Origin of the sequence: Streptomyces sp. SID486 (assembly GCF_009865385.1) — a bacterium.
Taxonomy (GTDB): Bacteria; Actinomycetota; Actinomycetes; order Streptomycetales; family Streptomycetaceae; genus Streptomyces.
Genome location: NZ_WWJT01000189.1, coordinates 1 through 46959 on the forward strand (window position 1 = coordinate 1; position 46959 = coordinate 46959).

Sequence of the window (46959 nt, forward strand, 5' to 3'; positions counted from 1 at the left end):
ACGCCCTCGGATCCCTGCACCGGCAACGCCCTCGGGTCCCTGCACCGGCGGCGTCCTCGGATCCCCGCACCGGCGTCCTCATGACCGCCGCGCCGGCACCCTCAGCTGGTCCGCCGGGTGACGAACTCGGCGAGCGCCAGCAGACCGCCCGCCGCCTCGGGGCCGGGCACCGCGCGGGCGAGTTCCTGGACGGCCCGGGCCATCCGGTCGGCCGCCTCGGCCTGCGCCCAGTCCCGGCCCCCGGCCTGCTCGACCGCCAGTGCCGTACGCGCGATCTCCCCGTCCTCCGCCTCCCCTTCGAGGTACGGCTTCCCGTACAGCGCGGCGAGTTCGGCCGCCGCCGGGGTGCCCGAGGTGAGCGCCGCCACCACCGGCAGGGACTTCTTACGGGCGACGAGATCCGCACCGGCCGGCTTGCCGGTGTGCCGCGGGTCCCCCCATATGCCGATGACGTCGTCGATCAGCTGGAAGGCGAGCCCCGCCTGCCGGCCGAAGCCGTCCAGCGCGTCCACCACCTCCTCGCTCGCCCCCGCGTACAGCCCGCCGACCGCGCAGGCACAGCCCAGCAGCGCGCCGGTCTTGGCCTCGGCCATCGCCAGCACCTCGTCGAGGGTGACCGATTCCGGCGCACGCCGCTCCAGGTCGGTGTCCACGTGCTGCCCCTCGCACAGCTCCACCACACAGGACGCGAGCCGGGCCGCGGCCGGGACGGAGGCCGGGTGCGGGTCCTCGGCGAGCAGCCGCAGGGCAAGCGCCTGGACGGCGTCCCCGGCGAGGATCGCGTCGGCGACCCCGAACACGGACCACGCGGTCGGCCGGTGCCTGCGGGTGGTGTCGCGGTCCATCACGTCGTCGTGCAACAGCGTGAAGTTGTGGACCAGTTCGACCGCCACGGCCGCCCGGACCGCCGCCGCGCGGGCCGCCGGGCCACCGAGGGCGGTGGCGGCGGCCAGCACGAGCGCCGGCCTGATCGCCTTGCCCGCGTTGCCCGTCGCCGGCGTGCCGTCGGCGTGCTGCCAGCCGAAGTGGTAGAGCCCGACCCGGCGCATGGCACCGGGCAGCGATTCCACCGCCGCGCGCAGCTCCGGGTCGACCAGGGCCCGGGTGCGCTCCAGCTGGGCGACCGCCTCCTGCCCGTCGGTCGCGCCGGCGTCGTCCCCCGCCTTCTCCCCGGACTGACCCGCCGTGCCGGGACGCGGCACACCGGCGGCACGTTCCTCGGTCTCCGTCATGAACTCGGCCATGCTCCCCCCTCGCCTGGTCCGCGCGGGCCGGCGGCACCGGCCCGGCCGGACGCATACCACGAGGGCCTACCCGTCCCGGTGGACGGAGACACGGCCGCGACGTGCGGAAACGTCACCTCCAACGGCCGATCTCGACGTTCTCCAGTACGCCGAGCGCGTCGGGCACGAGGACGGCGGCCGAGTAGTACGCCGTCACCAGGTACTTGATGATCGCCTGTTCGTTGATGCCCATGAACCGGACGGACAGGCTCGGCTCGATCTCGTCCGGGATGCCGGACTGGCGGAGGCCGATGACGCCCTGCTCCGACTCGCCGGTACGCATGGCGATGATGGAGGTCGTACGCGCCTCGCTGATCGGGATCTTGTTGCACGGGTAGATCGGCACACCGCGCCAGGTGGGGATGCGGTTGCCGGCGATGTCGATCGTCTCCGGGACCAGGCCCCGCTTGTTCAGCTCGCGCCCGATGGCGGCGATGGCGCGCGGGTGGGCCAGGAGCAGCTTGGTGCCCCGGCGGCGGCTGAGCAGCTCGTCCAGGTCGTCCGGGCTGGGCACGCCGTCGTGCGGCTGGATCCGCTGGTCGTACTCGCAGTTGCTGAGGAGCCCGAACTCCGGGTTGTTGACCAGCTCGTGCTCCTGGCGCTCCTTCAGCGCCTCGACCGTGAGCCGCAGCTGCTGCTCGGTCTGGTTCATCGGCTGGTTGTACAGGTCGGCCACGCGCGAGTGGATGCGCAGGACGGTCTGGGCGATGCTCAGTTCGTACTCGCGGGGCCGCGGCTCGTAGTCCACGAAGGTGTGCGGGATGTCGGGCTCGCCGGAGTGGCCGGCCGCCAGCTCGACCTCCTTCTCGCCGTACTTGTTGGTCCGCTGCTCGGGGACCGCGCGCAGCTGCTCCAGGTGCCGTCCCAGCGAGTCGGAGCGCTCCGCGACCTGCTCGAAGTCCTGGCGGCTGAGGGTCAGGACGGTGCTCGCGGTGTCCGCCCGGACGGTGTACTCCCAGATGGCCTCCGGGTCGAGCAGCGCCTGCTCGCCGAAGTAGGCGCCGTCGGCGAGGACTCCGAGGACGGCGTCGTCGCCGTAGGGTCCCGTGCCGATCTTCTCCACCCGTCCGTGGGCGAGGAGGTAGACCTCGTTCGTCTGGTTGCCGAAGTCGGCGATCACCTCTCCGGGGGCGAACTCGCGCTGGTGGCAGCGCCGGGCGAGCTCCGTCAGCACCTCCTCGTCCTCGTACGACCGCAGGGCCGGCAGCTCGCCCAGTTCGGCCGGGATGACCTCCACCTGGTCCCCGGTCTTCACGAAGGTGATGCGGCCGTCGCCCACGGCGTAGGTAAGTCGCCGGTTCACCCGGTACGTGCCGCCCTGGAGATCCACCCAGGGAAGCGTGCGCAGCAGCCAGCGGGAGCTGATCTCCTGCATCTGGGGAACGGACTTGGTGGTGGTGGCCAGGTTCCGCGCTGCCGCCGTCCCGAGGGACTGCTGCGGCTTGCCCTGATCCGTGCGGACCTCTTCGCCTACCGACATAGAGAAATGCCCTCCCATGTATGCCCGGTGCCGAACCGCACCGGGCACCGGTCTCGACCCGAGCCTTCCAGCACGGAACGTGTCCGCGCCATTACCCGAAAGAGGGGGAATGGATCATCGGATTACTGGGCAAGAAGAGGGATCCCGCCGCGCCCCCACGGTCTGCGCCACCTGTCCGGATCGGCTCGCACAACATACGAACGATGTGTCCCCGGACGTCCGGTTTCGGTAGAAGCAGGCAGGACAGACGGCCGCCACCGGTGGCCGGACGGGCACGGCGCGAAGGAGTCGGGCATGGCCCCACCCATGTCGGCGAGCGGATTTCTGGACGCGCTCCGGGCGGAGGGCGTCACGGTCGTCGAGGTCGGCGACTGGCAGGACCACAACCGCAACCACAAGGGGCCCTGGGGGCCCCTCCACGGCGTGATGATCCACCACACCGCGACCCGGGGCGGTGCGCAGACGGTCGAGCTGTGCCGGGACGGTTATCCGGAGCTGCCGGGGCCGCTGTGCCACGGCGTGATCACCAAGGACGGCACGGTCCACCTGGTCGGCTACGGGCGCGCCAACCACGCCGGGCTCGGTGACGACGAGGTGCTGCGGGCGGTGATCGCCGAGAAGAGGCTGCCGCCGGACGACGAGGCGAACACGGACGGCAACCGGCACTTCTACGGCTTCGAGTGCGAGAACCTCGGCGACGGGAAGGACCCGTGGCCGGACGGACAACTCGACGCGGTCGAACGGGTCGCCGCGGCGCTGTGCCGCCACCACGGCTGGACGGAACGGTCGGTCATCGGCCACCGGGAGTGGCAGCCGGGCAAGGTCGACCCCCGGGGGTTCACGATGTCCTGGCTGCGGGAGCGGATCGCCGGACGCTTGAAGGGGTAGCGCCGCCGGGCGTGGAGCGGCCCGCGGGGCGGTCGTGGCCGGTCGCGGAGTTCTCGGGCCCGGGGCGACAATGAGGCCGTGACCAGCCCTGACCCGCTCGCGCCTCGTCCGCCCTCCCCCCTCCAGGAGATACACGACGGACGTTTCGGCCGCCGGGGACTGCGGCTGCTGCTCAAGCGCGACGACCTGATCCACCCCGATCTGATCGGCAACAAGTGGCGCAAGCTGGTGCCGAACCTCGCGGCGGCACGGGGCCGCCCCCTGGTCACCTTCGGCGGGGCCTACTCCAACCACCTGCGGGCCACCGCCGCCGCGGGCCGCCTGCTGGGCGTGCCCACCACGGGCGTGGTCCGCGGCCAGGAGCTGGCCGGCCGCCCGCTGAACCCGTCCCTGGCCCGGTGCGCGGCCGACGGCATGCGGCTGCACTTCGTCGACAGGTCGGCGTACCGCCGCAAGACCGACCCGGACACCCTCGCCGGGATCCTGCGCGCGGCCGGCGCCGAGGAGGCGTACGTCGTCCCCGAGGGCGGCAGCAACGCCGAGGCGGTGCGCGGCTGCCGTGCCCTGGGCGTGGAACTGCGCGGCCGGGCCGGCGTCGTGGCGGTCGCCTGCGGCACCGGCGGCACGCTCGCCGGTCTCGCCGCCGGACTCGCGCCCGGCCAGCGGGCACTCGGCGTACCGGTCGTGCGAGGCGGTTTCCTGGAGGCCGACGTGCAAGCCCTGCAGGAGAGCGCCTTCGGCGCCCGCAGCGGCACATGGTCGCTGGACGACCGCTTCCACTGCGGCGGCTACGCGCGGACGACCCCGGAACTGGAGGCGTTCGCACTGGACTTCGAGCAGCGCCACGGCCTCCCCGTGGAACGTCTCTATGTCGCCAAGTTGCTGTACGGACTCGTCGCCCTCGCCGAAGAGGGCGCCTTCGCGCGCGGGACCGCGGTGGCGGCCGTCGTCACCGGCCGCCCGTTCCCGCACCCGGCGGCCGCCCCGGAACGCTAGGCGACCTCCCTGAAGGCCGCCGCCTCCTCCAGGTCCAGACGTCTGAGCAGGGCGCGCAGCATCTCGTCGTCGATGTACCGGTGGTCCCGGAGCCGGACGAAGACCTCGCGCTCGGCGCTGATCATCGCGCGGGACAGGCGGCGGTAGGTGTCGTCCACGGACTCGCCGGTGACCGGGTTGACCTGGCCGAGCCGCTCCCAGACGGCGTTGCGGCGGCGCTCCAGGACCATCCGCAGCCGGTCGGCGAGCGGCGGCGGCAGGGCGTTGCGCTCGTCCTCGAGGAGCTCGTCGAGCCGGGCGTCCGCGGCCCGGGACGCCTGCGCCTGGGCGTTGGCCTCGGCAAGCGTCTCGGCCTGCCGGTCGCGGCCGGGGAACTTCAGCAGCCGGATCAGCGGCGGCAGCGTCACGCCCTGGACGACGAGCGTGCCGATGACGGTCGTGAAGGTCAGGAAGAGGATCAGGTTGCGTGGGCCGTCGGCCATGGTCGGCGGGATCGAGAAGGCGATCGCCAGGGACACGACACCGCGCATGCCGGCCCACGAGGTGACCATCGCGCCTCGCCAGGTGGGGTCCTGCTCCCGCTCCCTGATCCGCGCGGACAGCAGCCGGGGCAGGAAGGTCGCCGGGTAGACCCAGACGAACCGGGCCACGACCACGACCAGGAAGACGGCCACCGCGTACCAGGCGGCGGAGGTGCCCTCGTACTCGCCGAGCCGCTTGAGGACGATCGGCAGTTGCAGGCCGATCAGGGCGAACACCGCGGACTCCAGGACGAAGGCGACCATCTTCCACACGGCCTCCTCCTGGAGCCTGGTGGCGAAGTCGACCTCCCACGCGCGGTGACCCAGGTAGAGGGCGACGACCACGACGGCGAGCACACCGGAGGCGTGCGCCTGCTCGGCGACGCCGTAGGCGACGAACGGGATCAGCAGCGAGAGGGTGTTCTGCAGCAGCGGCTCGGTCAGGTGTGTGCGCAGCCAGTGCAGGGGCGCCATGAGGACGAGGCCGATGCCGACCCCGCCGACGGCGGCGAGCGCGAACTCGCCGATCCCGCCGCCCCAGGTGGCGCCCTCGCCGACGGCGGCGCCGAGCGCCACCTTGTAGGCGGTGATCGCCGTGGCGTCGTTCAGCAGGGACTCGCCCTGGAGGATGGTGGTGATCCGGGAGGGCAGCCCGACCCGGCGCGCGACCGCCGTGGCGGCCACCGCGTCCGGCGGTGCCACCACCGCGCCCAGCACCAGCGCGGCGGGCAGCGGCAGTCCGGGGACGATCAGGTAGGCGGCCCAGCCGACGACGAGGGTCGCGAAGAGCACGTAGCCCACCGACAGCAGCGCCACCGGCCGCAGCTGCGCCCGCAGGTCGAGGTAGGAGCTGTCGCTGGCCGAGGTGTACAGCAGCGGGGGCAGCAGCAGCGGCAGGACGACGTGCGGATCGAGGGTGTACGACGGCACTCCGGGGATGTAGGAGACCAGCAGGCCGACGGCGACGAGCAGCAGCGGGGCCGGCGCGGGAGTGCGCCGGGCCGCCGCGGCCACCGCCGCGCTCCCCGCCACCAGCAACAGCAGCGGCATCACGTCCATGGTCTCCCACCCTCTTTTTCCGCGCGGCCACCCGCACACCCGTCGTAATCTGGCAATCATGAAACAGTGCACGCACTCCGACGCGCTGCCGCACCCGGAACCGGAGCCGCTCCAGGAGACCTGCCCGGAGTGCCTGCGGGACGGCACGCACCCCGTGCAGCTGCGGCTGTGCCTCACCTGTGGCCATGTCGGCTGCTGCGACTCCTCGCCGGGACGGCACGCCACCGAGCACCACGCGAGGTCCGGGCACCCGGTGATGCGGACCTTCGAGCCCGGCGAGGACTGGCGGTGGTGCTTCGTCGACCACGTGCTCGTCTGAGCGAGCGGGTCTCGCCCGACCGCGTTCTCGTGTGACACTGCATGCGGCGGCTGCCGCACGACGGTTCGAGCGTCTGACGTCTGGGTACGTCAACCCGGCGCGCGCTCATCCCATTTGGGCCCGCGAACCCCCTAGACACGGAGCGTATCCACAGCTTTACTGTGAGTGACGCCAGGGGGTCGGGGTCCCGGGACAGGAACGTTCGGAGCGCGATAGCGTCACCGCTGAACGACGTACGCGTTACCCCGGGGGGCGACCCTCGGCCCCGTAAAGCTTGTACCACCATGGAGGTGAGGGTGTCCCAGATCGCAGGCGAGCCCGCGACGAACCAGGACTTCGTGGAAGTCCGGCTTCCGGCTGCGGGTGCCTACCTGTCGGTGCTGCGGACGGCCACGGCCGGTCTGGCGGCCCGCTTGGACTTCACCCTGGACGAGATCGAGGACCTGCGCATCGCCGTGGACGAGGCCTGCGCGATCCTGCTCCAGCAGGCCGTGCCCGGCTCGGTGCTCAGCTGTGTCTTCCGGCTCGTCGACGACTCGCTGGAAGTCACCGTGTCGGCGCCGACGACGGACGGCCACGCCCCCTCGCGGGACACCTTCGCCTGGACCGTGCTGTCGGCCCTCGCGGGCAAGGTCTCGTCCGCGGTGGACGAGGACAAGACGGTGTCGATCAGCCTCTACAAACAGCGTGGCGTCGGCCCCGGGCCGGCGTGAGGAACGGGGACGGGCCGGTGCGGGACGAAGAGCGCGGCACACGGGAGCTGCCGACCGGGGACGGGGCTGCCTCCTGGTCATGGGAATCCCCCCGCTCGGGCGGAACCGAGGGCGGGGGCGGCGCCGAGACCTCCGGGGCAGGCCCCCGGGACGGTTCCCAGCGCATGGCGGACGGCATCGACGGCATCCCCGAACAGGCCAGACCCCACCCGGAGGGCGACTCCGCGCGGGTCGACGGTGACGATGCCGCACAGGGCACGCCACCGCGGACACGCGACGGCGCCGGACCCGCCGTCCGTGCCGGGGCCAGGGCTCGGGGAAGGGCTACGGGCGGGACGATGAGCGAGCACGAGCGAAACGCCGAGGGCGACGCGCTGGACGCGGAGTCCGTGCAGGCCGCACGGCATGACGCCCACGACCGCAGCGGGGCGCGGGCGAAGTTCGTCGAGCTGCGCAAGCTGAACGCGGGCAGTGCGGAGTACGCGGAGCTGCGCAACCAGCTCGTCCGCATGCACCTGCCGCTCGTGGAGCACCTGGCGCGCCGGTTCCGCAACCGCGGCGAGCCGCTGGACGACCTCACCCAGGTCGCCACGATCGGCCTGATCAAGTCCGTCGACCGGTTCGACCCCGAGCGCGGCGTGGAGTTCTCCACCTACGCCACCCCGACCGTCGTCGGTGAGATCAAACGGCACTTCCGCGACAAGGGCTGGGCGGTCCGCGTGCCGCGCCGGCTGCAGGAGCTGCGGCTCGCGCTGACCACCGCGACGGCCGAGCTGTCCCAGCTGCACGGCCGCTCGCCGACGGTACACGAGCTGGCCGAGAAGCTCGCGATCTCCGAGGAGGAGGTCCTGGAGGGGCTGGAGTCCGCGAACGCGTACTCCACGCTGTCGCTGGACGTCCCCGACACCGACGACGAGTCGCCGGCGGTCGCCGACACCCTGGGCGCCGAGGACGAGGCGCTGGAGGGCGTGGAGTACCGCGAGTCCCTCAAGCCCCTGCTGGAGGACCTGCCGCCGCGCGAGAAGCGGATCCTGCTGCTGCGCTTCTTCGGCAACATGACCCAGTCGCAGATCGCGCAGGAGGTCGGCATCTCCCAGATGCACGTCTCGCGGCTGCTGGCCCGCACCCTGGCCCAGCTGCGGGAGAAGCTCCTCGTCGAGGAGTGAGCGCCGACTACTCGGCCCGGCCCGGCCCCTTGATCCCGAGGGCCCGGGTCGTCTCGCCGTTCACCAGGAGCACCAGCGCCGCCACGGCGACCACCGCGAGGGCGATACCGGCCGGGATCGCCATGCTGTCGGCCTGAAGCAGGTTGTAGGCCACCGGGAGGGCCATGACCTGGGTGATCACCGCGGGCCCCCGGCTCCAGCCGCGCCGCAGCAGCAGACCGCGCGCGGCGAGCAGCGGCAGCAGCGCGAGCACGGCCAGGGTGATCCCGAGGGTCACGGCCTGCTGCCGGTCGTCGGGGTCACCGGTGAGCCCGAGGACGAGCACCCACAGGCCGCCGGCCACCAGGGCCGCGCCCTCCAGTGCGGCCAGCACCGCCGCGTACGTCAGCCGACGCGGGCGCGGCTCCGCGGTCGCGTCGGCCGTGGCGGTGCGGGGGGCGGGTTTCTGCTGACTGCTCACCCCAGCAGGGTAGCCGTCGGGCCCCGCCGACGACCCGCGGGTGCGAGTCCGGGCGCCCCGGGTCCCGCCGAGGTGCGGCCCCTCCCTCCGGGTAGGGAAAGGGCCGGGGGGAAGCAGGGTGGGTCTCCCTCCGGAGAGGGAAGGGGCCGCGGGGAAGCGGGGCGGGCCTCCCTCCGGGGAGGGAGGGGGCCGCGGGGAAGCGGGGTGGGCCGCGACGGTCACCGGTCGGCCGCACGGCGGCGCCCGGGGAGCCCGCCGTCACTCCGCACGGGCAGCGTCACGTGTCCAGACTCACGCCCCCGTCTCTTACCGGATCCCTAACTCGGTCTGGGCCGAGTACCACCCAGTAGGTACGCTGCCTTGCATGCGTGCACTTCTCGTGGTCAATCCGGCGGCAACCACCACAAGTGCACGCAGACGCGATGTCCTGATCCACGCCCTGGCCAGCGAGATGAAGCTGGAGGCGGTCACCACCGAGTACCGCGGCCACGCACGCGACCTCGGCCGGCAGGCGGCGGAGAGCGCCGACATCGATCTGGTGGTGGCGCTCGGCGGCGACGGCACGGTCAACGAGGTGGTCAACGGCCTCCTGCACGCAGGCCCGGCCCCGGACAGCCTGCCCGGTCTGGCCGTCGTCCCCGGTGGTTCCACGAACGTCTTCGCCCGCGCCCTGGGCCTGCCCAACGATCCCGTCGAGGCCACCGGCGCGCTGCTGGACGCGCTGCGTGACCGTACCGAACGCGTGGTCGGTCTCGGGCTGACGTCGGGTCCGCCGGGCAGTGAGGACGAGGCGGCGCCGGCCCGCTGGTTCACCTTCAACGCCGGGCTGGGTTTCGACGCCGGTGTGGTGGGCCGGGTCGAGCAGCAGCGCGAGCGCGGCAAGAAGTCCACGCACGCGCTCTATGTCCGCCAGGTGGTCCGGCAGTTCCTCGGCGAGCCGAACCGGCGGCACGGCACGATCACGCTCGAACGGCCCGGTGAGGATCCGGTGGAGGATCTCGTCGTCGCCATAGCCTCCAACACGTCCCCGTGGACGTATCTCGGCAATCGGGCCATGTACACATCACCCAAAGCCTCGTTCGACACCGGGATCGACGTGCTGGGTCTCAGCCGTCTTTCGACGACCGCGGTCGCCCGGTATGGCACCCAGTTGCTCACTTCGTCCCCCGAGCGCGGCCCCCATGGCAAGCACGCGGTCTCGCTGCACGATCTGGACCAGTTCACCTTGCATTCGAAGGTCCCTCTGCCTCTCCAGATGGACGGTGACCACCTGGGGCTGCGTACCAGCGTGGCGTTCACAGGCGTACGCCGTGCACTGCGTGTGATTGTGTGAGCGGAACGGGCGAAAGTCCTTTCACTCGAACGTTTAGGCCAGCATCCACCCCATGGAAGTACGGCTGTGACCTAGTCGACACCGAGGAATCAAAAAAAACTTTCCGGAAGGGGTTGTATCCGCCGCTGAGGTTTGCGAGTCTCTACGTGGCGATCGGGACGGCCCGCAAGACCAGCCTCCACTGATCGCCAGAACCCCTCTTCAAACCACAGGACCCCGCCGGGTGAAGACTCGGCGTTCGGCCCTTCACTTGTTGAGGGATTCGTGAAAGCGTTCACATTCACAAGCAACTTGCACGTAATACCAAGGAGAGGTAGCAGCCATGGACTGGCGTCACAACGCCGTTTGCCGCGAGGAAGACCCCGAGCTCTTCTTCCCCATCGGCAACACCGGTCCTGCGCTGCTGCAGATCGAGGAAGCCAAGGCCGTCTGCCGTCGCTGCCCGGTGATCGAGCAGTGTCTGCAGTGGGCGCTCGAGTCCGGCCAGGACTCCGGCGTCTGGGGTGGTCTCAGCGAGGACGAGCGCCGCGCCATGAAGCGCCGCGCCGCCCGCAACCGGGCTCGTCAGGCCTCCGCCTGACATATCCACCCCTGCTGACAGCCTGAGCTTGGCGGCGCGCACAGCACGTACGCATCTCCCGCCCCCGAGCCGCAGCGCGCAGTTCCCCCGATGCTCCCCCGGCCCCCGGCTTCGCCCGGACCGGGGAACCCCATCGCGGTACACGCAGAGCAGTAACGAGCATCAGCCTCGGACCAATGGCGGTCCGGGGCTTTTTGCTGTTCCCGCTCCCCCGCGGCGCCGCCATGAGCGGCAGGCCCCAGGGCGGTTGCTCACTTCTGTGCTCGCACCGGAATGTCGAGGATCACCCGCGTCCCGCGCTCCGGCGCCGGCACCATGTCGAAGGAACCGCCCAACTCGCCCTCCACCAGGGTCCGTACGATCTGCAGGCCCAGGTTGCCCGAGCGGTGCGGGTCGAAGCCCTCGGGCAGGCCGACGCCGTCGTCCTGGACGGTGACCAGCAGACGCGCTTCCTTGGTGGTGCCGCCACGCACCGCGGAGACCTCGACCGTGCCGGTGTCGCCCTCCCGGAAGCCGTGCTCCAGGGCGTTCTGCAGGATCTCGGTGAGGACCATGGACAGCGGGGTGGCCACCTCGGCGTCGAGTATGCCGAACCGTCCGCTGCGCCGGCCGGCCACCTTGCCCGGGGAGATCTCGGCGACCATGGCCAGCACCCGGTCGGCGATGTCGTCGAACTCCACCCGCTCATCCAGGTTCTGAGACAGCGTCTCATGCACGATCGCGATCGAGCCGACCCGGCGGACCGCCTCCTCCAGCGCCTCCCGGCCGCGTTCGGACTCGATGCGGCGGGCCTGCAGGCGGAGCAGGGCGGCGACCGTCTGGAGGTTGTTCTTCACCCGGTGGTGGATCTCCCGGATGGTGGCGTCCTTGGTGATCAGCTCACGCTCGCGCCGCCGCAGTTCGGTGACGTCCCGGAGCAGCACCAGCGAACCGATGCGCGTCCCCTTGGGTTTGAGCGGGATGGCCCGGACCTGGATGACACCGTCGTGGGCCTCGATCTCGAACTCGCGCGGCGCCCAGCCGCTGGCCACCTTGGCCAGCGCCTCGTCCACCGGCCCCCGGGTGGGGGCGATTTCGGCGGTGGTCTGGCCGAGGTGGTGACCGACCAGGTCGGCGGCGAGGCCGAGCCGGTGGTAGGCGGAGAGGGCGTTCGGGGAGGCGTACTGGACGATGCCGTCCGCGTCCAGCCGGATCAGGCCGTCGCCGACGCGCGGCGAGGCGTCCATGTCGACCTGCTGGTCGGGGAAGGGGAAGGAACCGGCCGCGATCATCTGCGCGAGGTCCGAGGCGCTCTGGAGATAGGTGAGCTCAAGGCGGCTCGGGGTGCGCACGGTGAGCAGGTTGGTGTTGCGGGCGATCACGCCGAGGACGCGCCCCTCACGCCGTACGGGGATGGACTCCACCCGTACGGGGACCTCTTCGCGCCACTCCGGGTCCCCCTCGCGCACGATCCGGCCCTCGTCCAGAGCCACGTCGAGCATGGGCCGCCGGCCGCGCGGGACCAGGTGGCCGACCATGTCGTCCTGGTAGGACGTCGGGCCGGTGTTGGGGCGCATCTGGGCGATGGAGACGTACCGCGTGCCGTCCCGGGTGGGAACCCACAGCACCAGGTCGGCGAAGGAGAGGTCGGAGAGCAGCTGCCACTCCGAGACCAGCAGGTGGAGCCACTCGAGATCGGAGTCGTCGAGGGCGGTGTGCTGGCGTACGAGTTCGTTCATGGAGGGCACGTGGCGAGCGTACCCGCGGCTCGCGGGTGGCCGGAAAACACCCGCGGGCCGCGGCGCCTGGAAGGGACCCTCAGCCCTCCCGGCACCGCAGCCCGGAGCATCATCGGCCGCGGGGTGTGCGGTCCCGGTCGGCCGAAGGTCGAGGAACCGGGGCAGTCAGGGCAGAGAGCGCCGGTTCCTCGGTCCGTCTTCCTGTGCGGGGAAGACGGAGGCTTGCTGTTGTCGATTGTGGACTAGACCAGGACGGCGTGTCCACGGTCGGGAAGCGTCCTCGCCGTGGAGGCGCCGGCACGCGATGCCACGCAGCCTAGCCCGCCCAGGTCAGTCGTGGGGCCAGATGGTCATGGCAATTTCCGCGAGCGCCTCCAGTTCCTCCCGGCGTGCGCCGTCCCGGGCCTGCTGCGACATGCCCTGGATCATCGCGCCGGTGTGCCGGGCGAGGGCGGCCGCGTCGGTGCCGGCCGGCAGCGATCCGGCCGCGACGTCCGCCCGGATCCGGGACTCGAGGGCGGCCAGGTCGGCGTTGCGCCGCTCTCGCAGCAGTGCCTCGACCTCGGCGCTCGTGCAGTTGATGGCGGCGTGCACGATGAGGCAGCCGTAGGGATGGGCGGGGTCGGTGTACTCGGCGGCGGCCTCGCGGAGCATGCGCGCGACGCCCTCGCGGACCGTGGGCTCCTCGGCGAGGGCACGCTCCCCGAAGGCGCCGTGGGTGCCTGCGTAGACGCGCACCACCTCGTCGAACAGGGTCCGCTTGTCCCCGAAGGCCGCGTACAGACTGGGGGCGCCGATGCCCATGATCCGGGTGAGGTCGGAGACCGAGGTGGCCTCGTACCCGCGCTCCCAGAAGGCCATCAGCGCCTTCTCCAGCGCCGTGGCCCGGTCGAAGGAGCGCGGCCGGCCCCGCGCCCTGCCCGTGCCGCCCTGCGCCTGCGCTTCCTGTCCCGTCACCATGACGACTATTTTATAGCGTGCCCTAGAAAATTGACCGGGCGGCGGTGTACGGTTTTTCTGTATCGATCGCTAGGAAATTCGGAGGGGCAGTCATGGGTGCGCTCACGGGGAAGACGGCGCTGGTCACGGGCGGCAGCCGGGGCATCGGGCGGGCGATCGCCGAGCGGCTCGGGCGGGACGGCGCCCGGGTGGCGGTGCACTACGGCAGCAACGAGACCGCCGCGAAGGAGACGGTCGCGGCGATCGAGGCGGGCGGCGGTTCGGCGTTCGCGATCGGGGCGGAACTGGGGACGCCCGGGGACGCCCGGCGACTGTGGGAGGAGTTCGACCGGCACGCGGACGGGCTGGACATCCTCGTGCACAACGCGGGCATCGGCGCCACGCGCCCGTTCGCCGAGATCGACGAGGAGGAGTACGACCGGCTCTTCGCGGTGAACGTGAAGGCACCGTTCTTCCTGACCCGGCTCGGCGCGGAGCGGCTGCGGGACGGCGGGCGGGTGGTGAACATATCGTCCGGGCTGGCGCGCTCCGCCCTCATGCCCCAGACCATCGCCTACGGGATGACCAAGGCGGCGCTGGACGTCTTCACCCGGGACCTGTCCAAGGTGCTCGGCCCGCGCGGGATCACGGTGAACTCGGTGGCGCCCGGCATCGTGGACACCGACATCAACGCCTCATGGCTGCGCGCGAGCGACGAGGCACGCGAGGCGGCGGCCGCCTACTCGGCCCTGGGGCGGGTGGGGACACCGCAGGACATCGCCGACGTGGTGGCGTTCCTGGTCTCGGAGGACGGCCGCTGGGTGACCGGCCACTGGCTCGACGCGACGGGGGGCTCGCTCACCTGAGAACGGAACCCGACGGGCGGGGGAACAGGGGATTGCCGGGCGGCCGCGAGCCCGGGGGGGCCCGGGAAATCCCCTTCTCGCCCACGCCCGCCCAACGCCGATTCTGTTAGATTGGTCTAAACCACATAGACGCACAGAGCCCTCTTCAGAACGGCAGGCCCAGCGTGGAAGTTGTCATCGTTCCGGACGCCGCCGCGGGTGGCGAGCTGATCGCCGAGGCCATGGCCCAGCTGCTGCGACGCAAGCCCGACGCCCTGCTCGGCGTGGCCACCGGCTCCACCCCGCTGCCCGTCTACCAGGCCCTGACCGCCAAGGTGCGCGCCGGGTCCGTGGATGTCTCCCGGGCCCGGATAGCCCAGCTCGACGAGTACGTGGGACTGCCCCCGGAGCACCCCGAGTCCTATCGCTCGGTCCTGCGCCGCGAGGTGCTGGAACCACTGGGCACGGACATGGACGCCTTCATGGGACCGGACGGCACGGCCCAGGACGTCCAGGCGGCCTGCGAGGCGTACGACCGCGCGCTCGCCGAGGCTGGCGGGGTGGACCTGCAACTGCTCGGCATCGGGACGGACGGCCACATCGGGTTCAACGAGCCCTGCTCCTCGCTCGCCTCGCGTACCCGGATCAAGACGCTGACCGAACAGACCCGGATCGACAACGCCCGCTTCTTCGACGGTGACATCGAACAGGTCCCGCACCACGTCATCACCCAGGGCATCGGGACGATCCTGGAAGCCCGGCACCTGGTGCTGCTGGCGACCGGCGAGGGCAAGGCGGACGCGGTCGCCGCCACGGTCGAGGGCCCGGTCGCGGCCGTCTGCCCGGCCTCCGCGCTCCAGCTGCACCCGCATGCCACGGTGGTGGTGGACGAGGCCGCCGCGTCCAAGCTCAAGCTGGCCGACTACTTCCGGCACACCTACGCCCACAAGCCGCGGTGGCAGGGGATCTAGTCCGGGACACCGGTGGGGCGGCGGGGGCGCGGACGGTGACGGGCCGGCAGCGCCCGTCCGCCCCGATGGACTAGACCAACAGCGGGTGCAACGGTATATAGAGGAGATCACGGAGCGTGCGGGTGGAGTCCTGACACAACAACCCGTGCCACGATGTGAGCCGTGGCCGATGGGATGTCGGTCGCTTTCGGCATCCGGAGCCGGGAAGGCAGAGCATGACCACCGACGTCAGCAGTGCGGAGAACGAGGCCGGCACGACCCGTACCGCGCGCGTGCCCAAGTACTACCGCTTGAAGAAGCACCTGCTCGACATGACGGAGACGCAGGCCCCGGGCACGCCCGTGCCGCCCGAGCGCACGCTGGCCGCCGAGTTCGACACCTCCCGCACCACCGTGCGCCAGGCCCTGCAGGAACTGGTCGTCGAGGGCCGGCTCGAACGCATCCAGGGCAAGGGCACCTTCGTCGCCAAGCCCAAGGTCTCCCAGGCGCTGCAGCTCACCTCCTACACCGAGGACATGCGGGCACAGGGTCTGGAGCCGACCTCGCAGCTGCTCGACATCGGGTACATCACCGCAGACGACCGGCTCGCCGAGCTGCTCGACATCACCGCCGGCGGGCGGGTGCTGCGCATCGAGCGGCTGCGCATGGCCAACGGCGAGCCGATGGCGATCGAGACCACCCACCTGTCGGCCAAGCGCTTCCCGGCGCTCAGGCGCTCGCTGGTGAAGTACACGTCCCTGTACACCGCGCTCGCCGAGGTCTACGACGTGCACCTCGCCGAGGCCGAGGAGACCATCGAGACCTCCCTGGCCACCCCGCGCGAGGCCGGCCTGCTCGGTACCGACGTGGGGCTGCCGATGCTCATGCTCTCCCGCCACTCGGTGGACCGCGAGGGCAAGCCGGTGGAGTGGGTGCGGTCGGTGTACCGGGGGGACCGGTACAAGTTCGTGGCCCGGCTCAAGCGGCCGGTGGACTGACGGCGGCCCCCGTCCGCCGCATCGGGATACCGATATACGGACGAGGTCTTCCGCTGTCACGACACCGTCACCTAGATTGCCTGCGCATTACACAGGTGATCAGCGAGGGGACGGAGCCGTGGCATGTCCGAAACGCCTGAAGTGAGGCCACCGGTGGTGACACCGGGCCGGGTGATCATCGCCCTGTGTCTCGTCGCGCCCTTCGTGGCGATGCTGTGGGTCGGCTCGTACGCCAAGACGGACCCCGCGTTCATCGGGATCCCGTTCTTCTACTGGTACCAGATGCTCTGGGTGCTGATCTCGACCGCGCTCACGATGCTCGCCTACCAGCTGTGGAAGCGTGACCAGCGCGCCCGCAAGGACGCGGACGGGGGTGCGGTGAAATGAAGGACGGCGTCAACGGCGTCGCGCTCGGCGTCTTCATCTTCTTCTTCCTGGCCGTCACGGCCATGGGCTTCCTGGCCGCCCGCTGGCGCAGGGCCGAGAACGAGCACTCCCTGGACGAGTGGGGCCTGGGCGGCCGGTCCTTCGGCACCTGGATCACCTGGTTCCTGCTCGGCGGCGACCTGTACACGGCGTACACGTTCGTCGCCGTGCCGGCGGCGATCTACGCGGCGGGCGCGTCCGGCTTCTTCGCGGTGCCGTACACGATCCTGGTCTACCCGCTGATCTTCACGTTCCTGCCCCGGCTGTGGTCGGTCTCGCACAAGCACGGCTACGTGACCACCTCGGACTTCGTGCGCGGCCGGTTCGGCTCCAAGGGACTGTCGCTGGCGGTGGCCCTGACCGGCATCCTGGCGACGATGCCGTACATCGCGCTCCAGCTGGTCGGCATCCAGGCGGTGCTGGACGTGATGGGCGTCGGCGGCGGCGAGGACACCAACTGGTTCGTGAAGGACCTGCCGCTGCTCATCGCCTTCGGTGTGCTGGCGGCCTACACCTACTCCTCCGGTCTGCGCGCGCCCGCGCTGATCGCGTTCGTCAAGGACGCGCTGATCTACATCGTCATCGCGGTGGCGATCATCTACATCCCGATCAAGCTGGGCGGCTTCGACGACGTCTTCGCCAAGGCGGGCGACGCCTTCAGCCAGGTCAACCCGGCCACCCACAAGCCGCGCGGTGCGCTCGCCCCGCCGGAGGCGGGCCAGTGGACGTACGCCACGCTGGCGCTCGGCTCCGCGCTGGCGCTGTTCATGTACCCGCACTCGATCACCGCGACCCTGTCCTCGAAGAGCCGCGAGGTGATCCGCCGCAACACCACGATCCTGCCGCTGTACTCGCTCATGCTGGGCCTGCTCGCGCTGCTGGGCTTCATGGCGATCGCGGCGGGGGTGAAGGTCACCAACGGGCAGCTGGCGATCCCCCAGCTGTTCGAGGACATGTTCCCGGACTGGTTCGCGGGCGTGGCCTTCGCGGCGATCGGCATCGGGGCCCTGGTCCCGGCGGCGATCATGTCCATCGCGGCGGCGAACCTCTTCACCCGCAACATCTACAAGGACTTCATCAAGCCGGACGCCACGCCGAAGGAGGAGGCCCAGGTCTCCAAGATCGTGTCGCTGCTGGTGAAGGTGGGCGCGCTGGTCTTCGTCCTCACCATGGACAAGACCGTCGCCATCAACTTCCAGCTGCTGGGCGGCATCTGGATCCTGCAGACCTTCCCGGCCCTGGTCGGCGGCCTGTTCACCCGCTGGTTCCACCGCTGGGCGCTGCTGGCCGGCTGGGCGGTCGGCATGGTGTACGGGACGGTCGCCGCCTACGGGGTGGCCTCGCCGACCCAGGCGCACTTCGGCGGCAGCGCCAAGGAGATCCCCGGCATCGGTGAGATCGGCTACATCGGCCTCACGGCGTTCGTCCTGAACGTCGTCGTGACCGTGGTCCTGACGTTCGTCCTGAAGGCCGTGAAGGCGCCCGAGGGCATCGACGAGACCGCGCCGGGCGACTACACGGCCGACGCCGGCGACCGGGGGGTCCAGGTGGAACTGCCGCCCGCCACCGCCGGAAGCGCCCACTGAGAGGCCCTCGGCAGAGCGCGTGGCACCCTTGCGGGCCGCCGGGAGGAAGGATCCCGGCGGCCCGCGGTGCTGCCGCACGGCGGCCCGCGGTGCTGCCGCGGGTTGACGCTCCGAGACCACCGCAACACGCAAGAGACACTAGATGTGGTGGTGCCCATCCGGCCCGGCACTAGATGTATGCTCGACCTCGCTGTCGCCCAGGGGAATCCGGTGCGAATCCGGAACTGTCCCGCAACGGTGTACTCGCGTGTATCCGCACGCCTGTTCAGTCCGAGGACCTGTCGGCAGCCCACCCGGCCCTCCGGCCCGGGTGCGTTCTGACGTCCGGGCCTCGTGGAGCGGGCCGGCGGACACGACGCGTGCGCGCTCGTGGCTGTCCCCTGCCCTCCGCCAGGCCCCGTGCCGAGCGAGGGAGAGCCCCACGTGACCATCGCGCCAGCCGATCCGGCTTCAGTCAGCGACCTGGAGACCGACGGTCCCGGTACCGCACTGCTGCGTACCCTGACCGAGCTGACCGTCGATCTGCCCGACGCCGACCCCGGACGGGTCGCCGCCGCCGCGTTGCGCGGCCGGTCCGCGCGGGCCGACGAGGCGGAGCTGCGCGAGCTGGCCACCGAGGCCGCCGCGGGCCTCATCTCCGAGGACCCGGCCTACTCCCGGCTCGCCGCCCGGCTGCTGACCCTCTCGATCCGGGACGAGGCCGCCTCGCAGGGCGTGACGTCGTTCACCGAGTCCGTCTCGGTCGGGCACCGCGAGGGCCTCATCGCCGACCGCACCGCGGAGTTCGTGCGGCTGCACGCCGGACGGCTGGACACGCTGGTGGACGGCGCGGCCGACGACCGCTTCGGCTACTTCGGCCTGCGCACCCTGCACAGCCGTTACCTGCTGCGCCACCCGATCACCCGCAAGGTCGTGGAGACGCCGCAGCACTTCATGCTCCGCGTCGCGTGCGGTCTGGCCGAGGACGACACGACCCGGGCGCTGGACGAGGTCGCGGCCCTCTACGGCCTGATGAGCCGCCTGGACTACCTGCCGTCCTCCCCCACGCTGTTCAACTCCGGCACGCGGCACCCGCAGATGTCGTCCTGCTACCTGCTCGACTCCCCGCTGGACGAGCTGGACTCCATCTACGGCCGCTACCACCAGGTCGCCCGGCTGTCGAAGCACGCCGGCGGTATCGGTCTGTCGTACTCCCGTATCCGCTCGCGCGGTTCGCTGATCCGGGGCACGAACGGGCACTCCAACGGCATCGTGCCGTTCCTGAAGACCCTGGACGCCTCCGTCGCCGCGGTGAACCAGGGCGGCCGGCGCAAGGGTGCCGCCGCGGTGTACCTGGAGACCTGGCACTCCGACATCGAGGAGTTCCTGGAGCTGCGGGACAACACCGGCGAGGACGCCCGCCGTACCCACAACCTCAACCTCGCGCACTGGATCCCGGACGAGTTCATGCGCCGGGTCGACGGCGACCTGCAGTGGTCGCTCTTCTCGCCCGCCGACGTGCCCGAGCTGGTCGACCTGTGGGGCGAGGAGTTCGACGCCGCCTACCGCAAGGCCGAGGCCGCGGGCCTGGCCAAGAAGACGATGCCGGCGCGTGAGCTGTACGGCCGGATGATGCGCACCCTCGCGCAGACCGGCAACGGCTGGATGACCTTCAAGGACGCCGCCAACCGCACCGCCAACCAGACGGCCGAGCCCGGCAACGTCATCCACTCCTCCAACCTCTGCACCGAGATCCTGGAGATCACCAACGACGGCGAGACGGCCGTCTGCAACCTGGGCTCCGTCAACCTCGGCGCCTTCGTGGACACGACGACCGGCGACATCGACTGGGCGCGGCTGGACGAGACGGTCCGCACGGCCGTGACCTTCCTCGACCGCGTGGTGGACATCAACTTCTACCCGACCGAGCAGGCGGGCCGTTCCAACGCCAAGTGGCGTCCGGTCGGTCTGGGCGCGATGGGGCTGCAGGACGTCTTCTTCAAGCTGCGCCTGCCGTTCGACTCCGCCGAGGCCAAGGCCCTGTCCACGCGGATCGCCGAGCGGATCATGCTCGCCGCGTACGAGGCGTCCGCCGAACTCGCCGAGCGCAACGGGCCGGTTCCGGCCTGGGAGCAGACGCGCGCCGCCCGCGGTGTCCTGCACCCCGACCACTACGACACCGACCTCACCTGGCCCGAGCGCTGGGACGCCCTGCGCAAGCGCATCGCGGTGACGGGCATGCGCAACTCGCTGCTGCTGGCGATCGCGCCGACGGCCACCATCGCCTCGATCGCCGGGGTGTACGAGTGCATCGAGCCGCAGGTGTCGAACCTGTTCAAGCGCGAGACCCTGTCGGGCGAGTTCCTCCAGGTCAACTCCTACCTGGTGCAGGAGCTGAAGAACCTCGGCGTGTGGGACGCCCGCACCCGCGAGGCCCTGCGCGAGGCCAACGGCTCCGTCCAGGACTTCGTCTGGATCCCCGAGGACGTGCGCAACCTCTACCGCACGGCCTGGGAGATCCCGCAGCGCGGCCTGATCGACATGGCCGCCGCCCGCACCCCGTTCCTCGACCAGGCGCAGTCGCTCAACCTGTTCCTGGAGACGCCGACCATCGGCAAGCTCTCCTCGATGTACGCCTACGCCTGGAAGTCGGGGCTGAAGACCACGTACTACCTGCGCTCGCGCCCCGCGACGCGCATCGCCCGCGCCGCCCAGGCGCAGGCCACGATCCCCGTGCAGCAGACCACCGACCCGGACGCGGTCGCCTGCTCCCTGGAAAACCCCGAGTCCTGCGAGGCCTGCCAGTGATGACCACCCGCACCCAGAACCTGCTCGACCCCGGCTTCGAGTTGACTCTCCGCCCGATGCGCTACCCGGACTTCTACGAGCGCTACCGGGACGCCATCAAGAACACCTGGACCGTCGAGGAGGTCGACCTCCACTCCGACGTCGCCGATCTCGCCAAGCTCTCCCCCGAGGAGCAGCACCTCATCGGCCGCCTGGTGGCGTTCTTCGCCACCGGCGACTCGATCGTGGCGAACAACCTGGTCCTGACGCTCTACAAGCACATCAACTCCCCCGAGGCGCGCCTGTACCTGTCGCGCCAGCTGTTCGAGGAGGCCGTGCACGTCCAGTTCTACCTGACGCTGCTGGACACCTACCTCCCCGACCCGGAGGACCGCAACGCCGCCTTCGCGGCCGTGGAGAACATCCAGTCCATCCGCGAGAAGGCGGAGTTCTGCTTCAAGTGGATGGACTCGGTGGAGAAGCTGGACCGGCTGGAGACCAAGGCCGACCGCCGGCGCTTCCTGCTCAACCTGATCTGCTTCGCCGCGTGCATCGAGGGCCTGTTCTTCTACGGCGCCTTCGCCTACGTCTACTGGTTCCGCAGCCGCGGCCTGCTGCACGGTCTCGCCACCGGCACCAACTGGGTGTTCCGCGACGAGACGATGCACATGTCCTTCGCCTTCGACGTGGTCGACACCGTCCGCAAGGAGGAGCCGGACCTCTTCGACGACCAGCTGGAGCAGCAGGTCAAGGACATGCTCAAGGAGGCCGTCGAGGCCGAGCTGCAGTTCGCCCGCGACCTGTGCGGTGACGGCCTGCCCGGCATGAACACCGAGTCGATGCGCCAGTACCTGGAGTGCGTCGCCGACCAGCGCCTCACCCGCCTGGGCTTCGCGCCGGTCTACGGCTCCGAGAACCCCTTCTCCTTCATGGAGCTGCAGGGCGTCCAGGAGCTGACGAACTTCTTCGAGCGCCGCCCGTCGGCCTACCAGGTCGCGGTGGAGGGCACCGTCGACCTGGACGAGGACTTCTGAGCCGTACCGGCAGGTTCCCGGCACCCTGAGCGGTCCGGTCCGTCCGACTTCCGTCAGACGGGCCGGGCCGCTCCGTGCTGCCTGCGGGCGTCACCGTTGCGCGGGGCCGCCGGGCGCGCGGCCGCCCGCACCGGCGCCGGCGTCCGCGCCGCCGGGGCCGTACGGGCCGGACCCCGCTCCGCCTGCCGGAGCTGCCGGTCGACGCGCCGGTCGTGCAGGGCGCCGAGCGCGGACGGCAGGATCAGCACGACCAGGATCCCGAGGGTGGCGAGCATTCCGATGAGACCTTCGATCTGGTTTCCGTTCATGGTCACCACTGTCGCGCCCGATACTCCTTACCGTGAGCGGCAGGACTGCCGTAGACCCTCGAATTACTGCCACTGCCGAGGCACACTGGCAGCATGCTGAAGAACGTGGCCGTGGTTCTGCTGGACGGGGTGCACCCCTTCGAGCTGGGTGTCGTGTGCGAGGTGTTCGGCATCGACCGCAGTGATGACGGACTGCCGGTGTACGACTTCGCCGTGGTGTCGGCGGAGGGCCCCCAGCTGGGCACGCACTGCGGTTTCACCGTGTCCACGCCGTACGGCCTGGAGCGGCTGGAGGACGCCGATCTGATCGCCGTGCCGGCCGGTGAGACCTATGCCGAGCGCACGTACCCGCCGGAGCTGCTGGCGGCGCTGCGGCGGGCCACGGAGCGGGGCGCGCGGGTGCTCAGCGTCTGCTCGGGCGTGTTCGTCCTGGCCGCGGCGGGACTGCTGGACGGGCGCCGGTGCGCGGTGCACTGGCACCACGCCGAGCAGCTCGCCCGGCGCTACCCCCGGCTCACGGTCGAGCCGGACGTGCTGTACGTGGACGAGGACCCCGTGATCACCTCCGCCGGGACCGCGGCCGGGATCGACGCCTGTCTGCACCTCGTTCGGAAGGAGCAGGGCCCGGAGGTGGCCAACAAGATCGCCCGCCGGATGGTGGTGCCGCCGCACCGCGACGGCGGGCAGGCGCAGTTCATCGAGCGGCCCCTGCCGAAGGCGCCCTGCGACACGGTCGGCGAGGTGCTGGCCTGGATGGAGGCGCACCTGGAGGAGGAGGTCACCGTCGAGCAGCTCGCCGCCCGCGCCCACATGGCACCGCGCACCTTCGCCCGGCGCTTCCAGCAGGAGACGGGGACCACTCCGTACCGCTGGATCCTGCGTCAACGGGTGCTGCTGGCACAGGAGTTGCTGGAGGGCACGGACGAGACGATGGACGCGGTCGCCTGGCGTACCGGCTTCGGTACGGCCGCGGCGCTGCGCCATCACTTCATCCGGTCGCTGGGGACGACCCCGAACGCCTACCGGCGCGCGTTCCGGGGCCCGCAGGCCGCCTGAGCGCGCGCCGGTACGAGGTGCCCTACCAGGGCATCGCCCGCAGCAGCAGATCGTGCGGGCGCAGCGTGATGCCGACGCGGGTGCTGTCGTCGGACCCGCTGACCTGCTCGAAGCGGTACTTCGCCGAGATCGCCGCGGTGATCAGGCTCAGCTGGGCCATGGAGAAGTGGTCGCTGGGGCACTTGCGGTTGCCCACGCTGAACGGGCTCATGGCGTGCTTCGGTACCTCCTTGGACCGCTCGGGCAGCCAGCGGTCGGGGTCGAAGTCGAGGTGGCGGTCGTAGGAGCGGCCGTCGCGCTGGATGGCGTACGGGCTGTAGACGATGTCCGCCCCCGCCGGAATGCGATAGCCGCCGAGTGCGGTGTCGGTCACCGCGCGCCGCGTGAGAATCCATACGGCGGGACGGAGCCGCATCGCCTCGACGACGACATTGTTGGTGTGCCTGAGTGCGCGGACGTGCTCGAATCCGACCGGCCGGCCACCGGTCACGGATTCGACCTCGGTCCGTACCTTCTCGGCGTGTTCCGGGTGTTCGGCCAGGACCTGGAGCAGCCACATGATCGTGGATGCGACTGTTTCGCTGCCGGGGGTGAGTATCGCGACGACCTGGTCGTGGATCTCCTGTTCCCCGATGGGGTCGCCATTGTCGTCCTTCGCCTCCAGCAATGCCGTCAGCAAATCGTCCGGCTTTTGACCAGATGCCCTCCGCTCGGCGACGATCTCGTCCACCAGCAGATGCAAATCGGCCAATGCCCGGTTGAATTCGCGGTTCGCCGGTAGCGGCAGCCGGTAGAGCGGTCCGAGCGGGATCACCATCCGGCGGTACATACCGCGGAAGACGGTGGCGAGGTCGACGCTGAGCCGTTCCGCGCGCTCGTCCATGTAGTCACCGCGCAGCAGGCAGCGGGCGGCGATACGGACGGCGACCCGGAAGGACTCGGAGGTGCAGTCGATGGTCCGGCCGGGCTGCCAGCGTTCGGTCAGCGCGTGCGCCTCCTCCTCCATGACGGGACCGTAGGCGGGTATCGCGTCGAGCCGGAACGCGGGCTGTATGGTGCGCCGTTGGCGACGGTGCCGGGGGCCGTTCGCGGTGGCCACGCCCTCCTTGCCGAGGAGCCCTTCGAGGGACTCCCACAGCGGCCCGTCGATCTTGAAGTCGGGACTCAGGGCCAGGGCGCCGGTGAGCTCCGGCGTGGTGACGGCGTACACCGTCTTGGGGCCGAGCTTCAGGCGCACGACCTCACCGTGCTCGCGCAGCCCGGACATGAAGGCGAGCGGGTCGCGGACCAGTTTCAGGCCGTGCCCGAAGAGCGGTACGGCCCCGCCGGCCAGCACCGGTTCGCGTGGTGCGGGCGCCTCGGGGGTCTCGTCCGTCGTGGGCTTCACCGACTCGACGGTCATTTCTCACCTGCCGCTTCGTTCGTGACGTACGGGGGCGTGGAGCGGTCGTCCCAGCTGTCGACCATGTACCGGCCGGACTCGTGGTGGAACCAGTAGACGGAGCTGAACCAGTTGCGCATATTGCCGACGCAGGACCGGACGGCGGCGCTCAATTCCCTGCCGCGGGCCGTTCCGTCGTCGATCTCGTCGGCGAACGCCAGGGCCGCCCGTTCAGCGACGAGGAATTCCGTGATGGACTCCTCGACGCGCCGCCTGACTTCGTCCACCGCTTCTTCCAGGGTCAGCCCCTCATGGGTGATGAGACTGATTCCCAGATTGTGCACCTCGTCGCCCGCTATTTCCTTCGGCAGCGAACAGAGGTCGTTGTACCAGGCGGCGAATTCCTGGCTGAGCAGCGCCGCCCGGCGGTACGCCGGGTTTTTCCGTACGGACTCCGGGAGTTCACACCCGGCGCTGGGCTCCAGCAGGTCCGTCCATATCCAGTGCGCGAAGGTGAGGCGGCGCAGGGCGAGATACTCCTCGACCCCGGGTATGTACCCCTCGGTGCGATTGCGGAATTCCCGGTCGTAGGCCTCGATCACCGCGTGGAAGTGCCGGGCGAACCGCTGGTTCCAGGTGCGCGGCAGGAAGCCGTACAGCCGGAGCACACTGTCCGCGAAGCCCGCCACCAGGGGGTCGGGGTGGTGCAGATGGTGCCTGGGCGCGTCGAGAGCCGCGTGCAGCCGGTAGCGCAGCCGCCGCCAGTCCCCCACCCGGCCGTGCACGATGTCACGGTCGTGGCGGTCGTCCCAGACGAAGAACCAGGCGCTGTAGTCGGCTATGGCCTGCAGGACCTCCTCCGGGGCCCCTGTGTAGAAGCCCGCCATGAGGTCCGTGTAGCACAGTCCGTCGGCATATTCCGCCACCTTGGCCGCCGGCATGAGCCGTTTTTCCAGGAGCCAGCGTCGTGTCTTCTCCTGCAGTCGTGGCCAATACGGATGCAGTTGCCGTGGAAAGGCGGATTCGATCACCGGCAGTGCCAGTGAGGGTGGTACTACGACCGCCGTCGGCGTCGCTGTGGTGCTGTGTGGGAAAGCTTGCACGGACAAACCCCTCTCAGCCGCCAGCGCGCACACCCCTCCCCTGTGCCGGGCGTGCGCCGTTGCGTATCCCCGTACTTACATTCAGCACCACAACTGACCGCCGTGGGAACGGATTTGCTCCACTCACTACCCCCAAGTGCCGAGGTTCCCCCCTTGTGTGACTGATTAAGGATCACTAGGGGCACAGAAGGGATCGGTTGTACGACGCACGTGCGAGCGAACAGCGGCAACACGAAGGGCGCCCGGCCTGGAAGGATCCGGCCGGGCGCCCCAAGTGTCGTGTGCTGGTCAGTCGTTGGCGACCACGGGGTAGCGTGGCTCGTTCTCGGCCATCTGCCGCAGCGCGTCCTTGCGGTCCCGCTTCGACAGCCGGTCGATGTAGAGGTAGCCGTAGAGGTGGTCGGTCTCGTGCTGCAAACAGCGTGCGAAGTACCCCGTGCCACGGACCTTGATCGGGTTGCCCTGCTCGTCCTGACCGGTCACCTCGGCGTAGTCGGGACGCGCGAGCGACGCGTACGCCGTGGGCACGGAGAGGCAGCCCTCGTTGCTGTCGTCGAGCCGGCGCTTCTCGGCGGGCAGGTCGACCAGCTTCGGGTTGCACACCACGCCGACGTGCCGGACACCCTCATCGTCCTGGCAGTCGTAGACGAAGACCTTCAGGTCGACACCGATCTGGTTGGCGGCCAGGCCCACGCCCTCGGCGGTGCGCTGGCTGGCGAACATGTCGGCGACCAGCTGCTGCAGCTCCTCGCCGAACTCGGTGACGTCCCTGCACTCCTTGTGCAGCACCGGGTTGCCGACGACCGTGATCGGCCGCGAGGTGCCGCGCTCACGCCAGGCCCTCTCGCGCTCCTCGCCGTCCTCCGTGTCGACGACATAGCCCTCGCCGTCGACGGGGAGCACGCCCGCGTGCTGCTGATCGGTGTCCTGCTGCGCCATGACCGACGTACGCCTTCCTCAAAGAACAGGGGGAGATGCTGCTGATACAGGGTACGTGGGGCGCGGCCCCGACAGGCGCGGGGAACTCCCCGGCCGGTCCCGGCGGGCCCCCGGCCGCACGCACTCCTCAGCAGACCTCTTCAAGATCCCTCCAGTCCCGGGAATCGGGACTGTCGGCCACCCATCCGTCCAGCAGTCCCCGCACCAGCGAGGCCGGCGCGGCCACCCCGCACTCCCGCTCCGGGACCCACAGCTGCCCGTCGGTCCGGTGCCCCAGCGGCCCGGGGTGACCCGGCTCGCTGTGGTCGTGCGGGTCGAGGTGCACGCCCTCGCCCTCGTCGGACGGCATCTGCGACTCGGAGCACATCCGGCACAGCAGCCGCACCGACGACGACCAGTCCTCGGCGGCGAACCCGGCGTCGGCCGCGAGCTGCTCCAGCGCGTCCCGGTCGGCCTCGGTGGCCGCCTCCAGCAGGACCACCCAGGTGGGCACGGGGGACGGCGCCCACAGCTCGATCTCGTCGAAGACGGGGAAGGAGTGCCCGGTGGACGTGGTGCGCTCGCCGTGCGGGACACCGTCGTGCAGCACGACCTCGCCCCAGCGCCGCCCGGACGAGGGGAGCGGGATGGACAGGACCTCCAGCCGGGCCGGATCGAGCCTGCGGCCCCACACGACCTCGGCCTCACCCTCGGGTGAGAGCCGCACGGCAGCGCTGCCCAGCTCCATGCCGAGGGGTTCGGCGGTGGCGGCGGCGTCCCCGGGCACCTTCAGGCCGTACGCCTGCCAGGCGCGGCGGGCCAGCGGCCAGTCCTGGAGGGCGGTCGCGGCGATGCCGACGTTCCACCAGTCGGGCGCCCCGGTCTCCCGGTCGAGCAGCGCGACCGCACGCAGTCCGGCCGCGCGGGCCTGCTCCCAGTCGTGCCGGAACTTGTGCAGCAGGGCGAGGTTGAACCAGGACTCCGAGAGCCAGGGTTCCAGGTCGGCAGCGCGTGTCAGCAGCTCTCCCGCGTCCTCGTACCGGCCGTCGCCGATGAGTGTGAACGCGCGGTCGGTGGCCTGCCGCCAGGAGGCGGAGGGCCGGTGCCGTCCCTTGCCGAAGATCCTCACGATTCCCGCCTGCCAGTTCCATTTCCCTACAGTGGGCTGGCTTGTGCCCCCGGACATCCTCTCCCTCGCATCCAACCACGTACGGCGGGAAAGGCGCTCATTACCCATGGGTTACCCAGCCGGGCACGGGGTCAGACAGTTCCGTTCGTCTCACCGGCACCCGCTCCCGCGCTCCCCGGGGCCGGGCCAGCACCCGGGCGAGCGACTCCACGACTTCGGGAGCGTAGTCCCCCGCGGTGCCCAGGCGCAGCTCCTCCAGCGCGCGCAGGGGGCCCTCGGGGCCGGCGTCCCGGGTCATCTCGTCGTAGGCGTTCACGGCCCGGACGACACGGGCGGCGAGTGGCTGCTCCGGGTAGGGGTCGGCCTGCCGCTCCACGACGACGGCCACCTCCGCGTCGACGCCGGTCTGCCGGACGACGGCACCGCCGAGCAGCGCGATGCGCCGCTGCTCGGCCGCGGGCAGGGCGGCGGTGGCACCGGCCGGGACCGGGTCGACCAGGCTGAGCTGCCCGATGTCGTGCATGAGGGCCGCGTACTCCAGGACGGTCAGTTCCGGCCCGGTCAGGCCCAGGTCCCGGCCGACGGCGAGGCTGAGCGCGGCGACCCTGCGGGCGTGGCCGGCGGGCGTGCAGCCGGCGATCTCGGTGGCCCGGGCGAGGGAGGCGATGGTCTGCCGGTAGGTGGCACGGACGGCCGCGTACCGGCGCACGGACAGCTGGACGAGCAGCATGGGCAGACAGAACACGGGCAGCGCCCACAGGCCGACGACGGCGGACGCGAGCGCTATCACCGCGCCGGTGGCGACGACGGCGGACCCGATGCCGCGCAGCCCCCGCAACTCCTCGCGCAGCCGCGGTCCGAACGGCCAGCCGGTGCGGCAGTGGGCCAGCGCGGCGGCCAGCACGGCACCGCACAGGGAGGTGAGGGCGAGCAGGGTGAGCAGCAGCAGCGCGTAGGCGGGACCGCTCCAGGAGGCGAAGGCGCCCTCGTTGTACAGGGGTTGGAAGCAGACCGCGGCGAAACCGACGGTCAGGACGCGCCGGGCCAGGTGGTCGGCGGTGCCGCCGCGGCCCCGCCAGATGTGCGGGACGGCACCGAGCAGCGCGGCGACGAGGACGACGGTGACGACCTGGGCGGCGCCGTGCTGGCTGGGCCGCCCGGCGTCGGCGCCCAGCAGGGCGTAGGACAGGGAGCCGGCGGCGCCCAGGGGGGCGGCCTGGCGGCCCTGGGCGTCGCTCCACCGGGTCAGCTCGCCGACGGTGATGAGCACCGCGAAGGCGAGTGCGTCACCCCGGTCGGCCAGGCCCGTCCACAGGGTGACGGCGAGGGAGCCGGCCGCGACGAGGGCCGCGGTGCCGTGGACCAGCCGCAGGACGGTCATCGGGGCACCTCGGTGCGGGAGGCCGGCGCGGCGGGGGCGGGGTCGTGCGCCGGTTCGTCGGCGGTGACCGCGGGGTGCCAGCCGGAGCGGCGCAGGACGCGGCCGAGCGCGGTGACCATGCGGGGGTCGAAGTGGGTCCCGGCACAGCGCTCCAGCTCGGCGAGCGCCGCCTCGACCGGGCGGGCCCTGCTGTAGGAGCGGGTGGAGGTCATGGCGTCGAACGCGTCGGCGACGGCGACGATCCGGGCGCACTCGGGGATCCGGGTGCCGGCCAGGCCGTAGGGATAGCCGCTGCCGTCGAGCCGTTCGTGGTGGTGGAGGATGGCCGCGCGGGCCTCGCCGAGGAAGGAGATCCCGCGGACCATCTCGTGGCCGTACTCGGGGTGCAGTTCGATGACGCGCCGCTCCTCGGGGGTGAGCGGGCCGTCCTTGCGCAGCAGCCGGGTGGGCACGCCGAGCTTGCCGACGTCGTGCAGGATGCCGGCGAAGCGCAGCACCTCGACGCGGTCGTCGTCCATGCCGAGTTCGCGGGCGATCAGCACGGACGCCTGTCCGACGCGTTCGCTGTGGCCGCGGGTGTAGCCGTCCTTGATGTCGACGGCCTGGACGAGGGCGCGGATGGTGGCCTGGTGGGCGGCGCGTTCGCGGTGGTACTGGGCGAACACCCACCAGGAGACGCACATCGGCAGCAGCACGAGCAGCGCGGACACCGGCCCGTAGGGGCTGCGCCACAGCACGGCCATCATCAGCCCGGCGAGTCCGTGCACCGTGACGGCGGCCAGGGAGCGGGCGAGCAGGCCGCGCCAGGCCCGCCGCAGCGGCACCGGCCCGACCGCCGCGCGCAGGCCGCCGTCGAGCGCGGTGAGCACAAGGCAGAAGGCGAGGACGGCCGCTCCGGCGGTCAGCAGGGCGTACGGGAAGTCGGAGCCGGCCACGGCGTCCCGGCCGCCGAGCGCCCCGTGCACCCGGGCGGCTCCCCACACGGCGAGCGCGGGCTGCGCGGCCCGCCACACGCGCCGTGGCAGGGCGGGGCGGTGCTCGACCGGGGAGAGCAGGGCGGCGGGCACCGGGACGAGCGCGGCGGCCGCCGGGGGCAGCAGGAACGCGCCGGCGAGCAGGACGGGATAGAAGGGGCCGCCGAAGCGGCGGTGCACCACGTGCTCGCAGGCGGCGTAGAGGGCGGCCAGCAGGGCCGTCGCCGCCCAGGGGGTGCCGGTGGCGGGCAGACGCAGCAGGCAGAGTGCGGCCAGCAGGGCGACACCGGCCACGTAGCCGCGTGCCCTCGCCGGTACCGCGTCCATCGCGCCCCTCCCCGACCGTCCCTCTCCGGGCTCGGAGCCTAGGACGGATACGGGGGAGATCGGGGCCTATGACCTGAGGATTAGCACGTTCGGGTGATATGCCCCGGCGTGTCAGGACTCCTGCGGCGCGATCGGGGCCTTGGTCACGTCGTGCTCCGGCACGGCCTGTCCGGAACGGATCAGCTCCAGCCGGCCCATGACCTTGGCCCGCAGGTCGGCGGGCACGTCGTCATGCCCGCAGCACCGCTTCACCAGCTTCTTCACGGCCTGCTCGAGGCCGTACTTCTCCAGGCACGGCGAGCATTCCTCGAAGTGATGCTGGAACTTGTCGCGGTCGATGTCCGGCATCTCGCTGTCGAGGAACTCGTACAGGTGGTCGAGGACCTCGCCGCAGTCCGTCTCGTGCGGCTCTCCGCAGCTCATGAGCCCGAGCCTTTCGCTTCGTTCGACTCCCCGGCGCCCGCCGGGACCAGCCCCCGTTCCCGGGCGTAGTCCTCCAGCATGCCGCGCAGCTGACGACGGCCGCGGTGCAGCCGGGACATCACCGTACCGATGGGTGTCCCCATGATGTCCGCGATCTCCTTGTACGCAAAGCCCTCGACGTCCGCGAGATAGACGGCGATGCGGAACTCCTCGGGGATCGCCTGCAGCGCTTCCTTCACGTCCGAGTCGGGCAGGTGGTCGAGCGCCTGCGACTCGGCGGAGCGCAGACCGGTCGACATGTGCGACTCGGCACGCGCGAGCTGCCAGTCCTCGATCTCCTCGGCGGCGCTGCGCTGGGGTTCGCGCTGCTTCTTGCGGTAGGAGTTGATGAACGTGTTGGTGAGGATCCGGTACAGCCACGCCTTGAGGTTCGTGCCCTCGCGGAACTGGTGGAAGGACGCGTACGCCTTCGCGTACGTCTCCTGCACCAGGTCCTCGGCGTCGGCCGGGTTGCGCGTCATGCGCAGTGCGGCCGAGTACATCTGGTCGAGGAATTCGAGCGCGTCCCGCTCGAAGCGCGCGCTGCGCTCCACGGTCGTCTCACCGGACGTCTCCGCATCGGCGCCCTGGCCCTCGGGCAGCTCCGCCTGGCCGTTGTCGGTCCCTGCGTCGGTCCCAGTGACCGGACCCACCTCCTCAAGATCCCGGGCAGGACCGAAACCGGTCCCACTCGTTTCGGAGGATAGAACACCACCCGTACCTGCCGCCGCTCGAATAGGAGCGGTCCGGGCCGCGTGCAGCACCGACCACTCGAGGTCACGGCTGCTGCTGCGGGCCGGGCAAATGGTCGAACCCATGCGGCGGACTTCCTCTCCACGACGTCGGTGCCGATCCCTTCAGCACGTCTGCTCGCCTCAACAGCGGGCCGCCGCGGGACATTCCCGGTGTCACCCGAGTGACACGATCCACTCCCGCACTGCGCCGGTGATGGTCTCCAGAGCCCGCTCCGGGGTGGTCGGCGCCCGTTTGGGCACGGCGAAGCCGTGATCGCCGTACGCGACCTCGACCAGGTCGTAGGCACCCTCGGGGAACTCCTCGGGCCGCCCGAAGGGGTCGTTGCCGCCCTGGACGACCAGGGTGGGCACGCCGGCGCCCAGGAGTTCCTCCGCCCGGGACTTCTCCGGCCTGCCGGGCGGGTGCAGCGGGAAGCTCAGGGCGAGCACGGCGTGGGCGCCCAGCTCCGCCGCGGTACGGCAGGCGACCCGGGCGCCCGCGCTGCGTCCCCCGGAGATCACCGGCAGGCCGGGCTCCGCGAGCGCGGGCCACACCCCGCGCCAGCCGGTGTCCAGGGTCTTCGGCGCGGGCGCGACCTTCTTGCCGGCGACCCGCCAGGGCTGCTCGACGAGGGCGACGGTGACGCCGTGCTCCGGGAGCGCGGCGGCCAGTGCCCGCAGGTCGCGCGCCTCGATGCCGCCGCCCGCCCCGTGGCCCACGGCCAGTACCAGCCGTGCCCGCGCAGCCTTGTGCCAGGTGATCCGGGCGTCGCCCGCCTCCGTGCCGACGGTTTCGGTAGTCACGTCAGAAGAGTGTGCCCTCTTCGGGCGCCGCCAGCTCCTTCAGCAGCTCCGGGCCGTTGTTGCGGACGTTGCTGACGGCGGTGGGTACCGGGTAGGCGCGCATCAGGCCGGCCGGGGGCGGGGCGAGCAGGCCGCGCAGCTCCTCGGGGTCGGTGCGGGAGGGGTCGAGCCAGGCGTCCCAGCGGTCCGGGGTGAGCATCAGCGGCATCCGGGGGTGGATGTCGGCGAGGGAGCGCGGACCGTCGGCGGGGGCGACCGCCAGCGGGGTGGTCTCCGCCTCGGTGGTGATCACCGAACAGGTGACCCACCAGGCTCGCGGGTGGTCGTCGGGCAGGGTGCGGTCGCGCCAGAACTCGTAGAGGCCGGCCATCGCGAACACCGAGCCGTCGGCGGGCAGCACGAAGTACGGCTGTTTGCGCGGCCGTTTTTTCCTGCCCTCGACCTCCAGCTCGCGCTCCTGCTCGCCGGTGACCCACTCGTAGTAGCCGTCGGCCGGCAGGACGCAGCGGCGGGCGGCGAAGGCGCGGCGGTAGGCCGGCTTCTCGTGCACGGTCTCCGCGCGCGCGTTGATCATGCGGGCACCGCCCTCGGGCGTCTTGGCCCAGGAGGGGACCAGACCCCACTTCAGCCTGCGCAGCTGGCGAACCGGACGCGAGGAGTCCGCGTCTTTCAGGGGGCGGTCCAGGACGGCGTAGACCTCCTTGGTCGGCGCCACGTTGTAGTCCGGCTCCAGGGTCTCCTCGGGGTCCCACTTCTCGACCTCGAAGATCCCCGCGAGATCCTCGGGCCTACGACTCGATGCATACCGTCCGCACATACGTGCCACACTGCCAGACTCCGTACCAGCAGAGGGAGCCACTCCGACACATGGACAGCCTCGCCGCCACCGCGCTGCCCAGCATCTGGGACCGGCTCACGGGCACCCAGACCGACCCGGATCTGTGGGTGGTGCTGGCCACCGCGGCCGCCGCGCTCGCCGTGGTCGTCCCGCACCCGCTGTGGCGGATAGCCCGCAACGCGGTCACCATCGCGCACGAGGGCGGTCACGGCCTGGTCGCCCTGCTCACCGGCCGGCAGCTCACCGGCATCCGGCTGCACTCCGACACCAGCGGGCTCACGGTCAGCCGGGGCAAGCCCTACGGCCTGGGGATGATCCTCACGGCCGCCGCCGGCTACACGGCGCCCTCGCTGCTGGGCCTCGGCGGGGCCGCGCTGCTGGCGGCCGGCCGCATCACCCTGCTGCTGTGGGCGGCCACCGCGCTGCTGGTGGCGATGCTGGTGATGATCCGCAACGCCTACGGCGTGCTGACGGTGCTCCTCGCGGGCGGGGCGTTCCTGCTGGTGTCCTGGCTGGCGGGGCCGCAGGTGCAGGCGGCGTTCGCCTACGCGGTGGTGTGGTTCCTGCTGCTCGGCGGGGTCCGGCCGCCGTTCGAACTCCAGCTGAAGCGGTCCCGGGGAGGGGCCGGGGACTCGGACGCGGACCAGCTGTCGCGGCTGACGCACGTCCCGGCGGCCCTGTGGCTGTTCCTGTTCCACGCGGTGTCCCTGTGCTCGCTGATCGGCGGCGGTCGCTGGCTGCTGGAACGTTGACCCCGGACCACTCCTTATAAAGTGGCCCCATGGCCCCGAACAGCTCCTCCACCGCCCTCTGGCCCGCCCCGTACGCGAGCGGGGCCGTCGACGCCACGGTCCACGTGCCGGGGTCCAAGTCGGTCACCAACCGTGCCCTGGTCCTCGCCGCCCTGGCCTCCGAGCCGGGCTGGCTGCGGCGCCCGCTGCGCTCCCGCGACACCCTGCTGATGGCCGGCGCCCTGCGGGCCATGGGCGTGGAGATCGAGGAAGGGGTCGGCCCCGACGGCACCGGCGAGGCGTGGCGGGTGCTGCCCACGGGGCTGCACGGCCCGGCCACGGTCGACGTCGGCAACGCGGGCACCGTCATGCGGTTCCTGCCGCCGGTGGCCGCGCTGGCCGACGGCCCGATCCGGTTCGACGGGGACCCGCGGTCGTACGAGCGCCCGCTGAACGGCGTGATCGACGCGCTGCGCGTGCTCGGTGCCCGGATCGACGACGACGGCCGGGGCACGCTGCCGCTGACCGTGCACGGCGGCGGGGCGCTGGACGGCGGCCCGGTGGCGGTCGACGCCTCCTCGTCCTCCCAGTTCGTCTCGGCGCTGCTGCTGTCCGGGCCGCGCTTCAACCAGGGCGTCGAGGTCCGGCACACCGGCACGAGCCTCCCCTCCCTGCCGCACATCCGGATGACGGTGGACATGCTGCGCGCGGTCGGCGCCCAGGTGGACACCCCGGAGGCGGGCGGCGAGCCCGACGTGTGGCGGGTGACCCCGGGCGCGCTGCTCGGCCGGGACCTGACGATCGAGCCGGATCTGTCCAACGCGCAGCCGTTCCTCGCGGCGGCCCTGGTCACCGGCGGAAAGGTGCGGATCCCGGACTGGCCGGGGCGCACCACCCAGCCGGGTGACCGGCTGCGGGAGATCTTCACCGAGATGGGCGGTTCCTGCGAACTCACCGAGACCGGGCTGGAGTTCACCGGTTCGGGTGCGATCCACGGCATCGACGCGGACCTGGGTGACGTGGGTGAGCTGACCCCGGGCATCGCGGCGGTGGCCGCGCTGGCGGACTCGCCGTCCACCCTGCGGGGCGTGGCCCATCTGCGGCTGCACGAGACGGACCGGCTGGCCGCGCTCACCAAGGAGATCAACGAGCTGGGCGGCGACGTCACGGAGACCGCCGACGGCCTGCACATCCGCCCGCGCCCGCTGCACGGCGGGACCTTCCACACCTACGAGGACCACCGTATGGCGACCGCCGGTGCGATCATCGGCCTGGCGGTCGAGGGCGTGCGGATCGAGAACGTGGCGACGACGGCGAAGACCCTGCCGGACTTCCCCGAGCTGTGGGCCGGGATGCTCGGGCAGTAGGGACCACGCCATGCGCCGCTACGGCAAGCACACCGACGAGGACGACATCCGCAGCCGTCCCAACCGCAAGGGCAACCGGCCGCGGACGAACATCCGGCCCAAGCACGAGGACGCGGCCGAGGGCATGGTCCTCACGGTCGACCGGGGCCGGCTGACCTGCCTGGTCGACGACCGGGTCGTCATGGCGATGAAGGCCCGGGAGCTGGGCCGCAAGGCGGCCGTCGTCGGCGACCGGGTGTTCCTGGTCGGTGACCTGTCCGGCAGGAAGGACACGCTCGCGCGGATCGTGCGCATCCAGGAGCGGACGTCGGTGCTGCGCCGCACGGCCGACGACGACGATCCCTACGAGCGGGTCGTCGTCGCCAACGCCGACCAGCTGGCGATCGTCACCGCGCTCGCCGATCCCGAGCCCCGCCCGCGTCTCATCGACCGCTGTCTGGTCGCGGCCTTCGACGGCGGCCTGGAGCCGCTGCTGGTGATGACCAAGTCGGACCTGGCCCCGCCCGACAAGCTGCTGGAGCTGTACGGCGACCTCGACATCCCCTACGTCGTCACCAGCCGCGAGGAGCTGGAGAACGGTGACGCGGCGGACCGGGTACGCGCACAACTCGACGGCAGGGTCACCGCGTTCGTGGGCCACTCGGGCGTCGGCAAGACCACCCTGGTCAACGCGCTCGTGCCGGAGGAACTGCGGCGTACGACGGGTCACGTCAACGCGGTGACCGGCCGGGGCCGGCACACCACGACGTCCGCGCTGGCGCTGCCGCTGAGCGGGGACGGCGGCTGGGTGGTCGACACCCCGGGCGTCCGTTCCTTCGGGCTCGCGCACATCGACCCGTCCCGGGTGATCCACGCCTTCCCGGATCTGGAGGCCGGCACGGAGGGCTGCCCGCGCGCGTGCAGTCACGACGAGCCGGACTGCGCGCTGGACGCGTGGGTGGCGGAGGGACACGCGGACCCGGCGCGGCTGTACTCGCTGCGCCGGCTGCTGGCCACGCGGGAGCGCACGGAAGGCGACTGAGGACCGCGTTGTTCGCCCGGGCGGGCGTGCGGCAAGTGCATAATCGCACCGAGCCGGAGATCCGGACCAACGGGAGGACAGCGCATGGCGTGGCTGCTGGTCATAGTGGCCGGGATTCTGGAGACCGGTTTCGCCGTGTGCCTGAAGCTCTCGCACGGGTTCACCCGCCTGTGGCCGACGATCGCGTTCGCCTCGTTCGCCCTGGGCAGCTTCGGTCTGCTGACCCTCTCCCTCAAGAAGCTGGACGTCGGTCCCGCCTACGCCGTGTGGACCGGGATCGGCGCGGCGGGCACCGCGATCTACGGCATGATCTTCCTCGGCGACCTCGTGTCCACCCTGAAGATCGTCTCCATCAGCCTGGTCATCGTCGGGGTGATCGGGCTGCAGCTGTCGGGCTCGACGCACTAGCCGCGGCCGTACGGACCGCGGCCGTCAGGGCCGGCGCACCAGCCGCGGCCATACGGACCGCAGCCCTCGGGGCCGACACACCAGCCGCGGCCATACGTACCGCAGCCGTCAGGGCCGGCGCACCAGCCGCGGCCCCGGCGCGCCGGGCCGTCTCAGAGCACCTCCCGGACCCGGGGGAAGTGGCAGGCCACACCGTCCCCCTCGAATGCGGGCACGTCGTGCGCGCACCGCTTCTGCTCGTCCACCGTCAGAGCGGTGTACAGCGGGCAGCGGGTCCTGAAGCGGCAGCCGTCGTAGCGGCGGGTGGGCGACGGCGGGTCGCCGGCGAGCAAAATCCGCGAGCGCTGACGGGCCCGCTCGCGCTCCGGGTCGGGCAGCGGCACGGCGGAGAGCAGGGCCTGGGTGTAGGGGTGCCGGGGCCGCGCGAAGACCTCGTCGACCGGGCCGGCCTCGACCGTGCGGCCGAGGTAGACCACGCTGACGCGGTCGGCGATGTTCCGGACCACGGACAGGTCGTGGGAGACGAAGAGGTAGGCGAGCCCCAGCTCCTCCTTCAGCCGCCGCAGCAGGTCCAGCACCTCGGCCTGCACGGAGACGTCGAGCGCGGAGACGGGTTCGTCCAGGACGAGCAGCTCGGGGGCGACGGACAGGGCGCGGGCGATGCCGATCCGCTGGCGCTGCCCGCCGGAGAACTCGTGCGGGAAGCGGTCGGCGTGGGCCGGGTCGAGACCGACCTGGGTGAGGAGCCCGGCCACGCGGCGGGCGACGGTGGCCCGGTCGGCGCCCTGGGTGCGCAGCGGTTCGGCGACGATGTCGCCCACCGGCATCCGGGGGTCGAGGGAGGCCATCGGGTCCTGGAAGACGATCTGGATCCGGCGGCGCAGGTCCTTCACCGCCGCCCTGCCGAGGCCGCCGAGCCGCTGCCCGAACAGCTCGACGGTCCCGCCCTCGGGCGCGGCCAGTTCGAGCAGTTCGAAGAGGGTGGTCGACTTGCCGGAGCCGGACTCCCCGACCAGGGCGAGGGTCTCGCCGCGGCGGATGTCGAGGTCGACGCCGTCGACGGCGTACACCGTGCCGGTGCGGCGCTTGACGACGGTGCCCTTGAGGACGGGGAACGTGCGGGTGAGTCCGCGCACCCGCAGCACCGGCTCGCCGCCGGCGGGCCGGGGTTCGCGCGCGGTGTCGATGCGCGGGACGGCGGCGAGGAGCTGCCGGGTGTAGGGCTCGCGGGGGCGGTGGAAGACGTCCGGGGCCGGCCCCTGTTCGACGACGCGGCCGTCCCGCATGACGGCGACCCGGTCGGCCATGCCGGCGATGACCCCGAGGTCGTGGCTGACCAGCAGCACGGCGGCGCCGGTCTCCCGCCGGGCGGTGCGCAGCACGTCGAGGATCTGGGCCTGGATGGTGACGTCCAGGGCGGTGGTGGGCTCGTCGGCGAGGATGAGGTCGGGTTCGCCGGCCATCGCCATGGCGATCATGGCGCGCTGGCGCATGCCGCCGGAGAACTCGTGGGGGAAGGCCCGGGAGCGCAGTTCCGGTTCGGGGATGCCGACGAGGTCGAGCAGTTCGACGGCGCGCCTGCGGGCCTGCTCGCGGCCGGTGTCCCGGTGGGCGCGGACGGCCTCGGCGATCTGGTCGCCGATGCGGTGGACCGGGGTGAACGCGGACAGCGGGTCCTGGAAGACCATGGCCACGCGATCGCCCCGGATGCCGGTCAGCACCCGCTCGCTCGCGCCGAGGAGTTCGGTGCCGTCGAGCCGGATCGAGCCGCGCGCGGTGGCGTTGCCGGGCAGCAGCCCGAGGACGGAGAGCGCGGTGACGGACTTGCCGGAACCCGACTCGCCGACCAGTCCGAGGACTTCCCCTCGTTCCACCGTCAGGCTGACGTCCCGTACGGCCGGCCGCCCGGCGAAGTCGACGTCGAGCGAGGTGACTTCGAGCAGCGGGCTCACCGGGCGGCTCCCCGGGAGGTGGGGTCCAGGGCGTCGCGCAGGCCGTCGCCGACGAGGTTGACGGCGAGCACGAAGACGACCAGCAGCCCGGCCGCGAAGAAGAACATCCAGGGGTAGGTGATCGCGGCGCCGGTGCCGGAGGCGATGAGCGTGCCGAGGGACACGTCGGGCGGCTGCACGCCGAAACCGAAGTAGGACAGCGCGGTCTCGCTCATCACCGCGCCGCCGACCTGGATGGTCGCGTCGATGATGAGGAAGGAGGCCACGTTGGGCAGCACGTGCCGCCAGATGATGCGGAACGGTCCGACACCCATGTAGCGGGCGGCGCGCACGAACTCACGCTCCTTGAGGGACAGGGTCATCGAGCGCACCACCCGCGCGGTGATCATCCACGCGAAGACGGTGAGCAGGGCGACGAAGGCGAACCAGCCGCCGGAGCGCAGCCGGGGCGAGACGATCGCGATGATCAGGAACGACGGGAAGACGAGGAGCAGGTCGACGCAGAACATCAGCAGCCGGTCGGTCCAGCCGCCGAAGTATCCGGCGCAGGCGCCCACGAGCGCGGCGAGGCCCGTGGCCAGCACGGCCACCAGCAGGCCGATGAGCAGCGACTTCTGCAGCCCTCGCGCGGTCTGGGCGAAGACGTCCTGACCGATGCGGTTGGTGCCCCACCAGTGGTCGGGGCCGGGGGCGGCGCGCAGGGCGGCGTAGTCGATATGGCTGTAGGACCAGGGGGTGAGCCAGGGCCCGACGAAGGCGAGCAGGAAGAGCAGCACGAGGACGACGGCTCCGGCGAGGGCCGACCTGTTGCGCAGGAACCGGCGCAGGACGAGCGCGGAGCGGCCGGCCGGGGTGACGGCGGGTGCGGTGCGGGTGGCCGTGGTCATGAGGTCGTCCGGATGCGCGGGTCGAGGGCGGCGTGCAGCAGGTCGGCGAGGAAGCCGGAGAGCAGCACGATGACGGCGGCGAAGACGTTCACGGCGACGACCGAGTTGACGTCGTTCTTGCCGATGGAGTTCACGAACCACTCCCCCATGCCGTGCCAGCCGAAGATCGTCTCGGTGAAGGTGGCACCGGTGAACAGGGCGAGGAAGCCGTACGAGAAGTACGTCGACATGGGGATGAGGGCGGTACGCAGCCCGTGCCGGAGCAGCACGGTCCGGCGGCGCAGTCCTTTGGCGCGGGCCGTGCGCAGGTAGTCGGAGCCGAGGACGTCGAGCATGCTGCTGCGCTGGTAGCGGCTGTAGCCGGCGACGGCGAACAGGGCGACGGAGAGGGTGGGCAGCAGCAGGTGGACGGAGCGGTCCTTCAGGACCGCCCAGAAGCCGCCGTCCACCCCCGGGCTCTTCTCGCCGGTGAACTGGATCAGTTCGGTGCCCGTGGTCTGGTTGAACCAGATCGCGCCGGTCTTGAGCAGGATCGCCAGCAGGAACACCGGGGTGCTCAGCAGCGCGAAGGAGACGACGGTGACCGCGCGGTCGCTGAACCGGTACTGCCTGACGGCCGTCCAGGCGCCGGCGAGGACGCCGGCGACCGTGCCGAGGACGGTGCCGGCGAGCAGCAGCCGCAGGCTGACGCCGATCCGCCGGCCGAACTCGGCGTTCACGGAGGTGCCGTCGATGGTCTGTCCGAGGTCGCCGTGGAGCAGGGCCCGGTCCGCCCAGTGCAGGAAGCGGTCGCGCAGCGGCTGGTGGTCGTTGACACCGAGCGCCGTGAGGTGGTGGTCCACGGCGGCCGGCGACAGGGGCGGCTGCCGGCCTTCGTAGTAGGCGCGGGGATCGAGCGCGTACGAGGCCAGCAGGTACGACAGGCAGACGGCGGCCAGCAGCAGGACGGCGTGGTAGCCGAGGCGTTTGACCAGGTAGGAGGGCACGGATCACATGGTCCAGTCCTCTTGTTGCAGCAACATGAAGAGAACATGTCAGTAGTCCGGGAAGCCTCCCCCGGCCGTCGTGGGCCGTTCTACGTTCGGCGCATCCACCGTCGACCGTGCAAAGGACCCCGACATGCGCCAGACCACCACCGCAGCCTGGATCGCCGCCACCGCGGCCACCGCGTTGCTGGTGACCGGCTGCGGCTCCACCGGCTCGCACGACGAGCCGAAGAAGGCCGCGGCACCCCGGGTCGACGGCCAGGACATCAACGCGCGCCCGGTGTCCGACCTCCGGCAGGGCGGCACGCTGAAAACGGGGATCACCCAGTGGATCACCCAGTACAACGTCAACACGGTCGACGGCGCCCAGGGCGACGCCCAGGAGATCGCCAGAACCGTGCTGCCCGACCTGTTCGACTCCGACGCCAAGGGCGCGCACCACGTCAACCCCGACTTCCTGCTCTCCGCGAAGGTCACCTCCACCAGCCCCCAGACCGTCGAGTACCGGCTGAACCCCAAGGCCCGATGGTCCGACGGCAAGCCGCTGAGCTGGCGCGACTTCCACGCCCAGTGGCAGGCGCTGAACGGCTCCGACGACGCCTACGAGGCCGCCGACACCTCCGGCTACGACCAGATCTCCCGGGTGGAGCAGGGCGGCGACGCACACTCGGTCGAGGTCACCTTCAAGGCGCCGTACGCCGACTGGCAGCGGCTGTTCGACCCGCTGTACCCGGCGGAGTACATCGACACCCCGGAGAAGTTCGTCAAGAGCTGGGCGGAGAAGGTGCCGGTCAGCGGGAACGCGTTCAAGGTGGGCCGGTACGACAAGACCGCCCAGACGATCACCCTGGTCCCCGACCTCGCGTGGTGGGGCGCCAGGCCCCGGCTGGACTCGATCACCTACCGCGTCCTCGACTTCCCCGCCCGCACCGACGCCTACCTCAACAAGGAGATCGACTACACCACCGCGCTGCTGCCCGAGGACTACCAGCGGCTGGTCAAAGCGCCCGGCACGGACATCCGGCGGGGCGCGCGCTGGGACGAGGTGCACATCACGCTCAACGGCGGCCGGGGACCGCTGAAGGACCTGCGGGTACGGCAGGCGATCCAGCACGCCCTCGACCGCAAGGGCATCAACCAGGCGTTCGCCAAGGACCTGTCCTTCGAACTGAAGCCGCTGGACAACCACTTCTTCATGCCCAACCAGCAGGGCTACGAGAACACGTCGGGCGGGTACGCCGACTACGACCTGCAGGCGGCGGAGAAGCTCCTCGACGAGGCGGGCTGGAAGGGGGGCGGCGAGGGCAGGCCGCGCACCAAGGGCGGCCGGCAGCTCACCGTCGACTACGTCCTCAGCGCCGGCAGCACCAGCGCCCAGCTCGACCAGGCCGAACTGGTGCAGCAGCAGCTGGGGCTCGCCGGGGTGAAGGTCGAACTGAAGAAGGTGCCCGCGAACGACTACTTCAACGAGTTCGTCAACAAGGGGAACTTCGACCTCACGAGCTTCCGCAACGTCGACGCCGTCTACCAGACCATGCTGACCTCCACCTTCGTGCAGCCCAAGGGCGGCAACCTCTTCCAGAACTTCGGCTCGGTCGGCTCCCCGAAGATCGACGCGCTGCTGAAGAAGGCCGGCGAGACCACCGACGCGAAGGCCGCCGCCGGGCTCTACAACGAGGCCGACCGGGAGATCTGGCGGCTCGGCCACTCCGTCGAGCTGTACCAGCGTCCGGAGATCCTCGCCGTCCGCGAGGGCCTCGCGAACTACGGCGCGCAGGGGCTGGCGGACGTGGACTACACGAAGGTGGGCTGGCTGAAGAAGTAGGCGGCCGCAGGGCGCCGGCCGTCACACCAGGTGCCGCGGGAGCGCCGCCCGCACCAGCTCCGCCGCCCCGCCCGCCGCGGGCGGGGCCACCACGCAGGACAGGGCGAGCCGTACCGCCAGCTCGCACGGGCGCAGCAGCCCGGCGGTGTCGGCCGGGGCGGCGCCGGGACCGGCCAGCGCGGCCACCGCGCGGTCCCGGACCAGCCGGACGAAGTCCGGGGGCGCGGGCAGCGGCACGTCCGCGCGGCGCTGCGCCGGCACCGTGGCGGCGGAGGGCGCGGCGGCGAGCGGCGGGGTGGGCAGCCACTCCGTCCAGCAGCCGGTGAGCATGGCCCGGACCAGCACGTTGTCCCGGGCGGCGACCGCCGTCCACTCGGCGGCGGCGGTGAGCCGGTCCAGCGCCCCGGCGCAGCCGGCCAGCGCCCGTTCGACACCGGCGAGGTACCTCTCGGCCTCCCTGTGCACCAGCGCCCGGGCCAGCCCGTCCTTGCTGCCGAACTCGTTGTACAGGGTCTGGCGGGAGACGCCCGCCGACGCGGCCACGTCGACCATCCGCACGGCGGACCACGGCCGGTGCGCGAGCGCGGCGCAGGCGGCGTCCAGCAGCGATTCCCGGGCAGCAGGCATCCGCGCCTCCCTGGGCCACAGCGACACTGCGCCCAGATTTGACGCGCTTGTAGGCACTGTCAAGGGTTCGCGACGGTCGTTCCCGCCCGGCCCCTGCTGGCTCCCCCGCCGGTCCGCCGGATACGGTTCGTCACATGCCGGACTACCTCGACGACCTCCGTCTCGCCCACGTACTCGCGGACACGGCCGACGCCGCGACCATGGCCCGCTTCAAGGCGCTCGACCTGAAGGTGGAGACGAAGCCGGACATGACTCCGGTGAGCGAAGCGGACAAGGCGGCGGAGGACCTCATCCGCGGCCAGCTCCAGCGCGCCCGCCCGCGGGACGCGGTCCTCGGCGAGGAGTACGGCGTCGAGGGCACCGGTCCCCGCCGCTGGGTGATCGACCCCATCGACGGCACCAAGAACTACGTACGGGGTGTTCCCGTCTGGGCCACCCTGATCTCCCTGATGGAAGCGGTGGAAGGCGGCTACCGGCCCGTCGTCGGCGTGGTCTCCGCCCCCGCCCTGGGCCGTCGCTGGTGGGCCGCCGAGGGCCACGGCGCCTTCACGGGCCGCAACCTCACCTCCGCCACCCGTATCCACGTCTCCGAGGTCGGCCGACTCGCGGACGCCTCCTTCGCGTACTCCTCGCTGTCCGGCTGGGAGGAGCAGGGCCGCCTGGACGGCTTCCTGGACCTCGGCCGGCAGGTGTGGCGCACGCGCGCGTACGGGGACTTCTGGCCGTACATGATGGTCGCGGAGGGGTCCGTGGACATCTGCGCCGAGCCGGAGCTCTCCCTGTGGGACATGGCCGCGAACGCGATCATCGTCACCGAGGCGGGCGGCACCTTCACCGGCCTCGACGGCCGTCCGGGCCCGCACAGCGGCAACGCGGCGGCGTCGAACGGACTGCTGCACGACGAGTTGCTGGGGTATCTCAACCAGCGCGTCTGAGGCACGGGAGTACTCCCGGTACGCCCTCCTCCGGCCTCGCGCGCCCTCTTGTTGACCCGTGTTTTACCTGTCACTCTGAGGTCACCCCCACTTGTGAACTTGTGAATCCCCGCCTGGGCGGGGATTCAAGGAGGTGGCCCAACGATGCTCGTCCGAGACGCCATGAGCACGGTGATCCTCACGCTCGGTCCCGCCCACACACTCCGCCAGGCAGCCACCCTGATGTCGGCCCGCCGCGTCGGCGCCGCCGTGGTCCTCGACCCGGACGCCGGCGGCATCGGCATCCTCACCGAACGCGACATCCTCAACTCCGTCGGCCTGGGCCAGGACCCGGACACCGAACGCACCCACGCCCACACCACCACCGACGTCGTCTTCGCCGCCCCGACCTGGACCCTGGAGGAGGCGGCGCGCGCCATGGCGCACGGCGGCTTCCGGCACCTGATCGTGCTCGACCGGGGCGAGGTGGCCGGGATCGTCTCGGTCCGCGACATCATCCGCCGCTGGGTTCCGGCCCGCGAGCCCGCACGGGTGTCCTGAGCACACGAGACGGGCCGGACCCGGAGCACCGGGGGTCCGGCCCACGAGTGCGCCGAGCACACGAAGCGGGCCGGACCCAGAGCACCGTGGGTCCGGCCCGCCCAGCCGCGAAAGGCGGCCGGGTCAGTCGCGCAGCGCCCGCACCGCCGCCTCCAGCCGCTTGCCGAAGTCGGCGTCGGCACTGCGGAAGTTGCCGATCGCGCGCTCGGCGATGTCCTCGCGCGAGACCTGCGAGATGGCTCCGGCCAGGTTGGCGACCAGCCGCTCCTTCTCGTCCTCGGACATCAGCCGGTACAGGTCGCCCGCCTGCACGAAGTCGTCGTCCTCGGCATGTGCCGGCGTCGAGTGGTCGCCGGTGCCGCCCGTGAAGCCGTCGAACGGCTGCCACAGCGGGCGGCCGGTCTGCTGCGGCCCGCCGAAGCTGTTGGGCTCGTAGTTCTTCGCCCCGCCGTGCCGGCCGTCGTAGAGGAGGCCGTCCCGGGAGTTGGTGCGCGCCTCGGTGGCGTGCGGCCGGTTCACCGGCAGGTGGTCGGCGTTGACGCCGACGCGGTAGCGGTGCGCGTCGCCGTAGGCGAAGAGCCGGCCCTGGAGCATCTTGTCGGGCGAAGGGCCGATGCCGGGCACGAAGTGCGACGGGGAGAAGACCGACTGCTCGACCTCGGCGAAGACGTTGCGCGGGTTGCGGTTCAGCTCCAGCCTGCCGATCTCGACGACCGGGTAGTCGGCGTGCGGCCACACCTTGGTCAGGTCGAACGGGTTGAAGCGGTACGCCGCCGCGTCCGCCGCCGGCATGATCTGCACGCCCACCGTCCAGCTCGGGAACTCGCCGCGCTCGATCGCCTGGCGCAGGTCGCGCTGGTGCGAGTCGGGGTCCTTGCCCGCGAGGATCTCGGCCTCCTCGGCGGTGAGGGTCTTGATCCCCTGGTCGGTCTTGAAGTGGTACTTGACCCAGAAGACCTCACCGGCGGCGTTGTTCCACTGGAAGGTGTGGGACCCGAAGCCGTCCATGTGACGGTACGACGCCGGGATGCCGCGATCGCCGAAGAGCCAGGTCACCTGGTGGGTCGACTCCGGCGACAGCGACCAGAAGTCCCACACGTTGTCGGCTTCCTGGCTGCCGGTGTACGGGTCGCGCTTCTGCGTGTGGATGAAGTCCGGGAACTTGATGGCGTCCCGGATGAAGAAGACCGGGGTGTTGTTGCCGACGAGGTCGTAGTTGCCCTCCTCGGTGTAGAACTTCAGCGCGAAGCCCCGCGGGTCCCGGACGGCGTCCGCCGCACCGAGGTTGCCGGCCACCGTCGAGAAGCGCAGGAAGACCTCGGTCTCCTTGCCCACCTCGGAGAGGAACGCGGCACGCGTGTACGGCGTGACGTCCGCGGTCACGGTGAAGGTGCCGTACGCGCCGGCGCCGCGGGCGTGCACCACCCGCTCCGGGATCCGCTCCCGGTTGAAGTGGGCCAGCTTCTCCAGCAGGAGCTGGTCCTGGACGAGGACCGGTCCGCCGACGCCCGCCGTCTCGCTGTTCTGGTTGTCGGCCACCGGGGCACCGGCCTCCGTGGTGAGCGGTCCCTGCGTCACGTGCGCCTCCTGCGTATCACTGACTAGTCCTGTCCTGTGACCAAAGTCGTTCTCGATCCTACAATGGACTTTGTCTAAGTCAAACAGAGATCTAAAGTCACACCTATTCCCGACCTGGTCCCCGTTCCTGTTAGGCTGGTGGCCATGAGCGACCTTCTGGAACGGCTGCGTGGACGCGGATGGCGGATGACCGCGCAGCGACGCGTGGTGGCCGAGGTCCTGAACGGCGAGCACGTCCACCTGACGGCCGACGAGGTACACGCCCGGGCCGTCACGAAGCTGCCCGAGATCTCCCGGGCGACCGTCTACAACACGCTGGGTGAGCTGGTCTCCCTCGGCGAGGTGCTGGAAGTCACGACGGACAAGCGCGCCAAGCGGTACGACCCGAACGCGCACCGGCCGCACCACCACCTGGTCTGCGCCCGCTGCGGCGCGATCCGCGACGTCCACCCGATGGGCAACCCCCTCGCCGATCTCCCCGACTCCGAGCGCTTCGGCTTCACGGTGTCGGACGTCGAGATGACGTACCGGGGCCTGTGCCCGGACTGCGCGAGCGCGTAGGCACGCAGAGCTTCCGCCCACCAGGAGCCCCGGCGTCCGCCGGGGCTCTTTGCGTGCGTGTGCGGG

45 protein-coding genes and 1 riboswitch are annotated in these 46959 nt (G+C 71.3%); of the genes, 23 read left to right on the plus strand and 22 right to left on the minus strand.

Features of this window, described 5'->3' with window-relative positions; genetic code table 11:
- Positions 1 to 101: 101 nt before the first annotated feature.
- Positions 102 to 1244 (minus strand): family 2 encapsulin nanocompartment cargo protein polyprenyl transferase, encoded by a 1143-nt coding sequence (locus tag GT045_RS09045; RefSeq protein WP_161333851.1) that lies wholly within the window; start codon positions 1242 to 1244, stop codon positions 102 to 104.
- A gap of 112 nt (positions 1245 to 1356) precedes the next feature.
- Entirely contained in the window at positions 1357 to 2763 is a 1407-nt protein-coding gene (locus GT045_RS09050; protein WP_161297091.1) for a family 2B encapsulin nanocompartment shell protein, read from the minus strand.
- Positions 2764 to 3057: 294 nt separating this feature from the next.
- Between GT045_RS09050 and GT045_RS09055 the strand changes: the two genes are divergently transcribed.
- A complete protein-coding gene (locus GT045_RS09055; RefSeq protein ID WP_161297093.1) occupies positions 3058 to 3651 on the plus strand; it encodes an N-acetylmuramoyl-L-alanine amidase in 594 nt (197 codons plus the stop codon).
- A gap of 78 nt (positions 3652 to 3729) precedes the next feature.
- Positions 3730 to 4647 (plus strand): pyridoxal-phosphate dependent enzyme, encoded by a 918-nt coding sequence (locus GT045_RS09060; protein WP_161297096.1) that lies wholly within the window; start codon positions 3730 to 3732, stop codon positions 4645 to 4647.
- Here GT045_RS09060 and GT045_RS09065 read toward each other — a convergent pair.
- Positions 4644 to 6227 carry a Na+/H+ antiporter gene (locus tag GT045_RS09065; RefSeq protein ID WP_161297098.1) on the minus strand — a complete coding sequence of 528 codons (1584 nt, stop codon included), beginning with the start codon at positions 6225 to 6227 and terminating at the stop codon, positions 4644 to 4646. The two genes, GT045_RS09060 and GT045_RS09065, sit on opposite strands and share 4 nt — an antisense overlap.
- A gap of 58 nt (positions 6228 to 6285) precedes the next feature.
- Here GT045_RS09065 and GT045_RS09070 point away from each other — a divergent pair, with 58 nt between their 5' ends.
- From GT045_RS09070 to GT045_RS09080, 3 genes are all read left to right on the plus strand, one after another.
- Positions 6286 to 6546 carry a UBP-type zinc finger domain-containing protein gene (locus GT045_RS09070; protein WP_161297100.1) on the plus strand — a complete coding sequence of 87 codons (261 nt, stop codon included), beginning with the start codon at positions 6286 to 6288 and terminating at the stop codon, positions 6544 to 6546.
- A gap of 296 nt (positions 6547 to 6842) precedes the next feature.
- A complete protein-coding gene (locus tag GT045_RS09075; RefSeq protein WP_161297102.1) occupies positions 6843 to 7259 on the plus strand; it encodes an anti-sigma regulatory factor in 417 nt (138 codons plus the stop codon).
- A complete protein-coding gene (locus tag GT045_RS09080) occupies positions 7256 to 8425 on the plus strand; it encodes an RNA polymerase sigma factor SigF (RefSeq protein WP_345942591.1) in 1170 nt (389 codons plus the stop codon). Before GT045_RS09075 ends, GT045_RS09080 begins: the two co-directional genes overlap by 4 nt.
- A gap of 7 nt (positions 8426 to 8432) precedes the next feature.
- Here the strand turns inward: GT045_RS09080 and GT045_RS09085 are convergent, their stop codons facing one another.
- Entirely contained in the window at positions 8433 to 8885 is a 453-nt protein-coding gene (locus tag GT045_RS09085; RefSeq protein ID WP_161288034.1) for a hypothetical protein, read from the minus strand.
- Between the two features lie 364 nt (positions 8886 to 9249).
- Here GT045_RS09085 and GT045_RS09090 point away from each other — a divergent pair, with 364 nt between their 5' ends.
- A complete protein-coding gene (locus GT045_RS09090) occupies positions 9250 to 10218 on the plus strand; it encodes a diacylglycerol kinase family protein (RefSeq protein WP_161288036.1) in 969 nt (322 codons plus the stop codon).
- Positions 10219 to 10540: 322 nt separating this feature from the next.
- Positions 10541 to 10798 (plus strand): WhiB family transcriptional regulator, encoded by a 258-nt coding sequence (locus tag GT045_RS09095; protein ID WP_003992873.1) that lies wholly within the window; start codon positions 10541 to 10543, stop codon positions 10796 to 10798.
- Between the two features lie 251 nt (positions 10799 to 11049).
- Here GT045_RS09095 and GT045_RS09100 read toward each other — a convergent pair whose 3' ends face one another.
- Positions 11050 to 12525 (minus strand): PAS domain-containing sensor histidine kinase, encoded by a 1476-nt coding sequence (locus GT045_RS09100; protein ID WP_161288038.1) that lies wholly within the window; start codon positions 12523 to 12525, stop codon positions 11050 to 11052.
- Positions 12526 to 12846: 321 nt separating this feature from the next.
- Positions 12847 to 13476: a TetR/AcrR family transcriptional regulator gene (locus GT045_RS09105; protein WP_161288040.1), complete on the minus strand. Its 630-nt coding sequence runs from the start codon at positions 13474 to 13476 to the stop codon at positions 12847 to 12849.
- A gap of 92 nt (positions 13477 to 13568) precedes the next feature.
- On the opposite strand from GT045_RS09105, the gene GT045_RS09110 reads away from it, so the two are divergent.
- The 7 genes from GT045_RS09110 (at position 13569) to GT045_RS09140 (ending at position 22060) form a co-directional block, all read left to right on the plus strand.
- Positions 13569 to 14321, plus strand: coding sequence for an SDR family oxidoreductase (locus tag GT045_RS09110; protein ID WP_161333853.1), 753 nt, complete (start codon positions 13569 to 13571; stop codon positions 14319 to 14321).
- Positions 14322 to 14485: 164 nt separating this feature from the next.
- The gene (gene nagB / locus GT045_RS09115; protein WP_161288044.1) at positions 14486 to 15271 is read left to right on the plus strand and encodes a glucosamine-6-phosphate deaminase; all 786 of its coding nucleotides are present in this window, start codon (positions 14486 to 14488) and stop codon (positions 15269 to 15271) included.
- 215 nt (positions 15272 to 15486) lie between these two features.
- Positions 15487 to 16248, plus strand: a complete 762-nt coding sequence (locus GT045_RS09120; protein ID WP_161288046.1) for a GntR family transcriptional regulator — start codon at positions 15487 to 15489, stop codon at positions 16246 to 16248.
- A gap of 123 nt (positions 16249 to 16371) precedes the next feature.
- Positions 16372 to 16635, plus strand: a complete 264-nt coding sequence (locus GT045_RS09125; protein WP_202515195.1) for a DUF3311 domain-containing protein — start codon at positions 16372 to 16374, stop codon at positions 16633 to 16635.
- Positions 16632 to 18260 (plus strand): sodium:solute symporter family protein, encoded by a 1629-nt coding sequence (locus GT045_RS09130; RefSeq protein WP_161288047.1) that lies wholly within the window; start codon positions 16632 to 16634, stop codon positions 18258 to 18260. The genes GT045_RS09125 and GT045_RS09130 overlap by 4 nt, the downstream gene beginning before the upstream one ends.
- Positions 18261 to 18425: 165 nt before the next feature.
- Positions 18426 to 18561: riboswitch (cobalamin riboswitch) on the plus strand.
- A gap of 122 nt (positions 18562 to 18683) precedes the next feature.
- Positions 18684 to 21047 (plus strand): ribonucleoside-diphosphate reductase subunit alpha, encoded by a 2364-nt coding sequence (locus tag GT045_RS09135; protein WP_161333854.1) that lies wholly within the window; start codon positions 18684 to 18686, stop codon positions 21045 to 21047.
- Positions 21047 to 22060 carry a ribonucleotide-diphosphate reductase subunit beta gene (locus tag GT045_RS09140; protein ID WP_161288050.1) on the plus strand — a complete coding sequence of 338 codons (1014 nt, stop codon included), beginning with the start codon at positions 21047 to 21049 and terminating at the stop codon, positions 22058 to 22060. The genes GT045_RS09135 and GT045_RS09140 overlap by 1 nt, the downstream gene beginning before the upstream one ends.
- A 53-nt stretch (positions 22061 to 22113) precedes the next feature.
- On the opposite strand, the gene GT045_RS09145 is transcribed toward GT045_RS09140, so the two are convergent.
- The gene (locus tag GT045_RS09145) at positions 22114 to 22368 is read right to left on the minus strand and encodes a hypothetical protein (RefSeq protein WP_161333855.1); all 255 of its coding nucleotides are present in this window, start codon (positions 22366 to 22368) and stop codon (positions 22114 to 22116) included.
- A gap of 93 nt (positions 22369 to 22461) precedes the next feature.
- Here GT045_RS09145 and GT045_RS09150 point away from each other — a divergent pair, with 93 nt between their 5' ends.
- Positions 22462 to 23424: a helix-turn-helix domain-containing protein gene (locus tag GT045_RS09150; protein ID WP_161333856.1), complete on the plus strand. Its 963-nt coding sequence runs from the start codon at positions 22462 to 22464 to the stop codon at positions 23422 to 23424.
- Between the two features lie 22 nt (positions 23425 to 23446).
- Here GT045_RS09150 and GT045_RS09155 read toward each other — a convergent pair whose 3' ends face one another.
- The 10 genes from GT045_RS09155 to GT045_RS09200 all read right to left on the minus strand — a co-directional run bounded on the left by GT045_RS09155 (position 23447) and on the right by GT045_RS09200 (position 33454).
- Positions 23447 to 24826 (minus strand): cytochrome P450, encoded by a 1380-nt coding sequence (locus tag GT045_RS09155; protein WP_161291993.1) that lies wholly within the window; start codon positions 24824 to 24826, stop codon positions 23447 to 23449.
- Positions 24823 to 25908: an epi-isozizaene synthase gene (cyc1, locus tag GT045_RS09160; protein ID WP_345942592.1), complete on the minus strand. Its 1086-nt coding sequence runs from the start codon at positions 25906 to 25908 to the stop codon at positions 24823 to 24825. The genes GT045_RS09155 and cyc1 overlap by 4 nt, the downstream gene beginning before the upstream one ends.
- A 288-nt stretch (positions 25909 to 26196) precedes the next feature.
- On the minus strand, positions 26197 to 26847 hold the full coding sequence (gene def / locus GT045_RS09165) for a peptide deformylase (protein ID WP_161291989.1): 651 nt from the start codon (positions 26845 to 26847) through the stop codon (positions 26197 to 26199).
- 127 nt (positions 26848 to 26974) lie between these two features.
- Positions 26975 to 27955 carry a hypothetical protein gene (locus tag GT045_RS09170; protein ID WP_161291987.1) on the minus strand — a complete coding sequence of 327 codons (981 nt, stop codon included), beginning with the start codon at positions 27953 to 27955 and terminating at the stop codon, positions 26975 to 26977.
- A 100-nt stretch (positions 27956 to 28055) separates the two neighbouring features.
- Positions 28056 to 29336 carry an HD domain-containing protein gene (locus GT045_RS09175; protein WP_161291986.1) on the minus strand — a complete coding sequence of 427 codons (1281 nt, stop codon included), beginning with the start codon at positions 29334 to 29336 and terminating at the stop codon, positions 28056 to 28058.
- The gene (locus GT045_RS09180) at positions 29333 to 30637 is read right to left on the minus strand and encodes an HD-GYP domain-containing protein (protein ID WP_161333858.1); all 1305 of its coding nucleotides are present in this window, start codon (positions 30635 to 30637) and stop codon (positions 29333 to 29335) included. The genes GT045_RS09175 and GT045_RS09180 overlap by 4 nt, the downstream gene beginning before the upstream one ends.
- A gap of 111 nt (positions 30638 to 30748) precedes the next feature.
- The gene (rsrA, locus tag GT045_RS09185; protein ID WP_161287713.1) at positions 30749 to 31060 is read right to left on the minus strand and encodes a mycothiol system anti-sigma-R factor; all 312 of its coding nucleotides are present in this window, start codon (positions 31058 to 31060) and stop codon (positions 30749 to 30751) included.
- Positions 31057 to 31752: a sigma-70 family RNA polymerase sigma factor gene (locus GT045_RS09190; RefSeq protein WP_345942593.1), complete on the minus strand. Its 696-nt coding sequence runs from the start codon at positions 31750 to 31752 to the stop codon at positions 31057 to 31059. The genes rsrA and GT045_RS09190 overlap by 4 nt, the downstream gene beginning before the upstream one ends.
- 255 nt (positions 31753 to 32007) lie before the next feature.
- Positions 32008 to 32637 carry an alpha/beta family hydrolase gene (locus tag GT045_RS09195; RefSeq protein WP_161333860.1) on the minus strand — a complete coding sequence of 210 codons (630 nt, stop codon included), beginning with the start codon at positions 32635 to 32637 and terminating at the stop codon, positions 32008 to 32010.
- Position 32638: 1 nt separating this feature from the next.
- Entirely contained in the window at positions 32639 to 33454 is an 816-nt protein-coding gene (locus GT045_RS09200; RefSeq protein ID WP_161298561.1) for an SOS response-associated peptidase, read from the minus strand.
- Positions 33455 to 33504: 50 nt separating this feature from the next.
- Between GT045_RS09200 and GT045_RS09205 the strand changes: the two genes are divergently transcribed.
- The 4 genes from GT045_RS09205 to GT045_RS09220 all read left to right on the plus strand — a co-directional run bounded on the left by GT045_RS09205 (position 33505) and on the right by GT045_RS09220 (position 37002).
- Positions 33505 to 34227, plus strand: coding sequence for a M50 family metallopeptidase (locus GT045_RS09205; RefSeq protein WP_161333861.1), 723 nt, complete (start codon positions 33505 to 33507; stop codon positions 34225 to 34227).
- A gap of 29 nt (positions 34228 to 34256) precedes the next feature.
- Positions 34257 to 35573, plus strand: coding sequence for a 3-phosphoshikimate 1-carboxyvinyltransferase (aroA, locus tag GT045_RS09210; RefSeq protein WP_161298576.1), 1317 nt, complete (start codon positions 34257 to 34259; stop codon positions 35571 to 35573).
- Between the two features lie 10 nt (positions 35574 to 35583).
- Complete coding sequence (rsgA, locus tag GT045_RS09215) at positions 35584 to 36594, plus strand: ribosome small subunit-dependent GTPase A (RefSeq protein ID WP_161298577.1); 1011 nt, start codon at positions 35584 to 35586, stop codon at positions 36592 to 36594.
- An 84-nt stretch (positions 36595 to 36678) separates the two neighbouring features.
- Complete coding sequence (locus GT045_RS09220) at positions 36679 to 37002, plus strand: multidrug efflux SMR transporter (protein WP_161298578.1); 324 nt, start codon at positions 36679 to 36681, stop codon at positions 37000 to 37002.
- Between the two features lie 152 nt (positions 37003 to 37154).
- Here the strand turns inward: GT045_RS09220 and GT045_RS09225 are convergent, their stop codons facing one another.
- From GT045_RS09225 to GT045_RS09235, 3 genes are read right to left on the minus strand one after another with little or no spacing between them, the layout of a single operon-like run.
- Positions 37155 to 38954 (minus strand): ABC transporter ATP-binding protein, encoded by a 1800-nt coding sequence (locus tag GT045_RS09225; protein ID WP_161298579.1) that lies wholly within the window; start codon positions 38952 to 38954, stop codon positions 37155 to 37157.
- Positions 38951 to 39841 carry an ABC transporter permease gene (locus GT045_RS09230; protein WP_161298580.1) on the minus strand — a complete coding sequence of 297 codons (891 nt, stop codon included), beginning with the start codon at positions 39839 to 39841 and terminating at the stop codon, positions 38951 to 38953. The genes GT045_RS09225 and GT045_RS09230 overlap by 4 nt, the downstream gene beginning before the upstream one ends.
- The gene (locus GT045_RS09235) at positions 39838 to 40827 is read right to left on the minus strand and encodes an ABC transporter permease (RefSeq protein ID WP_161333862.1); all 990 of its coding nucleotides are present in this window, start codon (positions 40825 to 40827) and stop codon (positions 39838 to 39840) included. Before GT045_RS09235 ends, GT045_RS09230 begins: the two co-directional genes overlap by 4 nt.
- Positions 40828 to 40960: 133 nt before the next feature.
- Between GT045_RS09235 and GT045_RS09240 the strand changes: the two genes are divergently transcribed.
- Complete coding sequence (locus GT045_RS09240) at positions 40961 to 42652, plus strand: ABC transporter family substrate-binding protein (RefSeq protein ID WP_161333863.1); 1692 nt, start codon at positions 40961 to 40963, stop codon at positions 42650 to 42652.
- A gap of 21 nt (positions 42653 to 42673) precedes the next feature.
- Here the strand turns inward: GT045_RS09240 and GT045_RS09245 are convergent, their stop codons facing one another.
- Positions 42674 to 43279 (minus strand): TetR/AcrR family transcriptional regulator, encoded by a 606-nt coding sequence (locus tag GT045_RS09245; RefSeq protein WP_161333864.1) that lies wholly within the window; start codon positions 43277 to 43279, stop codon positions 42674 to 42676.
- Between the two features lie 134 nt (positions 43280 to 43413).
- On the opposite strand from GT045_RS09245, the gene hisN reads away from it, so the two are divergent.
- Both hisN and GT045_RS09255 read left to right on the plus strand, forming a co-directional pair.
- Positions 43414 to 44214 (plus strand): histidinol-phosphatase, encoded by an 801-nt coding sequence (gene hisN / locus GT045_RS09250; protein WP_161333865.1) that lies wholly within the window; start codon positions 43414 to 43416, stop codon positions 44212 to 44214.
- A 144-nt stretch (positions 44215 to 44358) separates the two neighbouring features.
- Positions 44359 to 44754 carry a CBS domain-containing protein gene (locus tag GT045_RS09255; RefSeq protein ID WP_161333866.1) on the plus strand — a complete coding sequence of 132 codons (396 nt, stop codon included), beginning with the start codon at positions 44359 to 44361 and terminating at the stop codon, positions 44752 to 44754.
- Positions 44755 to 44877: 123 nt separating this feature from the next.
- Here GT045_RS09255 and GT045_RS09260 read toward each other — a convergent pair whose 3' ends face one another.
- Positions 44878 to 46332, minus strand: a complete 1455-nt coding sequence (locus tag GT045_RS09260; protein WP_161333867.1) for a catalase — start codon at positions 46330 to 46332, stop codon at positions 44878 to 44880.
- A gap of 144 nt (positions 46333 to 46476) precedes the next feature.
- On the opposite strand from GT045_RS09260, the gene GT045_RS09265 reads away from it, so the two are divergent.
- Positions 46477 to 46893, plus strand: a complete 417-nt coding sequence (locus tag GT045_RS09265) for a Fur family transcriptional regulator (protein WP_161333868.1) — start codon at positions 46477 to 46479, stop codon at positions 46891 to 46893.
- Positions 46894 to 46959: the final 66 nt, after the last annotated feature.

Coding starts and splice junctions, on each gene's coding strand:
- GT045_RS09045 (WP_161333851.1), bottom strand. CDS start 1,244: ATGGCCGAGTTCATGACGGAGACCGAGGAACGTGCCGCCGGTGTGCCG.
- GT045_RS09050 (WP_161297091.1), bottom strand. CDS start 2,763: ATGTCGGTAGGCGAAGAGGTCCGCACGGATCAGGGCAAGCCGCAGCAG.
- GT045_RS09055 (WP_161297093.1), top strand. CDS start 3,058: ATGGCCCCACCCATGTCGGCGAGCGGATTTCTGGACGCGCTCCGGGCG.
- GT045_RS09065 (WP_161297098.1), bottom strand. CDS start 6,227: ATGGACGTGATGCCGCTGCTGTTGCTGGTGGCGGGGAGCGCGGCGGTG.
- GT045_RS09070 (WP_161297100.1), top strand. CDS start 6,286: ATGAAACAGTGCACGCACTCCGACGCGCTGCCGCACCCGGAACCGGAG.
- GT045_RS09090 (WP_161288036.1), top strand. CDS start 9,250: ATGCGTGCACTTCTCGTGGTCAATCCGGCGGCAACCACCACAAGTGCA.
- GT045_RS09095 (WP_003992873.1), top strand. CDS start 10,541: ATGGACTGGCGTCACAACGCCGTTTGCCGCGAGGAAGACCCCGAGCTC.
- GT045_RS09105 (WP_161288040.1), bottom strand. CDS start 13,476: ATGGTGACGGGACAGGAAGCGCAGGCGCAGGGCGGCACGGGCAGGGCG.
- GT045_RS09110 (WP_161333853.1), top strand. CDS start 13,569: ATGGGTGCGCTCACGGGGAAGACGGCGCTGGTCACGGGCGGCAGCCGG.
- GT045_RS09120 (WP_161288046.1), top strand. CDS start 15,487: ATGACCACCGACGTCAGCAGTGCGGAGAACGAGGCCGGCACGACCCGT.
- GT045_RS09125 (WP_202515195.1), top strand. CDS start 16,372: ATGTCCGAAACGCCTGAAGTGAGGCCACCGGTGGTGACACCGGGCCGG.
- GT045_RS09130 (WP_161288047.1), top strand. CDS start 16,632: ATGAAGGACGGCGTCAACGGCGTCGCGCTCGGCGTCTTCATCTTCTTC.
- GT045_RS09140 (WP_161288050.1), top strand. CDS start 21,047: ATGACCACCCGCACCCAGAACCTGCTCGACCCCGGCTTCGAGTTGACT.
- GT045_RS09145 (WP_161333855.1), bottom strand. CDS start 22,368: ATGAACGGAAACCAGATCGAAGGTCTCATCGGAATGCTCGCCACCCTC.
- GT045_RS09150 (WP_161333856.1), top strand. CDS start 22,462: ATGCTGAAGAACGTGGCCGTGGTTCTGCTGGACGGGGTGCACCCCTTC.
- GT045_RS09155 (WP_161291993.1), bottom strand. CDS start 24,826: ATGACCGTCGAGTCGGTGAAGCCCACGACGGACGAGACCCCCGAGGCG.
- def (WP_161291989.1), bottom strand. CDS start 26,847: ATGGCGCAGCAGGACACCGATCAGCAGCACGCGGGCGTGCTCCCCGTC.
- GT045_RS09175 (WP_161291986.1), bottom strand. CDS start 29,336: ATGACCGTCCTGCGGCTGGTCCACGGCACCGCGGCCCTCGTCGCGGCC.
- GT045_RS09180 (WP_161333858.1), bottom strand. CDS start 30,637: ATGGACGCGGTACCGGCGAGGGCACGCGGCTACGTGGCCGGTGTCGCC.
- rsrA (WP_161287713.1), bottom strand. CDS start 31,060: ATGAGCTGCGGAGAGCCGCACGAGACGGACTGCGGCGAGGTCCTCGAC.
- GT045_RS09200 (WP_161298561.1), bottom strand. CDS start 33,454: ATGTGCGGACGGTATGCATCGAGTCGTAGGCCCGAGGATCTCGCGGGG.
- GT045_RS09205 (WP_161333861.1), top strand. CDS start 33,505: ATGGACAGCCTCGCCGCCACCGCGCTGCCCAGCATCTGGGACCGGCTC.
- aroA (WP_161298576.1), top strand. CDS start 34,257: ATGGCCCCGAACAGCTCCTCCACCGCCCTCTGGCCCGCCCCGTACGCG.
- rsgA (WP_161298577.1), top strand. CDS start 35,584: ATGCGCCGCTACGGCAAGCACACCGACGAGGACGACATCCGCAGCCGT.
- GT045_RS09220 (WP_161298578.1), top strand. CDS start 36,679: ATGGCGTGGCTGCTGGTCATAGTGGCCGGGATTCTGGAGACCGGTTTC.
- GT045_RS09230 (WP_161298580.1), bottom strand. CDS start 39,841: ATGACCACGGCCACCCGCACCGCACCCGCCGTCACCCCGGCCGGCCGC.
- GT045_RS09240 (WP_161333863.1), top strand. CDS start 40,961: ATGCGCCAGACCACCACCGCAGCCTGGATCGCCGCCACCGCGGCCACC.
- GT045_RS09245 (WP_161333864.1), bottom strand. CDS start 43,279: ATGCCTGCTGCCCGGGAATCGCTGCTGGACGCCGCCTGCGCCGCGCTC.
- hisN (WP_161333865.1), top strand. CDS start 43,414: ATGCCGGACTACCTCGACGACCTCCGTCTCGCCCACGTACTCGCGGAC.
- GT045_RS09255 (WP_161333866.1), top strand. CDS start 44,359: ATGCTCGTCCGAGACGCCATGAGCACGGTGATCCTCACGCTCGGTCCC.
- GT045_RS09265 (WP_161333868.1), top strand. CDS start 46,477: ATGAGCGACCTTCTGGAACGGCTGCGTGGACGCGGATGGCGGATGACC.